The 57,671-nt window shown below is 70.5% G+C and carries 47 protein-coding genes, 1 tRNA gene and 2 pseudogenes (2 of these 50 running past the window's edge); 27 read left to right on the top strand and 23 right to left on the bottom strand.

All coding sequences use genetic code 11. From position 1 onward, the window contains the following. The 4 genes in view from ACRYMY_RS03485 to ACRYMY_RS03470 are tightly spaced (at most 8 nt apart) and all read left to right on the top strand, a layout consistent with a single transcriptional unit that may run on beyond the window. On the top strand, window positions 1-1,195 hold the 3' portion of the coding sequence (locus ACRYMY_RS03485) for an ABC transporter substrate-binding protein (RefSeq protein ID WP_432545876.1). It extends 197 nt beyond the left edge of the window; only the last 1,195 of its 1,392 coding nucleotides appear in the window; its start codon lies beyond the left edge, outside the window; the stop codon is at window positions 1,193-1,195. Next, window positions 1,195-2,136, top strand: coding sequence for a carbohydrate ABC transporter permease (locus tag ACRYMY_RS03480; protein WP_432545875.1), 942 nt, complete (start codon window positions 1,195-1,197; stop codon window positions 2,134-2,136). The genes ACRYMY_RS03485 and ACRYMY_RS03480 overlap by 1 nt, the downstream gene beginning before the upstream one ends. A gap of 8 nt (window positions 2,137-2,144) precedes the next feature. Next, window positions 2,145-3,032 (top strand): carbohydrate ABC transporter permease, encoded by an 888-nt coding sequence (locus ACRYMY_RS03475; RefSeq protein WP_432545874.1) that lies wholly within the window; start codon window positions 2,145-2,147, stop codon window positions 3,030-3,032. Beyond that, the gene (locus tag ACRYMY_RS03470) at window positions 3,029-4,282 is read left to right on the top strand and encodes a glycoside hydrolase family 32 protein (protein WP_432545873.1); all 1,254 of its coding nucleotides are present in this window, start codon (window positions 3,029-3,031) and stop codon (window positions 4,280-4,282) included. Before ACRYMY_RS03475 ends, ACRYMY_RS03470 begins: the two co-directional genes overlap by 4 nt. Window positions 4,283-4,312: 30 nt before the next feature. Here ACRYMY_RS03470 and ACRYMY_RS03465 read toward each other — a convergent pair whose 3' ends face one another. Both ACRYMY_RS03465 and ACRYMY_RS03460 read right to left on the bottom strand, forming a co-directional pair. Then, complete coding sequence (locus ACRYMY_RS03465) at window positions 4,313-4,870, bottom strand: hypothetical protein (RefSeq protein ID WP_432545872.1); 558 nt, start codon at window positions 4,868-4,870, stop codon at window positions 4,313-4,315. Window positions 4,871-4,925: 55 nt separating this feature from the next. Beyond that, complete coding sequence (locus tag ACRYMY_RS03460) at window positions 4,926-5,972, bottom strand: LacI family DNA-binding transcriptional regulator (RefSeq protein WP_432545871.1); 1,047 nt, start codon at window positions 5,970-5,972, stop codon at window positions 4,926-4,928. A 47-nt stretch (window positions 5,973-6,019) separates the two neighbouring features. On the opposite strand from ACRYMY_RS03460, the gene ACRYMY_RS03455 reads away from it, so the two are divergent. The 5 genes from ACRYMY_RS03455 to ACRYMY_RS03435 all read left to right on the top strand — a co-directional run bounded on the left by ACRYMY_RS03455 (window position 6,020) and on the right by ACRYMY_RS03435 (window position 10,873). Then, window positions 6,020-6,949: an alpha/beta hydrolase gene (locus tag ACRYMY_RS03455; protein ID WP_432545870.1), complete on the top strand. Its 930-nt coding sequence runs from the start codon at window positions 6,020-6,022 to the stop codon at window positions 6,947-6,949. Window positions 6,950-6,991: 42 nt separating this feature from the next. Then, window positions 6,992-7,067, top strand: a tRNA-Lys gene (locus tag ACRYMY_RS03450). A gap of 42 nt (window positions 7,068-7,109) precedes the next feature. After that, complete coding sequence (locus ACRYMY_RS03445; RefSeq protein ID WP_432545869.1) at window positions 7,110-8,375, top strand: type IV secretory system conjugative DNA transfer family protein; 1,266 nt, start codon at window positions 7,110-7,112, stop codon at window positions 8,373-8,375. Window positions 8,376-8,395: 20 nt separating this feature from the next. Beyond that, on the top strand, window positions 8,396-8,848 hold the full coding sequence (locus ACRYMY_RS03440) for a DUF4913 domain-containing protein (RefSeq protein WP_432545868.1): 453 nt from the start codon (window positions 8,396-8,398) through the stop codon (window positions 8,846-8,848). A 261-nt stretch (window positions 8,849-9,109) separates the two neighbouring features. Then, window positions 9,110-10,873, top strand: coding sequence for a glycoside hydrolase family 26 protein (locus ACRYMY_RS03435; RefSeq protein ID WP_432545867.1), 1,764 nt, complete (start codon window positions 9,110-9,112; stop codon window positions 10,871-10,873). A gap of 395 nt (window positions 10,874-11,268) precedes the next feature. Here the strand turns inward: ACRYMY_RS03435 and ACRYMY_RS03430 are convergent. Then, a pseudogene (locus ACRYMY_RS03430) lies at window positions 11,269-12,031 on the bottom strand (IS5 family transposase). A 155-nt stretch (window positions 12,032-12,186) separates the two neighbouring features. Further along, window positions 12,187-13,023 (bottom strand): transposase family protein, encoded by an 837-nt coding sequence (locus ACRYMY_RS03425; RefSeq protein WP_432545866.1) that lies wholly within the window; start codon window positions 13,021-13,023, stop codon window positions 12,187-12,189. 369 nt (window positions 13,024-13,392) lie between these two features. Here ACRYMY_RS03425 and ACRYMY_RS03420 point away from each other — a divergent pair, with 369 nt between their 5' ends. After that, a complete protein-coding gene (locus ACRYMY_RS03420) occupies window positions 13,393-13,596 on the top strand; it encodes a hypothetical protein (protein ID WP_432545865.1) in 204 nt (67 codons plus the stop codon). A 621-nt stretch (window positions 13,597-14,217) separates the two neighbouring features. Here ACRYMY_RS03420 and ACRYMY_RS03415 read toward each other — a convergent pair. The 3 genes from ACRYMY_RS03415 to ACRYMY_RS03405 are packed head-to-tail and all read right to left on the bottom strand — an operon-like array spanning window position 14,218 to window position 16,852. Then, complete coding sequence (locus ACRYMY_RS03415; protein ID WP_432545864.1) at window positions 14,218-14,871, bottom strand: signal peptidase I; 654 nt, start codon at window positions 14,869-14,871, stop codon at window positions 14,218-14,220. Window positions 14,872-14,879: 8 nt separating this feature from the next. After that, window positions 14,880-16,487, bottom strand: a complete 1,608-nt coding sequence (locus ACRYMY_RS03410; RefSeq protein ID WP_432545863.1) for a GGDEF domain-containing protein — start codon at window positions 16,485-16,487, stop codon at window positions 14,880-14,882. Next, complete coding sequence (locus ACRYMY_RS03405; RefSeq protein ID WP_432545862.1) at window positions 16,484-16,852, bottom strand: hypothetical protein; 369 nt, start codon at window positions 16,850-16,852, stop codon at window positions 16,484-16,486. Before ACRYMY_RS03405 ends, ACRYMY_RS03410 begins: the two co-directional genes overlap by 4 nt. Window positions 16,853-18,102: 1,250 nt before the next feature. Between ACRYMY_RS03405 and ACRYMY_RS03400 the strand changes: the two genes are divergently transcribed. The 5 genes and pseudogenes from ACRYMY_RS03400 to ACRYMY_RS03380 form a co-directional block, all read left to right on the top strand. Continuing rightward, a complete protein-coding gene (locus tag ACRYMY_RS03400) occupies window positions 18,103-18,657 on the top strand; it encodes a hypothetical protein (protein WP_432545861.1) in 555 nt (184 codons plus the stop codon). A gap of 69 nt (window positions 18,658-18,726) precedes the next feature. Then, complete coding sequence (locus ACRYMY_RS03395) at window positions 18,727-19,770, top strand: hypothetical protein (RefSeq protein ID WP_432545860.1); 1,044 nt, start codon at window positions 18,727-18,729, stop codon at window positions 19,768-19,770. A 1,297-nt stretch (window positions 19,771-21,067) separates the two neighbouring features. Continuing rightward, window positions 21,068-21,502: a hypothetical protein gene (locus ACRYMY_RS03390; RefSeq protein ID WP_432545859.1), complete on the top strand. Its 435-nt coding sequence runs from the start codon at window positions 21,068-21,070 to the stop codon at window positions 21,500-21,502. Between the two features lie 141 nt (window positions 21,503-21,643). Beyond that, window positions 21,644-21,802 (top strand): AraC family transcriptional regulator, encoded by a 159-nt coding sequence (locus ACRYMY_RS03385; RefSeq protein WP_432545899.1) that lies wholly within the window; start codon window positions 21,644-21,646, stop codon window positions 21,800-21,802. A gap of 135 nt (window positions 21,803-21,937) precedes the next feature. Then, window positions 21,938-22,724: pseudogene (locus ACRYMY_RS03380) on the top strand (transposase family protein); the annotation flags it as partial. 274 nt (window positions 22,725-22,998) lie between these two features. Here ACRYMY_RS03380 and ACRYMY_RS03375 read toward each other — a convergent pair. The 3 genes from ACRYMY_RS03375 to ACRYMY_RS03365 form a co-directional block, all read right to left on the bottom strand. Further along, complete coding sequence (locus ACRYMY_RS03375; RefSeq protein WP_432545858.1) at window positions 22,999-23,934, bottom strand: NAD(P)-dependent oxidoreductase; 936 nt, start codon at window positions 23,932-23,934, stop codon at window positions 22,999-23,001. A gap of 628 nt (window positions 23,935-24,562) precedes the next feature. After that, a complete protein-coding gene (locus ACRYMY_RS03370; protein ID WP_432545898.1) occupies window positions 24,563-25,447 on the bottom strand; it encodes an NAD(P)-dependent oxidoreductase in 885 nt (294 codons plus the stop codon). 56 nt (window positions 25,448-25,503) lie between these two features. Next, a complete protein-coding gene (locus ACRYMY_RS03365) occupies window positions 25,504-26,853 on the bottom strand; it encodes an NAD(P)H-dependent oxidoreductase (RefSeq protein WP_432545857.1) in 1,350 nt (449 codons plus the stop codon). A gap of 110 nt (window positions 26,854-26,963) precedes the next feature. Between ACRYMY_RS03365 and ACRYMY_RS03360 the strand changes: the two genes are divergently transcribed. Continuing rightward, window positions 26,964-28,010 carry a LacI family DNA-binding transcriptional regulator gene (locus tag ACRYMY_RS03360; protein WP_432545856.1) on the top strand — a complete coding sequence of 349 codons (1,047 nt, stop codon included), beginning with the start codon at window positions 26,964-26,966 and terminating at the stop codon, window positions 28,008-28,010. A gap of 9 nt (window positions 28,011-28,019) precedes the next feature. On the opposite strand, the gene ACRYMY_RS03355 is transcribed toward ACRYMY_RS03360, so the two are convergent. The 3 genes from ACRYMY_RS03355 to ACRYMY_RS03345 are packed head-to-tail and all read right to left on the bottom strand — an operon-like array spanning window position 28,020 to window position 31,005. After that, the gene (locus tag ACRYMY_RS03355) at window positions 28,020-29,021 is read right to left on the bottom strand and encodes a TRAP transporter substrate-binding protein (protein WP_432545855.1); all 1,002 of its coding nucleotides are present in this window, start codon (window positions 29,019-29,021) and stop codon (window positions 28,020-28,022) included. Window positions 29,022-29,061: 40 nt separating this feature from the next. Then, window positions 29,062-30,381, bottom strand: a complete 1,320-nt coding sequence (locus ACRYMY_RS03350; RefSeq protein ID WP_432545854.1) for a TRAP transporter large permease — start codon at window positions 30,379-30,381, stop codon at window positions 29,062-29,064. Between the two features lie 3 nt (window positions 30,382-30,384). Then, window positions 30,385-31,005, bottom strand: a complete 621-nt coding sequence (locus ACRYMY_RS03345) for a TRAP transporter small permease (protein WP_432545853.1) — start codon at window positions 31,003-31,005, stop codon at window positions 30,385-30,387. Between the two features lie 417 nt (window positions 31,006-31,422). On the opposite strand from ACRYMY_RS03345, the gene ACRYMY_RS03340 reads away from it, so the two are divergent. Next, window positions 31,423-32,787, top strand: a complete 1,365-nt coding sequence (locus tag ACRYMY_RS03340) for an NAD(P)H-dependent oxidoreductase (RefSeq protein ID WP_432545852.1) — start codon at window positions 31,423-31,425, stop codon at window positions 32,785-32,787. 103 nt (window positions 32,788-32,890) lie between these two features. After that, entirely contained in the window at window positions 32,891-33,604 is a 714-nt protein-coding gene (locus ACRYMY_RS03335; protein ID WP_432545851.1) for a FadR/GntR family transcriptional regulator, read from the top strand. 32 nt (window positions 33,605-33,636) lie between these two features. On the opposite strand, the gene ACRYMY_RS03330 is transcribed toward ACRYMY_RS03335, so the two are convergent. Continuing rightward, window positions 33,637-34,326 carry a GntR family transcriptional regulator gene (locus tag ACRYMY_RS03330; RefSeq protein WP_432545850.1) on the bottom strand — a complete coding sequence of 230 codons (690 nt, stop codon included), beginning with the start codon at window positions 34,324-34,326 and terminating at the stop codon, window positions 33,637-33,639. 95 nt (window positions 34,327-34,421) lie between these two features. Here ACRYMY_RS03330 and ACRYMY_RS03325 point away from each other — a divergent pair, with 95 nt between their 5' ends. Both ACRYMY_RS03325 and ACRYMY_RS03320 read left to right on the top strand, forming a co-directional pair. Then, window positions 34,422-35,279, top strand: a complete 858-nt coding sequence (locus tag ACRYMY_RS03325) for a sugar phosphate isomerase/epimerase family protein (protein WP_432545849.1) — start codon at window positions 34,422-34,424, stop codon at window positions 35,277-35,279. Then, window positions 35,276-36,064, top strand: a complete 789-nt coding sequence (locus ACRYMY_RS03320) for an SDR family NAD(P)-dependent oxidoreductase (protein WP_432545848.1) — start codon at window positions 35,276-35,278, stop codon at window positions 36,062-36,064. Before ACRYMY_RS03325 ends, ACRYMY_RS03320 begins: the two co-directional genes overlap by 4 nt. Window positions 36,065-37,858: 1,794 nt before the next feature. Here the strand turns inward: ACRYMY_RS03320 and ACRYMY_RS03315 are convergent. From ACRYMY_RS03315 to ACRYMY_RS03280, 8 genes are all read right to left on the bottom strand, one after another. After that, the gene (locus ACRYMY_RS03315; RefSeq protein ID WP_432545847.1) at window positions 37,859-38,056 is read right to left on the bottom strand and encodes a hypothetical protein; all 198 of its coding nucleotides are present in this window, start codon (window positions 38,054-38,056) and stop codon (window positions 37,859-37,861) included. Between the two features lie 191 nt (window positions 38,057-38,247). After that, window positions 38,248-39,201 carry a C-terminal binding protein gene (locus tag ACRYMY_RS03310; protein ID WP_432545846.1) on the bottom strand — a complete coding sequence of 318 codons (954 nt, stop codon included), beginning with the start codon at window positions 39,199-39,201 and terminating at the stop codon, window positions 38,248-38,250. A gap of 64 nt (window positions 39,202-39,265) precedes the next feature. Continuing rightward, on the bottom strand, window positions 39,266-40,639 hold the full coding sequence (locus ACRYMY_RS03305) for an APC family permease (RefSeq protein WP_432545845.1): 1,374 nt from the start codon (window positions 40,637-40,639) through the stop codon (window positions 39,266-39,268). Window positions 40,640-41,082: 443 nt separating this feature from the next. Then, a complete protein-coding gene (locus tag ACRYMY_RS03300; protein WP_432545844.1) occupies window positions 41,083-42,915 on the bottom strand; it encodes a sigma-54-dependent Fis family transcriptional regulator in 1,833 nt (610 codons plus the stop codon). A gap of 47 nt (window positions 42,916-42,962) precedes the next feature. After that, on the bottom strand, window positions 42,963-44,507 hold the full coding sequence (locus ACRYMY_RS03295; RefSeq protein ID WP_432545843.1) for an aldehyde dehydrogenase family protein: 1,545 nt from the start codon (window positions 44,505-44,507) through the stop codon (window positions 42,963-42,965). 74 nt (window positions 44,508-44,581) lie between these two features. Beyond that, a complete protein-coding gene (locus tag ACRYMY_RS03290) occupies window positions 44,582-45,520 on the bottom strand; it encodes a fumarylacetoacetate hydrolase family protein (RefSeq protein WP_432545842.1) in 939 nt (312 codons plus the stop codon). Further along, window positions 45,520-46,776: an aspartate aminotransferase family protein gene (locus ACRYMY_RS03285; RefSeq protein WP_432545841.1), complete on the bottom strand. Its 1,257-nt coding sequence runs from the start codon at window positions 46,774-46,776 to the stop codon at window positions 45,520-45,522. The genes ACRYMY_RS03290 and ACRYMY_RS03285 overlap by 1 nt, the downstream gene beginning before the upstream one ends. A gap of 389 nt (window positions 46,777-47,165) precedes the next feature. Continuing rightward, on the bottom strand, window positions 47,166-47,354 hold the full coding sequence (locus tag ACRYMY_RS03280) for an SDR family oxidoreductase (RefSeq protein ID WP_432545897.1): 189 nt from the start codon (window positions 47,352-47,354) through the stop codon (window positions 47,166-47,168). A 290-nt stretch (window positions 47,355-47,644) separates the two neighbouring features. Between ACRYMY_RS03280 and ACRYMY_RS03275 the strand changes: the two genes are divergently transcribed. Then, complete coding sequence (locus ACRYMY_RS03275; RefSeq protein WP_432545840.1) at window positions 47,645-48,394, top strand: SDR family NAD(P)-dependent oxidoreductase; 750 nt, start codon at window positions 47,645-47,647, stop codon at window positions 48,392-48,394. 232 nt (window positions 48,395-48,626) lie between these two features. Then, entirely contained in the window at window positions 48,627-50,405 is a 1,779-nt protein-coding gene (locus ACRYMY_RS03270; RefSeq protein ID WP_432545839.1) for a flavin-containing monooxygenase, read from the top strand. A gap of 496 nt (window positions 50,406-50,901) precedes the next feature. Here ACRYMY_RS03270 and ACRYMY_RS03265 read toward each other — a convergent pair whose 3' ends face one another. Continuing rightward, window positions 50,902-51,612: a riboflavin kinase gene (locus ACRYMY_RS03265; RefSeq protein WP_432545896.1), complete on the bottom strand. Its 711-nt coding sequence runs from the start codon at window positions 51,610-51,612 to the stop codon at window positions 50,902-50,904. 135 nt (window positions 51,613-51,747) lie between these two features. Between ACRYMY_RS03265 and ACRYMY_RS03260 the strand changes: the two genes are divergently transcribed. The 5 genes from ACRYMY_RS03260 to ACRYMY_RS03240 all read left to right on the top strand — a co-directional run. Next, on the top strand, window positions 51,748-52,722 hold the full coding sequence (locus ACRYMY_RS03260) for a DMT family transporter (protein WP_432545838.1): 975 nt from the start codon (window positions 51,748-51,750) through the stop codon (window positions 52,720-52,722). Window positions 52,723-53,613: 891 nt separating this feature from the next. Then, window positions 53,614-54,492: an ABC transporter permease subunit gene (locus ACRYMY_RS03255; protein WP_432545895.1), complete on the top strand. Its 879-nt coding sequence runs from the start codon at window positions 53,614-53,616 to the stop codon at window positions 54,490-54,492. Between the two features lie 9 nt (window positions 54,493-54,501). After that, window positions 54,502-55,452: a carbohydrate ABC transporter permease gene (locus ACRYMY_RS03250; protein WP_432545837.1), complete on the top strand. Its 951-nt coding sequence runs from the start codon at window positions 54,502-54,504 to the stop codon at window positions 55,450-55,452. 51 nt (window positions 55,453-55,503) lie between these two features. Next, window positions 55,504-57,249: an extracellular solute-binding protein gene (locus ACRYMY_RS03245; protein WP_432545836.1), complete on the top strand. Its 1,746-nt coding sequence runs from the start codon at window positions 55,504-55,506 to the stop codon at window positions 57,247-57,249. 36 nt (window positions 57,250-57,285) lie between these two features. After that, window positions 57,286-57,671, top strand: partial view of a DUF624 domain-containing protein gene (locus ACRYMY_RS03240; RefSeq protein ID WP_432545835.1) — the 5' portion only. It continues 217 nt past the right edge of the window; only the first 386 of its 603 coding nucleotides appear in the window; its start codon is at window positions 57,286-57,288; its stop codon lies off the right edge, out of view.

Here is a 57,671-nt window from a genome sequence, read left to right as displayed (position 1 = left end):
GGAGATCCCGGTGCGGATCCAGGCCGTGCAGGGGCAGGACTGGACGCAGTTCTTCACGAAGATCCTCACGATGGTGGCCGCCGGCACCCCGCCGGACGTGTGCGTGGTGGCGACCGAGGGCGCCCAGCTGTTCGCCGACCGCCTGGCCGAGCCGCTGGACCGCTTCGTCACCCGCGACGCGGACGAGGTCGACGACTACTTCGCCGACGTGCACCCGGCGCTGGTGGAGTCCTTCATGTACGAGGGCAACCTGTTCATGCTGCCGGTGGACTTCAACGCCGCGAACGTCTACTACAGCGCGGAGGCCTTCGAGCGCGCCGGCGTCGGGCGCCCCGCGGACGACTGGACCCACGACGACTTCCTCGACGTGTGCCGGCGCACCCGCGCCGCCGCTCCCGGCAGCTTCCGGCCCTACTTCTGGACCAACCGCCTGTGGGGCGGGGTCGTGCCGTGGCTGTACAGCAACGGCACCAGCGTCCTGGCCGAGTCGAAGGCGCCGGGCGGGGACTGGCTGTGGGACCGCTTCTACGCCGGCGACGCCCGCGCCGCCGGCCGCAGCGGCGGCTACCGCTGGACCGCGGCCACCGCCGAGGACCCGGCCGTCGTGGACACGTTCGAGTTCCTGCGCGCGATGACCGCCGAGGGCCTGGGCTCTTCCCCCGCCCAGGGCGGCGGCAACGAGCTGGTCGCCCGCTTCGCGCAGGGCGTCATCGGCATGACCCCCGCGGGCGGGTTCTGGGTCAACGGCCTCGCCGAGGCGGGGATGGGCCCGGACGACTACGACGTCACCTACTTCCCGCGCGGGACGACGCAGCGGCACCAGTTCGGCGCCGCCGGGTACGCGGTGCTGCGCACCTCGCGGCGCAAGGACGAGGCGTGGGAGTGGATCAAGTTCTGCGCCTCCGCCGAGGGGATGCGGTTGTCCTTCCCGCGCCCGGACACCACCCCGGTGCGCCGCTCGCTGGTCGACGCGGCCTTCTACGCGGGCACCGGCCCGCGCAACTGGCAGGTCTTCCACGAGACGCTGGAGCGGTTCCCGGACACCGGCCCGATCCCCGCCCCGCCGCAGCAGGCCGCCGTCGAGGCGGCCCTGGTCAAGAACGTCGTCGGCGCCGTCACGGCGCGGCCGGGTGGTGTCGCACCGGCCCTCGCGACGATGCAGCGCGACCTCGAGCTCGCCCTCAGGAGCCGGTGATGGCCACGGTCCTCCCCCGCAGCGCCCCGGCGCCCACCACGCCCGCACCGGCGCCGGCGCGCCGGCGGCAGCGCGGCCGCACCGTGCTGGCCGCGGTGTTCCTGGCGCCCACGATCGGCGGCATCGCGCTGTTCACGCTGCTGCCCATCGTCGCCAGCCTCGTCCTGGCGTTCTTCCGCTGGGACATCATCTCCCCGCCGCAGTTCGTCGGGGCTGAGAACTTCGCCGACATCGCCCGCGACCCGGTGGTGCGGGTGGCGTTCCTCAACACGTTCGCGTTCGTGGCGCTGGCGGTGTCGCTGCAGCTGGTGGTGGCGATGGTGCTGGCCACCCTCGTGCAGTCGCGGATGCCGACGTGGCTGCGGGCGTTCTTCCGCTCGGCGCTGTTCTTCCCGCTCATCCTGTCCGCGGCCTCGGTGTCGCTGGTCATGGCGTACCTGTTCAACGAGGACTTCGGCCTCGTCAACGGCGTCCTCGGCGCGGTCGGGTTCGGGTCGCTGCCGTGGCTGACGACGCCGGTCGGCGCGACGGCCGTCATCGTCCTGGTGTACGTGTGGCAGAACTTCGGGTTCACGTTCCTGCTGTTCGTCGGCGGGCTGGCCTCGGTGCCGCGCGACGTGTACGAGGCGTGCGCGGTGGACGGCATCACCGGCTGGGCCAGGTTCCGGCACATCACGCTGCCGCTGCTGAGCCCCACCGTCCTCGTGGCCTCGGTCATGGCGATGATCAACGCGCTGCAGGTGTTCGACCAGCCCTACGTGCTCACGCGCGGCGGTCCGGGCGACTCGACCCGCACGGCCGTCATGGTCATCTTCGAGTCGGCGTTCCAGCGGCTGGAGTTCGGCCGCGCCTCCGCGGTGGGTCTGGTCCTGACCCTCGTCATCGTCGCGGTGACCGCCGTGCAGTTCCGCCTCAGCCGCCGCTTCGTCTTCTACCAGTGAGGTCCGCCGTGAGCACTCCCACCACGAGCAGCGTCCCGGTCGCGGACGTCACCGCTCCCCCCGCCCCGCAGCGACCGCCGCTGCGGCGAAACCCCTCCCGCACGCTGACCCCCGGCCTGGCCGGTCGCGTCGCCGTCCTGGCGGTGGCGACGGCCCTCACCCTCGGCCCGGTCGTCTGGACGGTGTGGACGTCGCTGTCGGTGCGCGCCGACGGCTCCCCCGGCGCCGGGTTCGGCGCCTACGCCGACGTCGTCGACCAGGTGGCCCTGGGCCTGCTGGTCTGGAACAGCGTGCTGGTGACGGCGCTGTGCGCGATCGGGCAGATGGTCACCGCGGCGCTGGCCGGGTACGTGTTCGCCCGCGTCCCGTTCCGCGGCTCCGGCGCCCTGTTCGCCGTCGTCCTGGCCACCATGATGGTGCCGCTGCAGGTGACGATCGTGCCGGTGTTCATGCTGGTGCGCGGGATGGGCCTGTCCGACACCCTGCTGGCGCTGGTGCTGCCCGCGGTGCCCACCGCGTTCGGCACGTTCCTCATGCGCCAGTACTTCCTCGGCCTGCCCGGGGAGCTGGGCGAGGCCGCCGCGATCGACGGCGCCGGGCCGCTGCGCACGTTCACGTCCGTCTACGCGCCGCTGGCGGCCCCGGGCCTCGCGATCGTCGGGATCCTGGCGTTCAACTACCACTGGAACGAGTTCTTCCGCCCGCTGATCCTGACGGTCAGCGAGCAGAACTTCACCCTCCCCCTCGGCCTCGTCACCCTCCAGGGCAACCTGGGCACCGGGAGCGTGGCCACCGTCCTGGCGGGCGTCGTCGTCTCGATGGTCCCCGCCCTCGTCGTCTTCGTGCTCGGGCAGCGCCCGCTGCGCGAGGGCCTCACCGCTGGAGCCGGCAAGTGAGCGATCCCCACCTCCCCGCCCTGCACGTGCGCCCGCCGCGCGGCTGGGTCAACGACCCCAACGGCCTGGCGCGCGTCGACGGCCGCTGGCACGTGTTCTTCCAGCACAACCCGGCCGCCCCCGTGCACGACGCGATCCGCTGGGGGCACGCCAGTTCGGCGGACCTGCTGCGCTGGGAGGACGAGCCGGACGCGCTGCTGCCGCGCGAGGGCGGCCCGGACGCGGCCGGCTGCTGGACCGGCTGCCTCGTCGACGACGGCGGCGTCCCCACCGCCGTCTACAGCGGCGTCACCGGCACCGAGGGCGTCTCGGAGGTCGTGCTGGCCCGCAGCGACCGCACGCTGCGCACCTGGGCGCAGGACGAGCGCGCCGTCGTGCCGATGCCCGACCTGCCCGGCGTCAGCCACGTGCGCGACCCGTTCGTGTTCACCGCGGGCGGGCGCCGCTGGGCCGTGCAGGGCGCCGGCCACCCCGGCGGCACGCCGCGGCTGCTGCTGTTCTCCTGCGACGACCTGACCCGCTGGGAACCGTGCGGGGAACTCCTCACCGGCGACGACCCGGTCGCGGCCAAGCACGCCGAGGCGGACGTCTGGGAGTGCCCCAACGTCGTCGAAGTCGACGGCCGCTGGGTCCTCGTCGTCTCGCTGTGGCGGTGGACGGACGGCGCGCACGCCCTGTCGGGGGTGAGCTGGCTGACCGGCGACCTGGACCTCACCGACGGCGCCCCGAGGTTCCGCCCGTCGGCGGGCGGACCGCTGGACGACGGACCCGCCTTCTACGCCCCGCAGGCGCTGCCCGCTGATAGCCGCACCCTGCTGTGGGGGTGGTCGTGGGAGCTGCGCGAGCAGGCCGAGGTCGACCGCGCCGGCTGGGCGGGCTGCCTGACGTTCCCCCGCGAGCTGCGGGTGGACGGCGACGTCCTCACCTCCGTGCCCGCGGCCGAGCTGACCGGCCTGCGCCGGGAGGAGCTGCACCTGCGCGGTGGGCGCGTCACGACCGCCGCGTTCGAGCTGGAGACCGCCGGGGGGCTGCACCTGGCGCTGGCCGGCCCGGACGGCGAGCGCCCCGTGGTGGACGTGCCGCCGACCGCGGCCGGGCGCCCGGCGCGGGTCCTCGTGGACGGCAGCGTCGTGGAGGTGTTCGCGGGCGGGACGCCGGTGACGACGCGCGCGTACGCCACCGGGGGCGAGGAGTGGGTCGTGCGCGTTCCCGGCGCGGTGCGCGGGTGGCGGCTGGGCCTGCCGGGCTGATCCTGTCCCGGTGGTCGGAGGGCGTCGTCCTCAGCGCTGGTCGCGCCAGCCGCTGAGGTCGACGACCACCGCGGCCGTCTCGGCGACCCCGCGCCCGTCGGTGCTCACCCGGTGGGTGCCGGCGGGAGCCCGCTGCTCCAGCAGGACCGCCGCGCGGCGACTGCGCTCGAGGTGCGCCTGCAGCTCCGAGCCGGTCTCGCGGGCGCGCAGGCGGGCGTGGACCCCCGCGTCGGAGGCGGTGAGCAGCACGCCGGTGACCGACGCGCGGCCACCGACGGCCCGGACGACGAGGTCGGGTTCGAGGACGCTGACCGTGTTGACGTAGATCAGGCGGTGGTGACCGGCGGCGGCGTAGTTGACCCACAGGGCGGCGAGGTTGGCCTCGGTGAGCCTCGTGCCGTGCGGGTCGTCGGCCGGCTTCGGGTACGCGGCGTCGAGGACGTCGCCCTCGACGTGGCAGTGCGCGACGCCCAAGGCCCGCAGCTGAGCCGAGACCTCGTGGGCGGTGCTGGTCTTGCCCACCCCGGAGCGCCCGCCGATGAGCAGCACCTGCGGGACCTCGCGCGTCACGTCCGGCACGCGGCCCATCCAGCCAGGGGCGACGGCGGCCGTCCAGCCCGGCGGGCGACCCGGCGCGGCGCGGTCAGCGCGACGGCGGGGCGATCGACCCGCGCTCGACGAGCGGGCACTCCAGCAGGACGCGCGACGTCCCGGGGGTGGCCGCCCCGTCGCCGTCGAGCTCGGAGAGCAGGTGCGCGACGGCCCGCTCCCCCATCTCCCGGAACGGCAGCCGCACCGTCGTCAGCGCCGGGACGAGGACGGGGGCGACGTTCTCGTCGTCGTCGTAGCCGACGACGGACACGTCGTGCGGCACGGACAGCCCGAGGCTCGCGGCGGCCAGGACGGCGCCGACGGCGACGCGGTCGTTCGCGCACACCAGCGCGGTCGGCCGGTCGGGGCCGGCGAGGACCTCGACCGCGGCGCGGTGCCCGGCGGCGATGTCCCAGCCGGTGACGACGCGCCGCAGCGGCGCCAGCCCGGCCTCCGCGATGGCCGCGGCGAGGCCCTGGGCCCGCTGGTCGGCGGCCACGACCCGGTAGTGCTGCCCGGGTACCTCGGGGGTGCCGTCGAGGGCGACGACGTCGCGGTGCCCGGCGTCCAGCACCGCCCGCACCTGCCGCGCGCCGCCGGCGACCTCGTCGGGCACGTACCCGGTGACCCGCCCCGCCGGGTCGTAGGCGTCGGCGAGGACGGCCGGCAGCGTCCGCATGACGTCAGGCACGTCGTACTCGCGGTGGGTCATGGCGGCGAACAGCAGGGCGTCGACGCGGCGATCCAGCAGCGTCTGGAACGCCTGGCGCTCGCGCTCCTCGTCGTGGTGGGTGTCCAGGACGACGAGGACGTGCCCGGCGTCCTCGGCGGTGCGGGCCGCACCCTCCAGCAGCCGCCCGCCGAACGCGGAGGTGGCGATGGCGTCGGTGACGACGCCCAGGGTGCGGGTGCGCTGGGTGCGCAGGCTGAGGGCGACGGAGTTGGGCGTGTAGTCCAGCTCGGCGGCCGCCCGCAGGATCGCCGCCTGCTTGTCGACGGCGATGTTCCCGGCGCCGCGGCCGTTGAGGACCATCGAGACAGCCGACCGGGAGACCCCCGCCAGCTTCGCCACGTCCTGCGACGTCGCCCTCCGTGCCACCCGCCGACCGTACCTGACTCGCGTCAGGCCCGGCCTACCGTGGTGCGGTGACCAGCGACGGCTTCCACCGGGACCTGCGGGCGTGGCGGTTCCTGCCGCGCCGGGCGGTCGGCCCACGCACCATGCCGCTGGTGCGGGCCGCCGCGCGGCTGGCGGGACGGCGGGCGGACCGATCCGGCGCCGAGGTGGTGGACGTCGGCGACGGCGTGTCGGTGCGGCTGTTCCGGCCCGCCGTCCCGGCCGCCTCCCCTACTCCGGCGCTGCTGTGGGTGCACGGCGGCGGGATGGTCATCGGCTCCGCCGCCCAGGACGACGCGCAGAACCGCCGCTGGGCCGATGAGCTGGGCATCGTGGTCGCCTCCGTCGAGTACCGCCTCGCGCCGGAGCACCCGCACCCGGTACCGCTGCTGGACTGCGCGGCGGCGCTGCGCTGGCTGGCTGCTCTGCCCGAGGTGAATCCCGGCCGGGTGGCGGTGGGCGGTGCGAGCGCCGGCGGCGGTCTGGCCGCCGGGCTCGCCCTGCACCAGCGGGACACCGGCGGGGTGCGGCCGGTGCTGCAGCTGCTGTCGTACCCGATGATCGACGACCGCACCGTGGTGCTCCCCGGCGGCGACCACCGTCCGTTCCGGCTGTGGGACCCGGTCGCCAACCGCCTCGGCTGGACCTCCTACCTGGGCCGGGGGCTGCCCCCCGGCGGCCCGGGCGTGCCGGCGACCGCCGCCCCGGCGCGCGCCGAGGACCTGTCGGACCTGCCGCCGGCCTGGATCGGCGTCGGCACCCTCGACCTGTTCCTCGACGAGGACGTCACCTACGCGCAGCGGCTGCGCGGGGCCGGTGCGCCCGCCGACCTCCACGTCATGCCGGGGGCGTACCACGGCTTCGACGGGGTCGAGGCGGGGACGCCGGTGGCACGGGACTTCCTCGCCGCGCGGACGGCGGCGCTCGCCGCCGCCCTCGGCGTGACCGCCCCGCGCTGAGCGGGGCCGTCTGCGAGGATGGGCCCGGCCGCGCGCGGCCGAGGGCCTCTAGCTCAACTGGCAGAGCAGCGGACTTTTAATCCGCGGGTTCAGGGTTCGAGCCCCTGGGGGCCCACCACGGTGACCTGCGTCTTCACCGCCTGGAGGGCTCCTGGCGGTGATGGCCCCGCGCGCGGGCAAGACCACCTCGCTGGCGGTGCCGTCCGTCCTCGCAGCACCCGGTGCGGTGGTCGCCACCTCCAACAAGGCGGACCTGTGGGCGGCGACCACTAGCCTGCGCGCCGGCGACACCGGTGAGCGGGTGTGGGTCTTCGACCCGCAGACCATCGCCGGCACGCGGCAGGACTGGTGGTGGAACCCGCTGGCCGGTGTCGGGACGGTGGAGGAGGCCACCCGCCTGGCCGGGCACTTCCTCCAGGAGGTGCGGGGGGACAAGAGCGGCAAGGACTTCTGGACCTCCGCCGCCCACGACCTGCTCGCCGGGCTGCTGCTGGCCGCCGCCAGCGCGGGGCGCGACCTGCGCGAGGTTTACGAGTGGCTCAACGACCCGGTCGTGCCCACTCCGGCGGTACTGCTCGCCGAGGCGGGCTTCACGGCCACCGCCGCGTCCCTGCGCGGTCGGCAGAACGGCGCGCCGGAGACGCGCGACGGCGTGTACGAGACCGCCCGCACCGCCGCGCAGTGCCTGCGCGACGAGGTCATCCTTGCCTGGGTCACCCCACCCGCCACGACGATCGTCAGCGAGCTGGACGAGCTGGAGACCGCCGGCTTCGCGGAGAGCCGGCAGACGCTGTACCTGCTGTCCAAGGACGGTGCCGGTGCCGCCGCTCCCCTGGTCGCCGCGCTCACCGACCGCGTCGTGCGCGACGGCGTGCGCGCCGCCGAACGCCGCGGCGGCCGCCTCGACCCGCCGATGCTCGTCGTGCTGGACGAAGCCGCCAACGTCTGCCGCATCGCGGACCTGCCCGACTTGTACAGCCACCTGGGTTCGCGCGGAGTCGTCCCCCTCACCGTGCTGCAGTCCTACCGGCAGGGCGTGCGGGTGTGGGGCGAGGCGGGCATGGACACGCTCTGGTCCGCCGCCACCATCAAGCTCCTCGGCGCCGGCCTGGACGACGCCAAGCTCGTCGAGGACGTCTCCCGCCTCGTCGGCGAGCACGACGTCACCGTGCGCTCGTACTCCGACGGGGAGAAGCGCCGCACGACGTCCACGTCGCTGCGGCGTCAGCGCATCCTGCCGCCGGACGAGTTGCGCGCCCTGCCCCGCGGTTCTGCGCTGCTCCTGGCCACCGGCACCCGCGCAGCGCTGCTGCAACTGCAGCCCCACTACCGGGGAGCGCGCAGCACCGAGATCGCCGCCGCGGCCGCGGAGGCCACCCGGCAGGTGCAGCGAGCGCGTGCCGTCGGGGAGGTGACGAGGCGTTGACCGCACCGCACCGCCTCACGGTGGAAGAGCCGGCGGACTACCTGCTCGAGGAGCTGCAGGCGCGCACGGCGCGACTGGAACTGCGCGTCGACGAGCTGGACGCCCTGTTGCCCGTGCCCGGTGCCGACGACGTCACCGCCGGAGCGTCCCCGGGCTACGCCGATGTCGTGGCCTGGGTCGCGGGATTCTTCGCGCCCACCTTCGCTCGTCCTGTCGGCGGCGAGGCCCGCTGGTGCCCGCGGTGGACGGAGCACCCCGAGGCCGTCTACCGCCTGGAGGCGCTGTGGCGCACGTGGGAGGTGGCGCGGCGCGACCCGCGCACGGGCGCAGCGCTGTGGTTGCGCGACCACCTCGATCCGCAGCTGGCTGTCCTGCTCTCCTCGCGGGGCCCTTTCGCCCAGTGCACCCCGCTGCGTCACGAGGTCCCTGCCGCGCTACCCGGCGCCGGCGAGGGTTCACCGCCCGGCGGCTGAGCCGCCCTCGATCTCCACGCCGCAGCGGCGGCGTGGTGCCGGCGCGACCGTCCCGCAGTGGCAGCTGACGGAGCGGACGCGCCGACCAGCAGTCCCGGGACGACGGCGCTGCCGTCCTCCCCACGGCGCTGCTGGGTCCTTGTCCCGACGACCGACCCCGATCAAGAGCCTCGACAGGAGGACCTCGTGCAGTCTCCCCGCACTCGCCACCCGAAGGCAGCCCCCCACCGCGTCACACTGGCAGTTGCGACCGCGGTGGCGGTGGCTCTCACCCACCCCGTCACCGCTGCAGCCAGTGCTCCGGTCCCCAGCGGAGCCCCACCGAGGACGAGCGACACCTGGCTGTCCTTCACCGTCAGCGGCCAGGACGCCGCTACCCGCGTCTACAGCAGCGGCGTGCCCGGCGGTGGACGCCTCGTCTCCTACTGGCAGGCACCCGGCCTGGAGGGCGCGGCGGACAGCCGCCGGCTCACCCTCACCGTCGACGAGGAGGTCGTCGCCGCGCGCACCGCGAGCCTCGCGGACGGCGCCATGACCCCCGCCGCAGACCCCGACGAGACCGTCGACACCGACACCGACGGCTCCTCCACGACGATCACCGTGACCAGCGACAGCACCGCCGACGAGCTGTACCTGCTCCCCGTGAGCGCACCGGCCGCTGCGGACGAGGAGGACCAGGGCGTTCTCGACGAGCTGTGGAGCGATGTGCTCGACCTCATCGGCGCGTCCAGGTCGAGCGCGAGCGACGAGAACTCCTCGAGAGGCGACAGCGCCGTCACCGCTCCACCGGCCTCCGACCCGTCTCCCACCGCTGAGCGACCGGACCCGGACAGCAGCAGCGATGACGACGTCTGCCCGGTGCCCGAGAGCGACAGCACGCCGGACCCGGCCCCGACCGGTGCCGGTGACGAGGTCGGCGACAGCGCCTTCGACGAGTCCGCCGGTCAGGACCAGGCGGACGACTACGCCGTCTCGGACGGGCCGAGCGCAGCGCCCAGCTTCAGCCGCGCGACGCGCGAGGACGCTGAGACCACAGCCGAACCGTGTGGCGACCGTCCTGACGACGCCCCCTCGGTCGCTCCCTCGACCGGGACGCAGCGGCCCGATCTGGCGCCCGGTGACTGGGAGTCCGGCGCGGCCGGCGACCCCGAAGGGATCGCCGCGCTGCGCGGCGGACGACCCGCGGAGATCGCCACCACCTGGGCCAACGGCGGCACCACCGGCATCAACGTCCCGCAGCTGCAGGACGGCGGCGAGTACAGCGAGGAGAACTGGGACGCCTCGCTCATCGTCTCCGTCTCCCCCTTCGAGGAGGGCGGCAGCTGGGCCCAGGCCGCCGTCGGGGCCTACGACGCCGACTGGCGCCAGCAGCTCACCAACGTCAAGGAGGGCTGGGGCGAGCGTGAGGGCAACCTCTACCTGTCCCCGGCCTGGGAGCTGAACGGCAACTGGTTCCCCTGGGCGGTCACGAAGGCCGAGACCGCTGACTTCCACACCGCGTGGGGCCGCTACCGGGAACTGCAGCAGGAGATCCTGCCTGACGCGCTGCTGACGCTGACGTTCAACCGCGAGTCCAACGGTTACGACGGTGACGCCCGCGACCTCATCCCGATCGGCGAGATCGACGCGTACGGCGTCGACTACTACAACCACTTCCCCTACGCTTCCACCGCCGCCGAGTTCGAGGAGCAGCTGGACGACCGGGACGGCGGGGGCGGGCCGAAGGGCTTCAGCGCGCACCGCGCCGCGGCCGCGGAGGCCGGGGTCCCGGTCATTGTGCCGGAGTGGAACGGCTCGGCCAAGAACGGCGACTCCCCCGCCTTCGTCGCGGGCATGTACGAGCAGTTCCGGGCGCACGCCGGCCCGGGCGCGGGGCAGGTGGCCGCCGAGTCGCTGTTCGAGATCGACAAGGACGGCGGCAACTGGACCCTGCTGGACGGGACGAAGATGCCGCAGTCGGCAGCCACCTACGCGCGCCTGTGGGGCCAGTCGGCGGACTCGGCTCTGCTCGAGCAGCAGCAGTAGTAGTCACTCCCGGGAGCGCTGGAGCACCGGAACCAGCGCACCCTCGCAGAGCGGGACGCTGGCCCGCTCTTCCCCTCCCAGCCAGCGAGGGCTGTCAGTGGCCGAGCCTGCTGGGCGGTCTCGAGGCGCCATCGCGAGGCCGCGCAGCAGGCTGGAACGGTCACCCGGTCCGAACCCTGGACCCTCACCACGGCGCCTCATGTGCCCCTCCGTGCCCGGCCCCGCTGACTACCGACCGCCAAAGCCAGCCCGCAGGGGCGCACGCCGCGGCAAGGGACATCAACAGCTGTACGCCGGTCCACGGTCAGTCCTCACCAGCTCACCGGACGTGGGCGCGCCCTTGGGGCCGGCGGGCCGCACACGACAACCCTGGGTCCATCCAAGAAGCCGTTGCACTAGTGCTCCAGAGGAAGTAGCCAGGCGCAGATCACGGTGACGGCCAGAAGCGCCAGCGCGGTGATCGTGACCACGGGGTGGTCCTAGCGCAGCGCCCGGCTCTTGTAGACCAGCAGCCAGACGTTAGTGCGCTCGACGACCCAGCGATGCCGTCTGAGTCGTTGGTGGGGCTCGATGCCGATGCGGATGATGAGCGGCGATGTCTTGTCCGCGCAGTCGGGCACGACAGCGCCGGTTGTCGTCGCCCTTGTCGGCGTGCAGCTTGAGCGGTCAACGTCGGGGAGGTCCGCGGACGGTACCCTTGACGGCACGCTGGCTATCCAGCAGCAGGGCCAGGAGCATCGAGTCGCGCCGGTCCGCCCTTGACAGCACGGCGTTGCGCGGCACCCCGTCGGCAGAGACGAGGAGGTAGTACTTGTTGCCCAGCCTGTTTCTGTCGGTGGGGTTCGGTCCCGTCAGCTCGCCCCTTCTTCGCCCGGACACTGACTCAGCAGACACGCCCTAGTCCGACAGCCCCTACTGACCGAAGCGACCTAGCACGGTGCCGTTCAACCGCTCCCACACGTCGGCCTCTTCCCATTGGCGCAGGCGCCGCCAGCAGGCCCAACCCGAGCCGTGGCTGAGCTCGGACGGCGGCTTCGCCCAGCCGATGCCGGTGCTGAGCTCGGAGACGATGCCTTTGAGCCCCGCCCGGTCATCGTGGTGTGATCGCCGCGTTTATCCGTGCACCGCCGGCGGTGACGGCGGGATCAGCGGATCCAGTAGCTACTGCGCCTTTTGCCTGATCCGCTCACGCGGTGGCGTCCCGGACTTGGTGGCCATGTCGACCAGGACGCGCCGACCTGGGCGCGACGCGCCAGTATCCGGGTCCGACGTCTGCAACGTTCCCTAGAGGCGGGCGGTTCACTGAGCCTTTGTCAGTAGCGGTTCGCCAGCCAACTGAGGACGAGGGCTGTGGCGACGATGGTGGAGATGCGCCACGGGCAGAGGCTAACGTGGCGTAGGATCCGCCAGCAGGTCTTGAGGTGGGCGATGCCGTGCTCGACGAAGGCGCGGGCGGAGTTGACGTAGGAGTTCCAACCCTGCGTGCTGCGATCCGAAACCTGCGCCGCGCCTCGAGGACGTCGAGCAGAAACCCGGATCCCGGCTCCAGCGCCGATGTACGCCTCGTCGGCCAGTGTCGGCACGCCGTGACGAGCAGCGGCGTAGAGTGCCGGCAGGGCATGAAGGCACGCGGCGGTCAGGTCGTGGGTGCAGCCCGGTTCGACCGGTGAGACCCCGCCCCCACGCTCCGCGCGGGAGGTGCCCCCACGGCCGCCCATCGGCATCGGTGAGGATCTGCACGAGACCGCCGTGGTGACGGTGCCTTCCGGAGTACACCGGTCACGTCGACTACCACGATCGTGGACGCGGTCGGTCTCCATGAGGGTGCCGTCCAATAGCAGGTGCTCGGTTCCCTTATTCACCGCTTCGGCGACGACCTCGGGCAGGTCGGCTGCTTGAGCGGCGAGTACATCGAGGGCTTCGGGCAGGTAACGGTAGGCGGTCTTGAGGCTGGCGGCGTTGTCGCGGGCGAGGTCGGCTACCGCCGTGCGTTGGCGCTTGAAGCGCAGCAGCAGCACCGCCTGGGCGAAGCAGCCCAGCGACCGGCGTCCCCGGCGAGTACCAATACGGCCTCGATGAACGGACAGCAGACGGGCGACGGCCTGGGCAAGGTCGCGGGAGACGTCGAGGCTGGCACGATAGAAGAGCACGTAGGGTCCTGACGGGCGTGGTGGTTGAGCTTGGTCGCCACCACCGTGACCGACCAGGCCTTACGTGTCCCAACGCCTTCGACTCCGGGGTTCGACAGCTGCTTACCCTGCTACTGACAAAGGCTCAAGTGCACACGATGCCGCGCCGATGAGTGGCGTTTCGGCTCGAGCAGGTACGATCGGTGCCTCAAGGTTGCCGAGGTCGAAGACCGGGCCGCCCGCCGAGCGAAGGCCCCTGCCGGTGGCCCCGCCACGACGTCCTCGCCGGCGGCCGGTCCGAACAACTCCGTCGGCCTCGGCGATCTACTTGCAGGCTGGTTCTTCAGGGGTATCCTCCCGCTGCTTCCCCCAGGCGTCTCCACTCCAGTGATGGGCTCGAACTCCAGCTGGCCGTCTGCCTGGCGCTCGGACCTGAAGCTGATCAGCGCCTACTGGGCCCTCTTCCTGGCCGTGGCGCTGATCGAGATGTGCGGACCTCTCCGGCGGTTTCTCGCCGAACTGCTCGATCGCGTCGGAAATGTGCTCGGCTGGCGTTCACGGGCATCGCCACCGTCCTCATCCTGCTTCTACTGATCCCTGTCTTACTCATGGCTATCGGAGGCGTTTGCGTCGGCCTCGCATGGGTCGCCAAGGGCATTAGCTGAGTCGGGGACAGCTGGACCGAAGGCGATCAGGAGCTGGGACCCGAGCCGAGCCAGACCCCATCTGCCTGGATTGGAAAGGCGATGGCAACCGCGTATGCTTCGACCCCGAGATCTTGCAGCCGGTCAGCCCCTGATGAGAGGGATGTTCCTGGTGCAGTTCATCACCTACGAGGCGGAACTCTCGTCAGGAGCGACCGCCTGCTCCTGGGAGGAGTCCACTGAACACCGGACCGCCGAGCGTGAGCTCTACCTCTGCGATCGAGGACGTGTTCTCCGCCGCACCGTGTGCTGCTCCATCGACTCGTGTATGACGCCCCGCCTGGCCGTTACCGCACTCGTCGCCGGTCAGCGAGCCAGCAGGTCGCCGGGTCGCAGCACCGAGCGCAGCCGCCGAGCCCGAACTGGTCGTCGACGGCCTTGACGTCGTTCAGATCGATGAACACGAGCGCCACCCCAGACCCGGCAACCCAGCACGCCGCAGCGCCGCGACCTCGGCGGGCTCCCGGTGCGACAGCGACGCGAGGGCTGACGATCGGCTGGTGGACCGCATTCAACCGGGCCCGGCGTCGTTCCCCGGGGAGTCAGACTGCTGCGCCACCGCCCTGCCCCCGGCGTGTGATCCGTTCTGCTCACCTCGGGGAGGCCAAGGTGGGCTGTCGCGGTGGACGGGCCGGACCCTGCGCCGCCCCGGCAGGACCACAACCGCGGCCAGCGCCACCAGGCCCACCGCTGCCGCCGCCGGCGCGGTGACCGGTGCACCGCGCAGCCACGCAACCGGCAAGCCCACCCCCGGCACCCGCAGCCGGGCCACACCGTCCACCTCCTGCACGGACACCGGCACCGGGTCGGGCACCGCGTTGGCGTCCCCGCGCGTGACGAGCTCGTCACCCCGGCGCTCGCTCACGCGGTGGAGCAGGGTGCGGCCCGGGCGGTGCGGGTCGGCGAAGAGGACGACCAGTCCTGAGCGCAGCCGGTCCGCCGGCAGCGGCGCGGTGACGACGACGTCACCGGTGCGGAGGTTCGGCTCCATCGACCCGCTGAGGACGACGTGCGGGGTCCAGCCAGCCGCGACCGGCACCACCGACCACGTCAGCAGGCCGCAGACGGCGGCGAGGACCCCGAGGGCCCCGGCCTGCACCAGCAGCGCGAGCGCCCCCGCCCGGCTCGCTCCGCCCGCGACCGGCCCGAGCGCGGGCGTGCCCACCCGGCGCGTCATCCGGTAGGTCCCCCGACACCGGTGGCCGCCTCCCGCTCGGCGACGGCCGTCGCCAGCACGACCCGGTTCCGACCGCCCGCCTTCGCGGCATACAGGGCCTGGTCGGCGGCCAGGAGCAGGCCGCGCACGTCATCGGCGTCGTCCGGGTGCACGGCCACGCCCGTGCTCGCCGTCACCGGCACTGGGCTGTCCGCGGCCTCCACCGCTGCGCGCAGGCGCTCTCCGAGCAATGCCGCCCCGCCACGCGCGTCCGGGTCGGCGAGGACGACGGCGAACTCCTCCCCGCCGTACCGGGCCGCCAGGTCGTCCGGACCGCACTGCCGGCGCAATGCCTGCGCCGCGGCCCGCAGCACCTCGTCGCCGACGAGGTGGCCGTGGGTGTCGTTGAGCCGCTTGAAGTGGTCCAGGTCCAGCAGCACCACCGCGAAGGACGCCCCGTCCCGCTCCGCGCGGCCGGCCCAGACGTCCAGCACCCCGTCGAGCGTCCGACGGTTGCACAGACCGGTGAGGGCGTCGGTGGTGGCCTCCCGCCGCAGCCGCTCCACCAGCGCGGCCCGGGTGAGCGCGAGCGCGGTGTGGGCCACCGCCTGCTCGACGGCGCCCACCAGTCGGCGGTCCACACGACCGCCCCGGCCCCCGTGCTCCAGCACGAGACCACCCACGGATCCCCCGCGCTCGGGGAAGGAGACCACGACGACGTTGCGCGCCCCGGGCAGCACCCCGGCCAGCCAGGCGTCGCGCGCGGGGTCCAAGCGGGTGCGTAGCAGCGGCACCCGCCTGCGCACCGCCTCGGCCAGCACCCCACCCGGAGTCAGCTCGACCGGTGCGGAGGACACCGTGACACCGGCCGGACCCTCGAGGACCGTGACACCGGCGTTCCGCAGGAGGTCCCCGGTGCCGTGCCCCGTCAGGACGACCGCCGCCCGCACGGCGCCCAGCTCGCGGCGACACAACGCCGTCAAGGCCTCGGCGACCTCCCGCACGCCGACGGTCTCCTCCACCTCACCGGCGAACCGGCGCAGCACCTCGGCGTCGTAGCGGCGGCGCCGCAGCTCGCGCTCGTTGCCGGCGGCGAACGCCGCCGTCACCAGGCACGCACCCCAGAGCGCCCCGAGGCCCGTCGCGAATGCCGTCACCGGGAACGGCGTGTCGGTGGTGGCCACCACGCCGAAGACGCCAGCCCGGTCGGCCTCCACCACGCAGAGCAGCACGCACGACTGGAACAGCGTGACCTTCGCGCCGGTGCGGAAGGAGAGCAGGAGGGTGATGGCGAGCACGTGCAGCAGCACGATCCACCACCCCACCCCGTCCACACCGCCGAGCACGCGGAACGACCACCCCAGGTAGGCGCTGTCGACCAGCAGGCTGATCGTCAGCGCCGCGAGGACGACGCCCCGGCGCGCCCCGCTCGTCGCCAGCGTGCTCAGGACCGCCGTACCGTGCGCAAGCGCCGGTAGGACGACGGACACCGCGGCCGCTCCCGGTGCCACCGTCGCCCACAGGAGGACGGGCAGCATCGTGACCAGCAGGCGCGCGGCCGCGGTCCAACGGGCTCGCTGGGACAGCGGCACCAGGTCCGCGGAAAGGGCTGTGCGTCGTCTCACGGGAGGTCCTCCATCGTGGGCGGGTCCTCGAAGGGGAGGTCGGGGTCGGGGTGCACGGGGGCCAGTGCGAGCTTGGGGTCGCGACGGTCGAGCTGGTCCTGCACCAGCAGGAACAGCAGCAGTAGGGCACCACCGGCGACGAGGAAACCGCTGTGCCGCAAAATTTCCGAGGCCGCTTCCAGCAGCCGGTCCAGGACCGTTCCACGGATGTCCGCGGACGATCCCGTGCCGGCGTCGCCCGACCCGGCGGGGGTGCAGTTCCCGGACTGGCTCGCGGTTCCAGAGCGACCTGGCGTCGCCGGGCACGCCGCTGCCGTCCGCCCGCCGGGGCCGGCGAAGGCGCCGCCTGGAGACGTCGGGGGCATCGACGTCGGGGACGCACCAGACGTCGCTGCCAGCGTCACCGACGCCGTGGGCGTCCTGGTGGGCGTCCTGGTGGGCGTCCTGGTGGGCGTCCTGGTGGGCGTCACCGACGCGGTCGGCGTAGCCGTGGACGCAGGACTCGACGCCGTGGGCGCACTGGTCGGGGCGGGAGGCGCCGTCGTGGGCGCCCCCGTCGGGCTCGGCCCGAGCGACGGGTCCACCGATGACGTGGGCGCCCCCGTCGGGGTCACCGACGGGACAGGGATCACCGTCGGGGTCACCGACGGGACAGGGATCACCGTCGGGGTCACCGACGGGACAGGGGTCACCGTCGGGACGGGGGTCACCGTCGGGACGGGGGTCACCGTCGGGACGGGGGTCACCGTCGGGACGGGGGTCACCGTCGGGGTCACCGACGCGGTGGGCGACGCGGTGGGCGACGCGGTGGGCGACGCGGTGACCGGGGTCGCCAGGGACCAGACGAGGTCGGCGTCGGCCGTCGCCCCCTGCGCTGCCGGGTCGTCGGCGACGGCCACCGTAATCCGGAACGTCCGGCTGCCGGGCTCGCCGCCGGACCACCCGGTCGTCGTCCCGGGGTCGGAGGCGGGGGCGGCGCCGAACGCGCTCAGCGGTCCCCGGTGCACGAGGGTGCCGCCAGTGAAACCCGCGCAGGAACCCACGCCCGTTCCGCCGGTGCCGACCTCGACGGTCACCTCGAGCAGCGGCGCCAGGGGTCCGGCGACGCCCGCGGCCCGGACGTGCACCTCGGCGCCCGGCTGGTCGCCGGGAGAGGTCACCTGGAGGCAGCGGGACTCCGCGCGGCCCGGCACCATCGCCGCGGCCGTGAACAGCGGTGCCCCGCCGTCGTCGAGGCCGAGGGACGCGACGCGCAGCACCTCGAGGCGTTCCTCGTCCGCACGCGGTGCGAGCAGCACCCCCAGCAGTAGGGCGGCGAGGGCGAGGGCCGCGGCGAGGGTGCGAGCGGGCAGGCTGCGGCGCGCCACCACGGACTCCCCCCTTCCCCGGGCGCACCCCACGCCTCCTGCGGTACATCGGCGGACCAACGGTGCCGCTGGAGGCGGGTGGGCCGATCGAGGCACGGGCGTCAAGGGCCACCCGGATCACACCGATGTCCTCGAAGAGGTGATGGCGGAGCAGGTTCGCTGTCGGCACGAGATGACGGAGGTGCGGGATGGCTCACAAGGGTGCGCCCGGTGGCTGGGTGCTCGCTTGCGGACTGACCGCAGGGGTGATGCTCAGCGGGGCTCTGGTGTGGCAGTCGTCGTACGCAGCCTTCACGCAGGAGACCAGGAACGACGGCAACACCTTCCAGGGCGGCCAGGTCACGCTGGGGAACAACCGCACCGCCACGACCGACGTGATGTTCGACAGCACCGACGCGCCGATGACGCCGAATAACCCCCGCAAGCGGTGCATCACCGTGACCTACTCCGGGAACGTGGGCGCCACCGTCAAGCTGTTCGGCACCGCCGGCACCTCGGACCTGGCCCCCCACCTGAACCTGCAGGTGGAGGCCGTCACTGCTCACAACCTGGCCGACGGGAGCGCCTGCGACGGCGCCACCCCGGACACCGGGGTCGGCACCGCAGGCGTCCTCTACAACGGCACCCTCGACGGCTTCACGACCAGCCACAACTCCTACGCGAACGGGGTGGACGGCTGGACGGTCACCGGGACTGGCAGCGTGTCGCGCACCTACCGCTTCACCGCAACGCTGCAGGACGTGAACGCCGCCCAGGGCAAGTCGGCCACGGCGTCCTTCAGCTGGCAGTCGATGAGCTCCTGATGCATGTGGCGTCGAGGACCGGTCGCGTGGCCGGTCCGGGGAGGGGTTGAGTCCGGTCGAGGAGGGGCAGTGCTGGGTGCGGGTAGGTGGGCGGCCGGGGGCGTGGGTGTGCTGGCGCTCGCGCTGCTGGCCTGCGCCGAGGTGACGGGCGCCGCCTTCACCGCTTCCACCGCGGCAGGCGGCTCCGCCTTCACAGGCGCGGTGCTGGCGCCACCCACAGGGCTGAGCGCGAGCCGGGACTGCGGGACCGCGCCGGTGCTGCGCGACTCCACCATCGTCATCGGCAAGGCCGCCAGCGTGTCGGTGGCGCGTCCGGCCGGCACGGTGGCCGGCGACGTGCTACTGGCGATCGTCGCCCACCACGACGGGGGCAAGACCCCCGCGATGTCCGGTTGGACGCAGGTGCACGAGGTGGAGTACGGAGGCAGCGACGGCCTAGTCGTGGTGTTCCACAAGGTCGCCGGCAGCGCGGAGGCCTCCTCCTACGCGGTGACCGGTCTCGACGAGAACGACGGCACGGTGGTCACGGCCCTCGCCTACGGCGGGGTGGACACGGCTGCCCCGCTCGTCGCCTCCGCCGTGGTGCGGGCGACCTCGGTGGTGGCGCCCTCGTTGACCGCGACCCGGGCTCGCAACGTCCTCGTCACGGCCTTCGCCGCCGACGACTACGGCGATACGACCGCCTCCGGCGACGAGAACCAGACGCTGACGGCTTCGGCCGCCGCCGACACCACGCGGCAGATGGCCACGGCGACGGCACCGCAGCCGATCACCCTGCGCGTGCTCGACCGCGCCGTGGGCAGCGGCCCCACCGCCACGTCGACCGGAACGATCATCTCTAGCAAACCCCTCTACGGCGTCTCGGTGCTGCTGGCGTCGGCCACCGCGGGGAACGGAGCAGTCTCGCTGTCCTGGACGCCTACAACCGACACCTACGCGACCGGCTACGGGTTGAGCCGCGACGGCGGGGCCGAGACGTCCCTGCCCGGACGTACGACCTCCACCGCGACCGGTCTCGCGCTGGCGCCGGCGACGAGCGCCACCTACGCCCTGCGCTCCGTCGCGGGAACCTGGCGGTCCAGTGCTGCGACCGTGAGTGTCGCGGCCTGCTGACCCGCGACCGGCGCCGCCGTTTCGCGGCACCCACCCCGGCGGCCTCTCGCAGCGTCGGGTTCAACCAGCGGAGAGCGGGGCGTGGGCGACCAGGTGGACGCTGCCGCCGCAGCCGGGGCACTCCTCCCTGGGACGCCCGAGGTGAGCACCGCGGGTGCCGCCCATCCCGACTTCGACGCGGCCGCCCGCGCGGTGCCGGAGCTGCCCCGGGAACTCACCGGCGTGCAGTCGCGCAGGATCGCCGCGCGGTGGAGGACGAGCAGGTCATCGTCGTCGCCCAGGAGGGCCCGGGTCCAGCGCAGCTCGCTGTCGACGGCGCTGAGGGTCCACCTCGGCGTTCCCTAGGCTGACAGCATCGAACCGACCTGATAGCCGTCGCCACGCGCACCACGACCGGCGGGCCCGGCTACATCCGCGGCGCCGACTTGAGCCCGCTCCTGGGCTGAACCCCACCGCAGAAGGCGCTGGACGGGTAGACCGCCCAGCCGGCCCGCGCGAGCTTCCGGTCCCGCCTCCGACGGGGTCACCGTCATCGGGGAGTTCCAGACCGGCTGACAGGAGTCACCGCCTCTCGACCCACGAGTCCGGGGGAGTGGGTCATGATCAATCAGCCACTGCCCGTCACGCGCCACTCACCTGGCCCCCTCGAAACCGCGACGTCAAGGCAATCCACCCCGAACAGCTCAACATCTCCACCCGTCCGCCGATCCTGGAGAAGACGTCGGCTCCACCGGCGTCGCAGCACCCGTCGCAGCACCCGTCGCCTCAGATGCTGCAGCTAGAGCCGCACCCATAGTGGACGGCTCGGTCAACGTCCTATGTGTCGCTCCTCCCGTCTCCACAGGCGGAGGATAGAGGTCCCACAGTGCACAAGTTGGGACCGGAAGTGCCCATTTGGGGTCTGTAAGTGCAGACTCGTTGGGGTCTTCAGCAGGCCAACTGATCATGCATACCTCTGGCACACTCGTCGTCGGCGTCCTACCGTGATCCTCAGCAGCTTTTGCAGTCCGCTAGCCATTCACTTAGTGGCTTCGAGCAGTCTCAGGGGAAGTGCCGTGGCTGTCCTGCTGGACACCAGCTCCTTGCCGCCGCGTGAGCGGGCCGACGCTGGCTGGCTGCTCCACCTTGGAGACTGCTGTTCCCAAGGCCCGCGTCTGGGCGCCTGAAGGTGCTTCCTCCCGCATCGCCCGCTGGGACCTGGGACCTGGGACCGGGAGCCCACGTCAACCACCACGACTCGCACGGACACCGCATCACCCGCACACGCCGGCACCTGACCTCCGACACCATCGAACGCATGTCCGTCGGGGTCACCACGCGCAGCTCAATGCTGCTGCACCACCGCGACGTTCTACTGGGTAATCGGGTCGGAAAGCTGCAACTGCTCAACCTCAACTCGCCCTACGGCTTGTTCATCGAGGGCGAGTCCTCGGTCCATGCCATCACCAACGATTACTCCCACCTCGGGTTATCGGTGGAAACCGCGCGCCGAGCTGTACCGTTGATCTCTCGGAGGCCCCTGTACTCCCCAGCACGCCGCCACCTGCTGGAGTTGCCCGACGCGGTGGCCACCCTGCCCGCTGGGCCTGCACTGGGGATGCTGGAAACCTCCACCACGGAGCTGGTGCGGGCGCTCATCGCCTCGGTCGCGACAGTTCCCGACCACGCGGCGAGCGAGGCGCTCCACGAGTCGCTCTTCGTGCGCATGACCACCTTCATCCAGCAGCATTAACGCGACGCTGACCTCACCGCCAACCGATTGGCAGTGCAGTTTGGCGTTTCCGTCCGTGCCGTGTACGCGACCTTCGCCCGCAACGACGAGTCACTGGCGGAGTGGGTCGTCCGCGGGTGACTCGAAGGCGCACGGCACGACCTGGCGACCCGCGCCCGCGACTGGGGAGCTGGCGGTCGGGTCGCCGCCGCCTGGGGATGCAAGGATGCACGGCACTTCGCCCGGCGCTTCCGCGATCAGTACGGGATGTCTCCGCGCGAGTGGCAACAGCACTGCGTGGCATCGTCGACCGGCAAGTAGGCAGCAAGTGAGCATTCGTCGGCAGCGCGGTGGGATGCCTACATGAGCCCGAGACCGAAGGCGTTGAGGCACGTGGGGCCGGGCCGGCCACAATGATGGCGACCCAGCTGACTGCCATGCCCCTCAAGACCCTACGTGCTCTCCTATCGCGCCAGCCTCGGCGTCTCCTGCAGCCTCGATCAAGCCGTCGCCCGACTGCTGTCCGTCCACCGCGCCCGAGTCGGTACTCGACGTGGACGCCGCGCACTGGGCTGCTTTGCCCAGGCGGTCTTACTGCTGCGGTTCATGCGCCAAGGCGCCGCGGCCCCTGACCTGGCCCGCGACAACGCGATCAGCCTCTCCAGCGCCTACCGCTACCTGCACGAAGCCCTCGACGTGCTCTCCGCCCCAGCCCCCGAACTGCCCGCCGTCCTGGTCGAAGCGGTCAGTGCAGGAACGGAGCACTTGCCGCTGGACGGCGCCCTCATCGAAACCGACCGCGTGAATGATCGGGGTGACCGGTGGTACTCCGGGAAGCACCGTCACCATGGTGGTCTCGTGCAGGTCCTTACCAACTCTGATGGGCGACCGTTATGGGTGTCTCCAGTGGAGCCGGACTGCACGCATGACCTCGCAGCCGCCCGCATGCACGCCTTGCCGGCGCTCTACCGCGCGGCTCGTGCTGGCGTTCCTACCTTGGCCGACACAGCGTACACCGGCGTCGGGGCCGACATTCGCGTTCCTATTCGTCGTCCTCGAGGCAGTCACGTTTTTTGACCGCACCACGCGGAGCTGGAACTCCTACGTCAACGCCGAACGCGCCTTCGTCGAGCACGGCATCGCCCACCTGAAGACTCGCTGGCGAGCTTTACGCCGTATCAGCCTCTGCCCGTGGCGCATCACCGCGATCACCGCCACAGCTCTCGTCCTGAGTCGGCTGGAGAACCGCTACAAACTAAGGTTCACTGATCGCTACGCACGCGCAGCGAAGCGAGTCACCTTGATGATCCATGATCATCCGCACCGCGCGGTCCTTGACCCCGGCCGGATGCTGCCTGCGCGTTATCGCCATTGTGACCCATCAGGAAGCGGCATCGAGGCCGTGATACTTGGTATCGCGGCACAGCAACGAGCGCTGGGTTGAGCCGTCGCACCAGCGCGTCACACCCACGTAGCGCGTGTGATGCATGCTCACGGCGGATCAGCGCGCCCAACCGTCAGTCATCGGTGGTGTAGGTTTCGACGACCCGCGAGTCGTCCCGCCGCTCCAAGCCACTGTCGGCCGCCTGCAAGAAGCGACGTCGAGCGGTATCGAGCAGTGGCGTCTGCGCACCGACGTCGGCCGCGGCCTCGGTCACCAGCCCGGAGTCCTTGACGAAGATGCCGATGGTGGACATGACCTCCACATCAGTGTCCTGCAGCATCCGCGGTCCACGGTCGCTGAGCATGAAGGATCCGGCTGCCCCGGAGGCGACCAGCGGCAGGACACGTTCGGGGTCCAGACCAAGACGTTCAGCCAGGGCGAGGCTCTCGGCAGCGGCGACGAGGTGCACCGAGCACAGGTGCTGGTTGACGAGCTTGATCGCCTGTCCTTGGCCCAACTCGCTGCCCACTTCGCGCACGGTGCCGAAGCGGTCCAACACGTCACGCACGGCTGTGAGGTCGCCGTCGGCGCCGGAGGTGAACAGGGTCAGTGTCCCGGTTCTGGCGCGCGCCACACCGCCGGTGACCGGCGAGTCGACGACACGTGCACCAGCCTGGACCAGGCGTGCCCCCTGGGTACGGACCGCATCCGGGCCCACGGTGCTCATGATGATCCAATGCTGCCCGGACAGGTTGGCCTTCGAGGCCAGGGCGGTCGTGACGACTTCTTCGAGTTGCCCAGGCGTAGCGACCATCACCACGGCGACCGCGGGTCGGTCGTCGTCGGGGACGGCGTCGAACGAGGAAGCGATCACGACGTCGTCTCGTCGGCTGAGTTCGGCCGAGGGGCAGGGGTCCACCGCGGTCAGCCGGCGGCCGGTGGCGAGCAATCGCAGAGCCATCGGCGTGCCGATGGCTCCAGTGCCGATGAAGGCGATCGGTGAAGCAGGCGTCAACGCGGACATGTCAGCCCTCCCGGGGAGAGACGGGTAGATCGGATGCAGGTTCACGTGCGCTCGTGGTCGCGACGGATCCGCCCGCAGCTGCCCAGCGGTGCGGTGGCGCAGCTTCGGAGACTTCGCGGTGGTGGCTCGTCCGTGGTCAAGAGTGGTGCTGTGGCGTCCTCGGCTGAGAGGCCGGCTTCGCGCTCCACGGCGTCGCCGGCACATCGCCGGCGGAAGTCCGACACGTGGTCCTCCAGCACGTGGCGCGATCGAGCCTCATCACTGCCGGCAGGGGCACACCGGCACGTGGTCAGGCCACTGCATGCGCAAGCTGGCGCACTCGGGACCGGAGGTGACGATCTTGAAGGGCGCGCCCACCCCGAACAGCGCGTCAGCGCGGGCGCTCGACCATGCGCGGGAGCCGTCAGGGAGCCGAGAGGGCACTGGCAGGCCTCCACAGCGGCAGTACTCTGATGCACACGGCTTGAGGGTCGGAGCGAGCAACGGACAGGGTCACCCCTGACAGCCGGAGTCGACGGTGACCTACTCCCCCACGACGCTGAGATTGCAGTCACGGGCGACGTCATCTCGCAAGGCGCGGAAAAGGATCCTGGCACAACAGCGCTCCATGCAACCGCCACCGGGGCGAGCCGACTCGATCGCCGCCACCTGGTTCGGCCAGCTCGGCAGTCGCTCACTCGAGGGATCCGCGCATCCTGCGGATCACCAACTGCACGGCTGTGTGATCGAGGTCACCGTCGCCGTCCTCGACCGCCCGCGCGAAGAGCTCGAGTACGCGATCAGTGACAGGCACCTCTATCCCTGCAGCTCGCGCTACCTCCTGCACAAACCCGAGGTCCTTGACCTGGTAGCGCGAGGTGCCGCCAGGAGTCCAGTCTTCCTCGACCCAGTGGTGGCCCTTCTGGCGCAGGACCTCGGAGTCGGCCAGTCCGCCCTGGAGCAGTTCGCGCACCACGGTGACGTCGAGCCCGCTGGAGCGAGCCAACCAGAGCGCCTCGGCGACGGCCGCCACGGTGGCGGCGACGACGACCTGGTTGCAGGCCTTGGCGAGCTGCCCGGACCCGAGCGGTCCGAGGTGGAGCACGACGGCGCCGAGGGCGTCGAGCACCGGAGCGACCTCAGCGACGTCGGCCTCGTCCCCACCGACCATGATGCTCAGCCGAGCCTCCGCCGCGCCCTGCACCCCGCCGCTGACGGGTGCGTCGACGACGCGCACCCCGTCGGTGGCCACCTCGTCGGCCAGCTCGCGGACCGCCACCGGCGAAACGGTCCCCATGACGATGAGCAGCGGCCGAGCCACTCCGGTCGTCCGCCACCCCGCCAGCAGGCCGGCTGGTCCGCTGAGGACCGCCCGGACGTCGTCGACGTCGGGCAAGACCGTCAGCACGACCGGCCGGGCCGCGCCGGCCGGATCGCCGGCCACGGTCACCCCGGCGCCGCGGAAGCGGTTCGAACGCTGCGGTGAGCGGTTCCACACGGTCAGGCGGGCACCGGCAGCGTGCAGGACGTCGGCCATGGGGGATCCCATCGCCCCCAGGCCCAGCAGTGCGACGTCCACCCCGGACGCGCCGGACGCGCGGTCCTCGCCGCCCCGGCCAGCTCCGCTGGGCGTCGTCACGGCGCCACCGCCTGGCGCGCCATCTCCTCCGTCTCGCGCCGCAGGGCGAGGGCCTGGTCGAGGGACTCGTCCAGCTGCACGTCGGAGGTGAGGACGACCTCGCCCTTGGCGACGTCGCGGAGCAGCGGGACGTGGTGGGCGAGGGCGACCGGCAACGCACCGCGCTCGACCGACCAACCGGAGGAGACGAGCTTGCCGTACACGGCGTAACCGCCCTCCCCATCGAGGGTGTCACCGGCGACGAGGTCCTTCTTCGCGGTGGCGACGACGTCGGCGTGGAAACCGCGTGGGCTTCCGGTGGCGACGCCGCGCAGCGCCGCGTTGGCGATGGTGACGTTCAGCTCGAGCCCCACGTAGTGGTACGGGCGGTAGAGGGCCGCGTACCGCCCCGAGGGGTCGGGGTGCCACGGGTACTCGGTGAAGCAGTCGGCCACGTAGTCGTTGGTGGCGCGGACGACCACGAACACGCCCTCCTGGGTGTTGTGCGGGATCCACTCGCCGTCGCGCGTGACGCTGGACATCACTTCGACGGTCCCGGAGTGGGCCAGCACGCCGCCGTCGGCGACAGGACGGCAGACGGTGGCGATCTCCTCCAGGCTGCCGGGGGTGAACGTCAGCCCGTCATCAGACGGGCGCAGGCCGGCCGCGTTGGCGACGGCCGCCATCTCGATCGCAGCCTTCGTCCCGTCGCGGAACGAGGTGTGCATGTAAGGGTTGAGCTGCCCGGAACTGGTCAGCTCCTCGGAGAACTCCCAGTTCTCCCAGACGTTGTCGGGGTTCATCTCGTGGTAGTGCGGCAGGTACTTGGCGCCCTTCCCGGCGCACACGACCTCGAAACCGGACGCACGGGCCCAGTCCACCAGTTCCCACACCAGGGCCGGCTGGTCTCCGTAGGCGAGGGTGTAGACGACTCCGGCGTCGGCCGCGCGCTTGGCCAGGGCGGGGCCGGCGAGCGCGTCGGCCTCGACGGTCACCATGACGATGTGCTTGCCGGTCTCGATGGAGCGCAGTGCATGCTGGATACCGACGACGGGGTTCCCGGTGGCCTCCACGACGAGGTCGATGTCGGCGTCGAACAGCTCGTCCGCCGAGCGGACGACAGCCGTGGCCCGGTGGTCGAGGGCGGCCGCGAGGTCGTCGACGACGTCCTCGGCAGGCCATCCGACTCGCGCGAGGGAGGTGCGCGCGCGCTCGGTGTCGAGGTCGGCGACAGCGACGACGTGGATGCCCGGAAGCCCCTGCGCTTGGGCCAAGTACATGGTCCCGAACCGGCCGGACCCGATGAGACCGACGCGCACGGGGCGCCCAGTGGCCTCGCGCTCCTCGAGCAGCTGGGACAGGTTCACAGGGTCCTCCTCGGTGACGGGTGCCGGGAACGGCTCCGCTCGACGCGGGCCGAGAGGCGATCCGACAACTGTAAACGGTTTCACTTTGTTTCACAACGTCCACCGCCGGTATGGTCGGAGCCGGCGGATCTCAGTACGGGAGGCAGCAGGTGTCCAGGTCAGCGACGATCCGTGACGTCGCACGGGCCGCAGGGGTGTCCACCGCAGCGGTCTCGCGAGTGCTCAACCCGGGCAGCGGTGCAGTGTCCTCCTCGACCCGCGAAAGGGTTCTCGCCGCAGTGGAAGATCTCTCCTACCGCCCGCGCACCGCGGCGCGGGAACTGCGCGGTGGGGCGCGGCCGACGCTCGCCCTCGTCCTGGCCGATGTCACCAACCCCTTCTTCGCTCAGCTGGCCGACCGCGTCGTCTGGGAGGCTCGCAGCCACGACGTCACGGTGCAGTTGATGACCACGCGCGAGGACCCGACACTGGAAGCCGAGAGCCTGACGGCACTGCTCCAACGGCGGATCGGCAGCGTCATCGCCACCCCCACGGGCGGGAACGTCGAGCGGTGGGAGGACCTGCGTGAGGCCGGGACGTCAGTCGTCTTCGTCGACCGCCGCATCGAAGGTTTCACCGCCGCGACCGTCAGCACGGCGGACGAGGAGTCGGGTCACGCGGCGGCCCAGCACCTCCTGCGTCTGGGGCACCAGCGCATCGGCGTCATCGCTGGCCCGTCCACCACGTCGACCGGCCGGGACCGGGTCACTGGTCATGCCCGCGCCCTCACCGAGCACGGCCTCACCCCCGATCCCTCGCTCGTGCACCAGGTGCCTTTCCGAGGCGACCAGGGCGCCGACGCGGTCAGCGCGCTGCTCGACACGGAGGACCCGCCGACCGCCCTCGTCGTGGCCAACACGGCCCAGGTGGTCAGCTCGATGCGGCGGCTGGCACTGCGAGGCGTACGTACCGGGCAGGACCTCTCCGTCGTCGTGTTCGACGACAACCCGTGGACCGAGCTGCACACGCCGGCCCTCACGGTCGTCCGCCAGCCGATCGGCCTGGTGGCCCGACACGCGGTGACCCTGGCGCTGCGCCAGGACGCGAGGGACCAGGTCCGCGTCAGGGCGGACCTGGTCCCTCGCGCCAGCACGGGTCTGGCGCCGGCAGCGAGCTGACGACGCGCGTCAACCCCGGATCTGCGCCACCCACTCCTGGACCTGCTCGGGCAGGCCGTCGACGACCGGCTGCGTCGCCTCGACCCAGGCGGGCCGGTCGGTGAGGTCGTGGAACGTGGCGCCCTGATCGACGAGCTGCTGCTCATAGTCCTCGATGTTCGCCAACGTCGTCTCGGTGTACTCCTCGCCGACCTGGTCGGCGACGGACCGGATGACCTCCTGGTCCTCTTCCGGCATGCCCGCCAGCGCCTCGTCCCAGGCGATGAAGTGGTAGTTGGCGTACATGTGGCTCGTCCGGGTGATCTCCGGCGCGACCTCGTGGATGCTGTTGAAGAGGATCGCGTCGAGCGGGTTCTCCTGGCCGTCGAGGACCCCCTGCTCCAGAGCCGAGTACACCTCGTCGAAGGCCAGCGCCTCCGAACGAGCCCCGAGCGCCTGCCACGTCGCGAGCATCGTGGGAGCGGACGGCGTGCGGATGGTCATGCCGGACAGGTCCGACAGCTGCGTCACGGGCTGCTTGGTCGTCAGCTGGCGCGGGCCCCGGTACATGTCTCCGAGCATGGTGTAGCCGGACTCGTCCGTGATCGCCTGCTTGATCTCGTCGCCGAGCTCGCCGTCCCACACCTCGAAGAACTGCTCGGGGCTCTCGTAGAGGAACGGCGCGGTCTCGACGCTGGACAGCGGCGTGTAGGCCTCGACCGACAGCAGGCTCTCGATGACGATGTCGGTGCTGCCCAGCTGGAGCCCCTCGATCATCTGCTCCCAGGTCCCCAGCGTGGACGCCGGGAAGACCTCGACGGTGATGCGCCCGCCCGACTCCTCCTCGACCATCTCGGCGAACTGCAGAGCTGCCGTCTGTCGCGGGTCGGTCTCGCTGCCGGCGTGGCCGAGCGTCAGCGTCGTCGTCGCGGCCCCGGACCCCGTCTCGGCGGTGTCCCCGGAGCAACCGGTCAGCACCAGGACGGCAGCGCTCAGGCTGGCGGCGAGGGCGGTCGTGCACTTGCGGTTCATGAGTGGGTCACTTCCTCGTGAGCGGTGCGGGTTGGTCTGGTCAGGCGCCGAGGACTGACGGCAGCCACATCGAGATCTGCGGGATGTAGGTGACGAGCAGCAGCACGACGATCCCGGCGAGGATGAACGGCGCCACGGCGCGGACGGCGTTCAGGACATTGCTCCCAGCGATCTCCGCTGAGAGCAGCAGGCAGATCCCCACCGGCGGGGTGATGAGGCCGATGCCGAGGTTGATGACGATGATCACCCCGAGGTGGACAGGATCCACCCCGAGCTCCACCGCCAGCGGCAGCAGGATCGGCGTGATGATGATGAGGGCGGCGTTCGCCTCGATGAACATGCCCACGACCAGCAGCAGCACGTTGATGAGCAGCAGCAGGACGAACGGGTTGGTGGTGAGCGAGAAGATCGCGTCGGCGGCGGCCTGCGGAACGCGCTCCAGGGTCAGCGCCCACGAGTAGAGCTGTGCCGCGGCCAGGACCAGCATGATGAGGCCCACCATGAGCGCCGATTCGGCCATGGCGTCCTTGAGGCGGCCCACGGTCAGCTCGCGGTAGACGAGCAGGCCCACGAGCAGCGAGTAGACGACCGCGATGGCTGCGGCCTCCGTCGGGGTGAACACCCCGCCGCGGATGCCGCCGAGCACCAGCACTGGCAGGAAGAGCGCCGGCAGCGCGCGGTAGAGGGACGGCAGGACCTTCGGCACCTGGTCCCGCGGGGTCTTGCCCACTTCCGAGGGGTCGCTCGACGCCTCGACGGCCTCGCGGGTCAGCCCGCGCCGGCGCACGGTCAGGTGGACGACCACCATGAGGACGGCGATGTACAGGAACGCCGGGACGACCCCGGCGAAGAACAGCTGGCCGATGGACGTGCCGCTGACGACGCCGTACACGATGAGCGTGATGCTCGGCGGGAGGATCGGCGCGACCACCGAGGACGACGCGGTGATCGCCGCGGCGTACGCGGCCCGGTAGTTCCGCTCCTTCATCGCGGGGATCAGAACACGGCCGAGGCTCGAGATGTCGGCCACCGCCGACCCCGACAAGCCGCCGAACATCAGCGACGCCAGCACGTTCGTCTGCGCCATGCCACCGCGCAACCGACCGACGAGGGCGTCAGCGAGGGCGAGCAGCCGCGCCGTCATGCCACCCGCGTTCATGATGCCGCCGGCCAGGACGAACAGCGGGATCGCGAGCAGCGGGAACGGAGTGATGCCGGCGACGATGCGCTGGGCGCCGATCGTCAGGGGCACACCTCCGAGAAGGACGAGAGCCAGCATCGACGCGGCCGCCAGCGCGAACCCGATCGGGACGCGCAGCAGCATCGCCGCGCCGAAGTTGCCGAGCAGGACGGGACCCATGCCTCAGCGCTCCTGGTTCGAGGGGTTGGGGGGGTTCTTCTGGTTCTGCGGGGCCTGGGGGTTCGGGCGTGGAGCCGGCTCGTCCGTCACGTCCTCGGAGGCCACCGCCGCCCCCGGCGAACGGGGCGCGCGGACCGTGACCCACCACGCCTCCACCGCGAAGAGGAGCGAGAGCCCCAGCCCGACCGGCACGGCCAGCGCGTTCCAGCCGAAAGAAATCCCGAGGCCCGGCATGGTCCGCCGGAAGCTCGTCTCCAGCCCCTGGAACCCGTACCAGGTCAGCGCGGCGAGCGTGCCGCAGACGACCACGGCGGCCACGGTGTCGACCACGACCCGGACCCACCGCGGGACCGGCAGGTACTCCCAGATGTCGAGCACCATGTGCCGGCCACGGCGCACGCCCAGGGCGATGGCGAACAGGGCGAGCCAGACGAAGCTCAGCGTGGCCGCCTCGGCGGCCCAGGCAGACGGCGTCTCGACGACGTAGCGCGCCAGCACCTGCCAGGTCACGGTACCGGCGATGACCGCCAGCAGGAGCACGCACAGCGCCAGCAGTGCACGGTCGGCGAGGTCGAACACCCGCGCCAGCGGGTTGCGGCGCCCGCCAGCGGGCGCCGCGGCCACTCCGGCGCCCCTAGGCTGCACAGCTGCCGGCCGCGCCCCTCCACCCGGAGTCGTGCGTGGCTCTGCCTCGGACATGTCGACCCCCTCGTCGATCGAGCCCACGCGGACGGGGGCTCCTGTGCTCGTCAGCGGCCGGTCGATCACCGGCTCACCGTCCGCCGGTGACCGGCCCGCGCCTGAGCGGGCCCGTCGAGCGGGTGGACTGCGTCGTGCGGCACATCACACCAACCCCGACGCGTGCTGTCAACAGTCAGCAGTTCATTGACAGACCGGATGGCGCGAGGCAGAGTTCCATTCATCTGTTTGGTCAGACCATCAGACCAAGCGAGATGGTCGCCCTGCGAGGTCACACCACCCGCAGACCGCACCGCCCGAAGGCGAACCGCCCCGCGCACCGCGCCTCGACGAGGAGACACCGTGAACCTGCACACCTTGCTCACCGCCCGCACCGCGGATCGCGGCCCCGTCCGAGTGGGGGTGATCGGTGCCGGCAAGTTCGCTTCGATGTTCCTCACCCAGGCCGCCGGGTCGCCCGACCTGCACGTCGTGGGGGTCGCTGACCTGTCCCCCGAGCGCGCTCGCGCCTCGCTCACCCGCACCGGCTGGAGCGCGGACCGGTTCGCGGCCACCACGTTCGAGGAGGCTCTGCGGACCGGTGGGACTCACGTCACCGACGACGCCGAGGCCCTCATCGACGTCTCCGGGCTGGAGGTCGTCCTCGAAGTCACCGGCAACCCCGTCGTCGGCGCCCACCACGCCGTGCGCGCCATCGACGCCGGCCGGCACGTCGTCATGGTGAACGTCGAGGCCGACTGCATGGTCGGTCCCCTGCTCGCCGAGCGCGCCCGGCGAGCAGGTGTCGTCTACACGATGGCCTACGGCGACCAGCCGGCGCTGATCTGCGAGCTCGTCGACTGGTGCCGCACCGTCGGCTTCGACGTCGTGGCCGCCGGCAAGGGCACCAAGTACCTGCCCGAGTACCACGCCTCCACGCCCGACACCGTCTGGGAGCACTACGGCTTCACGCCCGAGCAGCTCGCGGCCGGGGACTTCAACCCGAAGATGTTCAACTCCTTCCTCGACGGTACGAAGTCGGCGATCGAGATGGCGGCGGTTGCCAACGCCACGGGACTGCGCCCGCAGGACGAGGGGCTGCTGTTCCCGCCCGCCGGCGTGGACGACCTCCCGCACGTGCACGTGCCCGCGGGAGACGGTGGAGTCCTGACGCGCAAGGGCACCGTGGAGATCGCCTCCAGCCTCCACCGGGACGGCCGCGAGGTGGAGCGCGACCTGCGGTGGGGAGTGTTCGTCACCTTCGAGGCGAGGACCGACTACGCCGTGCAGTGCTTCGCGGAGTACGGGGTCAAGACCGACCGGTCGGGCAGGTACGCCTCCCTCTACCGGCCGTACCACATGATCGGCCTGGAGCTGGGGGTCAGCATCGCCTCCGCCGTCGTCCGGGGCGAAGCCACGGGCGCTCCCACGCAGTTCCTCGGTGACGTCACCTCGGTCACCAAGCGGCCCCTCACCCCCGGCGAGGTCCTCGACGGCGAAGGCGGCTTCATGGTCTACGGCGCGCTGGCACCCGCCGCCGCGTCGCTGGCGGCACGGGCGCTGCCGATCGGCCTGGCCCACGGCTGTCGGGTCGTGCGCCCGGTCCCGCAGGGGGCGACGCTCAGCTGGGACGACGTCGAGGTCGACGAGTCGCTCACCGCGGTGCGGCTGCGTCGGGAGCTGGAGACGACCACCGCAGCGGCCGCCCGGCAGCACGCCCCCGCGTGAGCGTGCCGTACCCGGTGGGCGACGATCGGTCGGTGACCCGGCGCAGCGACCCCCGCGGACGACGACCACCCCGAGGCCGAACACGTCGGCCTGCGAGCAACCGGTGAAGGAGGAGTGGGAGCCGGTCCGCAAGGTCAGGGCACACGAGCAGGTCATCGCCGAGGTCGAGCGGCGGATCGTCAGCGGAGCACTCCGCCCGGGCGACAAGCTGCCCAGCGAGCGGGAGCTGGCCCAGGTCCTCCAGGTGAGTCGACCATCGCTGCGGGAGGCGCTCCGGGTGCTGGAGGGTCTCGGCCTCGTCGAGGTGCGCCGCGGCGGACACGAGGGCGGGTCCTTCCTCGCCGAGTCCGCCGGCTCCGGCGTCGCCAACCTCCTCCGTCTGGAGCTCGCGCTCGGGCACTTCAGCGACCGCGACGTCCTGCAGACGCGACTGGCCCTGGAGACGTGGGTCTGCGGCGAAGCCGCGCGACGGGGCGACGACCCCGCCCTCGCTCCCCTCGACCACGTCCTGGAGCGGATGGACGACCCCGAGGTCCCAGCGCAGGAGTTCAACCGGCTGGACGCCGCGTTCCACGTCGGCATCGCCAGGGCCACCGGGAACGTCCTCACCGCCCACCTCATGGACTCCCTGCGGACCGCCATCGAACGGCAGATGGTCGCCGCCTACGACCGGCTGCCGGACTGGCGGCGGACGGCGCGCACGGTCCGCGCGGAGCACCGGGCGATCCTGGCCGCCGTTCGATCAGGGGATCCCGAGCGGGCACAGGACCTCATCAGTCGGCACATCCGCGAGTTCTGGGAGCTAGCCGCGCGGTGAGGTCGGGTCGTGCGTGACGGCGGATCCCAAGCTCAGACGTCCTGGGCCGGGCGCATGCGCCGCGTCACCGCGTCGGCCGCCTCCTGCATGTGCCGGCGCAGGAAGAGACGCCCCTCCTCCGCATCCGAGCGGGCGACGATGTCGAGCACCGGGACGTGCCGCTCGACGGCCATGTTGGACACGGCGGTCTCCGTCCCCGCCGCGGTGATCGCCGCCCGGGCCTGACCGCTGACGCGCAGCCACGAGTCCACGAGGATCTCGTTGCCGGACGCCCGGCAGATCACCTCGTGGAAGTGCAGGTCCCGGGAGACCATCTCGGCCACGGACCCGGCGGCGGCCATGCTGCGCAACGCCTCCCGCAGCTCCTCCAACACCGCCGCGCGGTCAGGCAGAGCGCAGACGGCCTCCATCGCGAGGGCCTCCAGCGCCCCTCGGACGGCGAACACGTCCTCGACGTCGCGTACCGACAAGGACCGCACGATGAGGCGGCCCCGCGCGTCAGGGACGACGAGGCCCTCCTGCTGCAGGTGGCGCAGCGCCTCGCGCAGCGTCCCCCGGCTGACCCCCAGCGACTCGCTGAGGTCCGTCTCCGCCAAGTGGGTGCCGGGAGAGAGCTGGCCGTTGACGAGGGCCACCCGCAGCTTCTCCAGGATGATCTCGCGGCGCGTCGACCGCTCGACCTTGCCCAGCTGCGGCAGCGGCCGCGTCCCCAGTTCTGTCACGTGACGACAGTAGCAACGCGAGTCACACAATGTTGATGGTTGACTGTCAACAGCCCTCGTCGTACCTTGAGGCCTCCTTCGACGGAGAGGGCCTCATGCCTCAGCTGCACGAGCGGATCATCTGCTCCACCATCTCCTTCCGACACCAGCCGCTCGCGGACGCCCTCGCGACGATCACGGGTCTCGGGTTCACCGGGATCGACCTCGGCGCCTTGCCTGGCGTCTGCGACCATGTCCCGTACAACCTCGACCACGCCGCGGTGCGGTCCGTCGCCACCACCGTCGCGACCTCTGGCCTCACCGTCCGCTCGGTCAACGCCGACATCGGCGACCTCAACGAGCCTCTCGACGACCGGCGGGCCGCGGACCGCCGCGAACACCTGGCCCGGCTGCTCGACCTGTGCGCCGCCACCGGCGCCACGGCTCTCGTCCTGCCCAACGGGCGCCAGGACCACTCGCCCGTGCGCGACCTCGACAGCGACCTCGCCCTCGTCGCCGACCAGCTCACCGCCGCCGCCGAGGAGGCCAGCAGCCGCGGGTTACGCCTGTGGGTGGAGGCTCCGCACCTCTTCCGACTCGCCCACGACGTCGACCGCGCCGCCGCCCTCTACGACCGGCTACCGCCCGGCATCGGCGCCGTGTGCGACGTCAGCCACATCGTCGCCTCAGGATCGAACCCGCGCCGGTTCCTCGAGAGGTTCGGCGATCGCACTGAGCACGTTCACCTGCGCGACGCCTCCCCCGGCGACATCCACCACAGCATCGGCCGCGGCGACGTCGACTTCGCCGACACCGTCGCCGCGCTGGCCGAAACCGGGTACGCGGGTTCCCTCTCGCTGGAGCTGGAGACCCGCGACATCACCCACGCCGAACGGCCGGCCGCCGCGCTCGCGGCCGGTGAGTACATCAGTGACCTGCTGCGCGCCCACCCCACCCAGGAGAACCGACCGTGACCACGCAGACGTCCCCCGCCCAGAGCACCGCCAGCACGCGCACCGCCGTCGTGACGGGCGCCGCGTCCCCCCGGGGCATCGGTCGCGCCACGGCCCGCCGCCTCGCCTCCGACGGGTGGGCCGTCGCCGTCCTCGACCTCGACGGCGACGCCTCGCAGGCGACCGCCGAAGAGCTCACCGACGAGTTCGGCGTCCCCGCCCGGGGTTTCACGGCCGACGTCACCGACGAAGCCTCCGTCGACGCCGCGGTGGCGGCCGTCGAGAGGGATCTACCCGTCATCGGCGGCCTGGCCAACATCGCCGGCGTCACCTCCCCCACGCGCTTCTTCGAGACCACGCTGGAGGAGTGGAACCGCATCATGACCATCAACGCCACCGGCACCTACGTCGTGACCAAGCGGGTGGCGTCCGTCATGCGGGACAACGGCTACGGACGCATCGTCAACATGTCCTCGGTCTCGGCCATCCGCGGTGGCGGTGTGTTCGGCGGCGTGCCGTACTCGGCGGCCAAGGCGGCCATCCTCGGCTTCACCCGCGCCCTGGCGCGTGAGCTCGGCCCCGTCGGTATCACGGTGAACTCGGTGACGCCGGGCGTCGTGGACACCGATATCCGGGCGGGCTCGACGACCCCGGAGCTGGAAGCAAAGCTCTCCGCGGATGTCCCCGTCGGCCGCCAGGCCACTGTCCATGAGATCGCCGCCTTGTTCGCCTTCCTCCTGCGGGAGGAAGCCGGCTACATCACCGGCGCGACCTACGACATCAACGGCGGCAGCCACATCTCGTGATGCGCTGCAGGGCCACGAACATCGCGGCCCCAGTGGGCGCCACCAGCAGGATTCGACGTGCGGGGCAAAGTGATGCACTGTCCTTGGCCGTTCTGACAGTCCAGCGGCTGACATGTTCGAGGGGCGAGGAAGCACCCCGGTGCGGTGTGGAGCTGCCTGACACCGTTCGCTCCCCCCTCTGGATGTTCTGGTGCCTCCCAGCGGTAGTTGCTCTTCGTGTCGAGAGCAGGGCACGAGGGTGTATTTGCGAATTCATCGGTGGAGCCGAGGGCGGGTCTGGGAGCTGGTCCCTCCGGAGATGCGGCACTGGACCCAGACCTGTCCCGTCGGAGCCGTCAGTCGCGGCCACTTGTTCTCCCGGGCTCGTCGAGAACCTCGGCAGCCGTGACATCGACGGCCTCGTCGACGAAGCCGACGACCATCGCGGTTCCCTCGTGGTGGCCTCCTCGTCGGCGACCCAACACCGGTGGACCACGTCGGGCAAGCGCCTCTGCGGGCGGCGGATCGCCTCCTCCGGTGATCGAAGCACCACGGATTCGGCACCGACTGCCAGGCGATCGCGATGACGGTGCCGCCCAAGCCGTACTCGACCGAGGTCACGGACCGAGCGGTACGGATGCTCCTGGATCACCGCAGCAGCTCCTCAGTGCGCGCGGCGTGCCTGACGACCAGGAGGATCTCGCGGACGACCCAGGTAAGACATCGTGCAGGTGATCATGATTTCGCCGCGAAAGCAGACGGCACTTCGCGGTCAGCCGTTGGCAGAGACACAGAAGTGCTTCAGGCGGTCGATGCAGGGCTCAATGTCGTTGAGCTGCTCCTGGACGTGTGGGATGCCCAAAGACATCGGGGGTGGTTCTTCGTCAGGACACGGGTAGCAGTCGGCGTGTCCGGACGTCGGTGACTATCGCCGTATTGAACCGTCGCCGGCCGGTGGTTCTGCCGTTGCCGACGTACCGGGGTTCGACCCGGGGCGGGCACGCTCGATGAAGGGTTCACCCGCGCGTCGGTGACGATGATCTTGTCGCCGTCGGCGGTGGCCGAGACCCGTCCGAAGTTGTGTTGCCCGTCGAACTCGCACTGGACCGGGCCGAGCAGGGACGTACCAGCGCTGATCCGGGGGCCTGGATCGGCACTGTCCCTGCAGCAGCGCGCTGCCCTGTTCCCGAGCTCTTCGCTAGCCCAGGTCCCGCCTGACTCGCGCAGCATCCCCATCCCCGACAGCTTCGAGTCCTCGGCGACGTCCTGGCCGACAGCACGTCCGCGACGTCGATCGCTTCGACATCGCGTCGGTGTCGACTGACGTCAGCGTGAGCCCCAGCGCTTTGGCGGTCGAAGAGATGACGCCCATCGACGCTCACCTCAACGCCCGTACCGACGCCTTGACCCGTTTCGTGCACACCTCGTCCGGTCCCACCCGTGCCCGGGTCCTGGTCGCGCTACTCACCGAGGGCGCCTGTCTCCCGAGCCGGCAGAGCGCCCGAGCCTGACTTGCACCAACTAGTCCAGCCCGTTGGCCTGCCTGCGTGCCGGTCATGACCGTCCCTGGACTGCTGCCCGCGATCATCACCACCCGCCGCCAGAGCGGACCGTTCACCGGCGCCAGCGGCGACGGCTCGAGGTACCACTGCATCCCAGGTGTGGCGGCACCCCGGACTTTCCCCCTGAAGACCGGCGCGTGCACCACTGCCGAGCTCGGAGCCGAGTCCAGCACCGAGAGCGGGGAAACCCTACGAGCAGCGCGGACTCCTTTCTCTGCACCTGCGGCGCATCAACCGACCAGGAGATGAGGTATCAGCGCCTGTGCGGATGCACTCGGACCACGCACGTCTCCCTGCGCCGCGCGTCGTAGGTGTCGGCGGACGCGTCGACCAGCACCCTGACCTCATCGACCAGCTCGTGCTGCACCCCGCGATCCATCGCCACCACACCGACGACGTCGCCGAAGTCCACACCCGGCACCATCATGACTTCGGCGCTGTTGTACGCCACGTCCGGCCGCCCGCACTCGGAAACGGTGGCTGCCACGAGAACGGCGACTTGGCCCCTGTCGGAGACATCGCAACGCTGGGCGAGCACCCGCTGGCCCAGCCCCGCCGACTGTGCGAGGCGACCTGCCGTGGGGATCGGCGGATCCAGCCGTCCGATGGCCGGCCTGTCGGGCAGCTGGCCCGGGACGGTATTCAGGCGGTGACGAGGTCCATGGGCCGACGCCCGTCCAACAGAGCGCGTGCGCGATCAACGGCGCCGGCTTGCAGGGCAGCCAGGGACGAGCGCGACTTCCAGGCCGCGTGGGGCGTCAAGATGGCGTTGGGTGCCTGGCGCAGCGGGTTGTCCCGGGGCAGCGGCTCGGCTTCGAACACATCCAACGCCGCGCCGGCCACTCGTCCGCTGACCAGGGCTGCGGCCAGCGCCTGCTCATCGATCAAGCCACCTCGGGAAACATTGACGATGACCGGGCGGTCCTTCATCTCGGCAATCGTTCCCGAGGAGATCATGTGCTTGGTCTCCGGGGTCATCGGCACGTGAAGAGAGATGACATCGGATCCGCTCAGCAGATCTGCCAATGTCACAGCCTGGATGCCGTTCACATGAGCGATGGGGTCGTACCCCACGACCCTGGCTCCCACTGCGGCCCACCATTGCGCCACCATCCGCCCGATGCGTCCCATACCAACGACGCCCACGGTGAGGTCGCTGAGCACGGGAAGGTCCGCTGCGACCGCACTCGCCCAGGTACCCGCCGCGACGGAGGCCTGCCCGGCAGGGATGCGCCGGATGAGCGCCAGACCCATGGCGAAGGCGTGCGAGGCGACTTCTTCAGTAGAGGCGTCCGGAACGATGGAGATGGGCACTCTCGCCTGTGTGGCCGCTGCGACATCGATGTTGTCGTAGCCGATGCCGTAGCGCACAATGCCCTTGCACTGCCGCATCGCGTCGATCTCGTTCTTCCCGACTCGGGCATATGGCGTAACCATCACCACAGTCGCTGTGGGCATCGCCGTGCTGAACGCTGCCTGGTCCGCGGCGACAACGACGTCCAGACCGTGATCAGCGGCCAGTCTTAGCTCGCGCTCGACATCGGGGAACTGGTGGGGCGCGATGAGCAGCGTGCCGCTCGTGGGGCTGCCGGACATGACTCTCCTGAGGGATTGCAGGTGGATGGTGCCCCGCGGGCGCCGCTCGTGCGCCCGATGGAGATCACTCGATGGCACGCCCGATGCGGGTGTAGGTCTCCGCGCGTCGCCGCCGCAGGATGACCGCGTAGACGATCCCGATGATCAGCGAGGCGTAGGGGATCAGCAGCAGGAGCAACAGCAGCAGCGGCGAGCCGACCACGAGCAAATCCATGTTGAAAGTGGCCGTCAGCAGGGCGAAGCCGATGCCCACCAGGGCGATGGCGGGGGCGATCAGCGTGCGCCAGGTCGAGGCGCCGGTGTTGTTGCGTCGGAAGTAGACGATGATGGCGATGCCGGTCAAGGTCAACAGGAGCAGCATGCCGTAGAAGGCCACACCACCGGCTGCTGCGTACAGGGCGTTGGCGTCGCCACCGAAGAGCACGAGCACCACCAGGACTGCAAACAGGAGGGCGAAGACCGTCATCGCGGCGCGGTGCGGGGAGCCGTGACGCGGGTGCACGCTGGCGATGGCTCGCGGGAAGATGCCGTCCACGGCAAGCGAGTGGGTGTAGCGCGACAGGATGTTCTGCAGCGACAGCATCGAGGCGAAGAAGCTGGTGACCAGCAGGATGGCGACGACCTGGTTGGCGAAGACGCCGAAGTAGGTCAGCAGGGCGTTCGGCATCAAGGCGGTCGGGTCTTGCCCGGCGACCTCTACAGCGCGCGAGGCACCCACGGACAGGATCAGGGCGTAGGCCGACAGGGCGTAGAAGACTCCCAGGAATCCGACGGCGAGGTAGGTCGCGCGAGGGATGGTGACTTCAGGCCGACGCACCTCGTCTCGGTAGATGGCCGTGGCCTCGAAGCCGTTGAAGACGCCGATGCTGAACAGCAGCAGGACGCCGATGGAGGGGGTGATCAAGTCAGCGGGGTTCCAGGCGGCCAGCGACTGGCCTTCGACGCCCCCGCTGCCAATCAGGCGGATGTCGAAGACGGCCACCAGCGCCACCTCGACGACGAGGATGACCGAGAGGACTTTCGCCGAGAGCTCGACGTTGAAGTAGCTCAGGCCGCCGGCGATGACGAGCAGGAGGAGGCTCCACATCCACCAGGGTGTGTTGATGCCGTTGCCGAAGGCGTCCAGGAGGTTGTTCACGGCGATGCCGGAGACGACCAGCGCTGAGGTGATGTTGAAGCCGTAGGTCACCAGCGCCAGGAACGATCCGCCCAGGCCCAAGGGGCGACCCAAGCCCTCACGGATGTACGTGTAGAACGCCCCGGGCCGCGGAACGGCCTTCGTCATGGCGGTGAACCCGAGCGCGAACAGCCCGACGATGATCGCCACCAAGATGAACGCGGCCGGTACGGCGATGCCGAAGGAGATGTTCACGGACACGAATCCGTAGACCACGCCCAGGGGTGCGGTGAAGGCGAGGACCGTGAACAGCAGGCCCACAGTGCCCATGCGTCCGCGCAGGTGGAAGGTGGATCCTCCCGACTCGGGGGCCTCCCCGGCGGGGTCGGGTCGGTCGGGAAGCTGGACCTCTTTGGCTGACATCGATCGTTCTTCCCTTCGTGAGCCGGGCGGGGACCGTTGCGGAGCGCGTGGCGACACATGCCTGCTCGGCCGTGTTGGGCCAGGGTCGGCGGGAGCGGTGCAGACCCGCGCTTGAGTGCACAAGCTCGGGCTTGAGGGCTTTGCCGAACTGTGTCAGTTTGAGTCATGTGCGTAGTCCGTCGGCGCTCATCGCACGGTGGGCCACCAGCACCGTTCGCGCGGCACAGGTGCGCAGCCGCGCTCGGTGCGGCCCCCAGGCGGGCAACGGCCGGGGGCTGATCGATCGCCGTCCCTCCGCGCTTGTCCTCCTGGCCGCCGGCGGCAGCCGCGCGCAGAGTCACTCAGCCCAGCTCGAGGTCGAAGCCTCGGCCCTCGTACGACTCGATCTTGCGGTAGAGCGTCGAGCGACCGATGCCCAAGAGGCTAGCCGCGCGCAGCCGGTTGCCGTTCGCCTCGACCAGGGCGAGCCGGATCTGCTGTAGCTCGGCCTCCTCCAAACGCGTCAGGGGGGACGTCGCCAGTGACCGCAGGTGGACCTCCGACAGGTCGGCCAGGCGAGCCTCCTCGCCGGGCCGGTCCAAGGCCATGGAGGCGACTGCCTCGCGCAACTGGCGGACGTTGCCGGGCCAGTCCGCCGCGACCAGAGCGCTGCGGAGCTTCGCCGACAGCCGGATCGCCGGAGCGCGTCGTTGCCGCAGGAAGTGCTCCGCCAGTGCAGTGATGTCTTCACGCCGCTCACGCAGCGGCGGCAACGTCACCTCCATTCCCCGCAGTGCCGACACGATCGGCAAAACGTGATCACTGATGGCGTTGAAGGTGATGACGATCTGCGGTTGCTCCAGGAGGCCCAGGAGCGCGACCAGCTCCTCGCGGTACTCGGGAGCGCAGCGCTCGACGTGGTGCAACACCACTGCCGCACCTCGCTCGAGTGCGTCGTCGAGATCGCTGACCGTCGATGAGTCCCGAGCGGTGGCGCGGAAGTCGACGAGTTCGACCTCCGCGGCCAGCTGTGCCGCGATGGCCTTCGCGAGGTGCAGCTTGCCGGCTCCCTGCTCGCCCACGACGTAGGCCGGCATCCGCCGGCTGGCAGCCGCTGCTGCGGCGTCCAGCGCACGCCGAAGACCTCGAGTCGCGCCGACAAAGCCGTCGAAGTGAGCTGAGCGTGACGTAGGCTTGACGGTGAGCGAGGTGGGGGCGGCGGCGGTAGGCAGCTGCACGCGCATGACCGCCGCCGCACAGGCGCCGAGCTCGCCGAAGCTCATCGGTCTGACCTGGAGCGTGACTTCCTGACCTGCACTGACGGTCACGCTCCTCTGGATGGGGCTCTCGCTGGCTTCGGCCTCGCGGGCGAGTGCGGCGAGGACGGCGAAGTCGCTCTGGTCGAGCATGCTCAACGCTTTCCGGCTCGCGATGGTCATCCGGTCGTCCATCGCCACCACTGCGTCGGCTCCCCGCTTGCGCACCTCGCGCATGTACGCGGCCATAAGCGCTTGCTCACGGGCCGAGAGCCGGTCGGCGAGACGGCGGGCGATCTCAGTGGCGGCGCCGTTGACCAGGAGCAGCATCGACTGGGAGCTCACCGACCGGGCGACGTGCTCGGGGAGCATGATCGCGAGTACGCCGCGGATCGAGCGCCGGATGGGGTCGCGGATCGGCACGGAGGTGCAGTAGCTGCTCTGGAGCGCTTCGTTGAAGTGCTCCGCTCCCCAGACCTGGACTGCCTCGCCCTCCTCCAACGCGGTGCCGTCGGAGTTGGTGCCGATCAGGTCCTCCGCCATGCCGCCTCCGACGGTGGGGAAGAGACGCTCCGCACGCCGCAGCTCGGCGGCGCTGCCCCGGAAGACCGCCACCGTGCCGTCGGCGTCGGTGAGCACGACCGAGCCGCCCGCGTCAGCGCAGAGACGTTCCAGCTCGCCCAGTACCGGTTCGGCCGCAAGCAGCAACTGCTCGTCGGCGTGGGGGGCGAAGGGTTGCAGGAAGGAGCCGGCCGCGTTGACGTTGCACGCCAGACTGCGCCGCCAAGACCTGGCGATGACCGGTCGCAGCGCGCTGAGGTCCGTGCCCTCGGGATCACTCAGGAACTGATCACGCAGGGCGTGGACGCGTCTGTTCGACAGCTCGCCCGCACCCGGCACGATGATGTCGGTGTGACCGCCCGGCACCAGAGAGTTCACCGCCGCCTCCTACCCGCTGGCCCTCAGCGCATCAGCACGTCAAAACGTCAGTACGTCAGAAGGTGCTCGAGATCAGCGGACAGCTTACGGGCCTGCTGGCGCGCGAACTGCTGGAAGTACCACTTGCCCAGCGTCTGCTTGCCCGTGGTCCCGCTGCCCTTCCAGCCGCCGAAGGTCTGTGGGCCCGGCCACCACCCAGTGGTGGCGTGCCCGGGCACGTTCACGTCGACGCAGCCGGCCTCGATCTCGTCGAGGAACTGTCGAGCCTGCTCGACCTCACCGGTGTACACCCCCGCGGTCAAGCCCATGTCCGTCGCGTTCGCCACGCGCAGGGCCTCGTCGAAGGTGGGAACTTCGCTGATGGTCAGCAGCGGTAGGAAGTGCTCAACGTTGGCCAGGTCGTGCCCAGCCGGTACGCCGGAGACCACGGTGGCCGGAACGAAGTAGCCCTCCCCCTCCTGGGCGGTGCCGGTGGTGATGCGGAAGCCCTCCGAGCGCGCCCCCTCCAGGAGTCGTTCGTAACGGGCCGCGGACTCCGCGGAGACGACCGGGCCGCTGGCAGCGCCGTTGACGGCGGGGTCTGCCACCTTCAGCTCGCGCACCCGAGCCTCGACGAGCTCGACGAGGCGGTCGTGGGCGCCGGGGGTGACCAGTACGCGCGACAGGGCGCTGCACTTCTGACCGCTGAGGTCAAAGGCCGAGAAGACGATGCCGTCGGCGGCGACCTCCAGGTCGGCCGAGTCGGTGACCACGACCGGGTTCTTACCGCCCATCTCGGCGATCACCGGCCGGTAGTAGGCGCCGTTGGCGAAGGTGCGCACGATGGACTGACCCACCGGGACCGAGCCCGTGAAGCTGATGCCGTCCACGTCCGAGGCGGCCAGAGCGCGGCCGGGCTCATCGGCACCGTGGATGACGTTGACCAGGCCGGTGGGCAGGTCCATCGCCTCACACAGCTCGTAGACCGCGTGACCCGACCACGGTCCGTGGTGGGCGGTCTTGATCACAACGCCGTTGCCGGCCAGCAGGGCGGCGACCGTCGGCCCCGCGGCTTGCACGATCGGGTAGTTGAACGGGGTGATGACCCCGAAGACGCCGTAGGGCTTGAGCACCGAGTCGTTGGCCGCTCCCGACGGGTCGTCGGCACGACGGTCTTCGAAGGCTTCGGGCTCAGCCGCGTACTGGGTGTAGAAGCGCAAAATCTCCAGCACCTCGGCCCCCTCACCGCGTGCGCCTGCGTAGGGCTTGCCGATCTCGAGGGCGACACGCACCGCCCACTCCTCGAGGCGCGCCTCCACGAAGGGGATCGCTCGGCGGACGTGCTCGATGCGCTCGGCCACCGGCGTCCGCCGCCAGGCACGCTGCGCTCGGCGGCTGGCGGCGATCGCCTTGGTCACCAGCTCCGCGGGTGCGTCGTGGCAGGCACTGATGGTCTGGTCGGGGTAGCTGGGGTCTTCACGGCGCAGCAGCTCCCCGACGAACAGCTCGTGGCCGTCGACGACGTGAGGGACGGTCGGGTAGTCAGCGGCACGCTGCTGCGCGACCGCGGCTGAGAAGGCCACCTGAGTCTCAGTCTGGGTGTCCATTGCCATGTCGGGAAGTCTCCTAGGTGTCGGTGAGGCCTTCAGCCCTCGAGACGATGGTCACGAGGGGTCTGCTCACGACGCTAGGAAGCATCGGCCGCGCCGACTGTCCCATCCTGGGACGCACGCACGTCCAGGTCACCCGCGACGACGCTGCAGAGCGTCCCCACCTGCTGCACGTCCACCTCGACCACGTCTCCAGCGCTCAGCCACTGCGGCGGCTTGCGCTTGGCACCGATGCCGTCCGGAGTGCCGGTGGCGATGATGTCGCCCGGCATGAGGGTGATGGTCTGCGCGATGTAGGCGATGATGTGGGCGACGCTGAAGATCATGTGGCGGGTGTTCGAGCTCTGCATCACCACGCCGTTGACGCGGGTGGCGATGTCCAGCTGCTGGAGGTCGCCGACCTCGTCGAGGGTCACCAGCTCCGGTCCGGTAGGGGTGGACCGGTCGACCGCCTTGCCCATCGTCCACTGCGTGCCGCGGTACTGCAGGTCACGGGCGGTGACGTCGTTCAAGACCATCGCTCCCGCGACGTGCTCCAGGGCCTCCTCGGAGGAGATTCCGCTCGTCTGACGGCCGATGACCACGGCCAGCTCCCCCTCGAAGTCGAGCTGGGAGGTCACCTGCAGGCCGCCGATGGGCGTCTGAGGGCCGATCAGGCTCGTGGCGAACTTGACGAAGACGTCGGGATGCTGAGGCAGGGCACGGCCGGTCTCAGCGACGTGGTCGGCGTAGTTCAGCCCCACGCACAGCACCTTGTCGGGGTCGAGGACCGGAGGGCCGAACACGGCCTCGGTGACCGGTCGGCGCGTAACGCCGGGCCTTGCCCCATCGGTGACGGCGGCAGCCACCTCCGGCAGGTGGGTGCCGTGCTGCCTCAGCAGCTGGCGGATCGAAGGGTCGGGGCCCAGGGCGCCGAGGTCGGCGGCCGCGAGCGCCTGGTCGACATCGATGATCCAGCCGTCCACGACGGCCCCGGCGCGCCAAGTGTCCGCCGAGCGGTAGGTGACCAGACGCATCAGCCGGTCACCTCCGCGACCGCCTTGACGGCGTCCACGAGGCGCTCGGTGATGTCGGTGACCACGGCGGTGTCCATCGGCGTGGACAACGCCGCCAGGTTCGCCGAAGACAGCACCACTCCGCGCTCGTAGGCCGCCCACCACAGCTCGTGCTGGGTCGCTTCGGCGACCTTGCGCGCCCCGGCTGGGAACGGGCGGAGCAGCGATCCCCGGCCACGCACCTCCCACCCACAGGGCTGCAGCTGCTCATTGGCTTGCGTGCGCGCTGCATCACCCAAGGCGTTGAGGCGGTCGATCTGCGAGGCGGTCAGCAGGCGCAGAGCGGCGGAGCCTGCCGCCGAGCTGACCGGGTTGCCCGAGAAGGTTCCCGAGTGGACGATGCCGCCGGGCACCCAGGGGTCCAGCGGCTCCATGTACTCGTCCCGGCCGGCCAGGGCCCCGATCGGCAACCCTCCACCGATCAGCTTGCCCGCGGTCAGCAGGTCGGGGACGACGCCGTAGGCGCCGCTCAGTCCATGCTCGCCCAATCGGAAGCTGATCACCTCGTCGATAACCAGCAAGGTGCCGTGCTCACTGGCCAGAGTCCTGGCCTCGGCGACGAACTGGGGCGCGACCTCGACCAGCCCAGCCTTGTTGGGCAGGAGGTCGAGGATGATTGCGGCGTGGGAGGCCGGGCGCTGCGTGAAGGCTTCTCGCAGGGCGGTGAGGTCGTTGAGCGGTACCAGGGTGACGTCGTCGCCCATGGCCTTGGGCACGCCCTTGGACGGGCCACTCGCCAGGAGTGCGACGTCGGAGGACCCGTGGTAGCCGTCCTTGGTCATGACCACACCATCGCGACCGGTGACAGCGCGTGCCAAGCGGACGGCGGACATGACCGCCTCAGTGCCGGAGTTGGTGAAGCGGACCTGACCGAGCCCCGGCAGGCGCTGGAGCACCGCTTCGGCCAGGTCCCACTCAGCCAGGTTGGGGATGCCCCACGCAGAGCCTCGCTGCATCGCCCGGTGTGCCGCCTCGACGATCTCGGGATGGGCGTTGCCGTGGATGAGCGTGGTGAAGTTGCCGTTGGCGTCGATGAGCTCCCGGCCGGTGTCGTCCCACAGGCGCCAGCCCTCACCGCGCACCGCGTAGGTCGGCGCTGCGCCGACGTGGTAGGCCGAACGGCCGTAGCCGCCGGGCATCATGGGGCGACCGGCCGTGTTGCGACGGATGTGACGGTCTGACGATTCGGCCCGGTCACCGACAGATGTGATCACCATGACCTAGAGGCTAGGAACCTCCTCACGCCCGGACTGTCCTATTGCGAGACATCTCCCCCCGGTCCGAATCACAGCACCGTGCACTCGGCGACGACCATGACGGCTGAACCGGTCACCTTGCGCGACTCATCCGAGACCAAGAACACCGCAACCTCGGCCACCTCCTCGGCGGCGATCACGCTCAAGAGCCGGTAGCTCGCTGGGCGTCGATGTGGCGCAAGAAGGCCGCGTCGGAGAGGCCTGCCACCATCGGGGTCTTGCCCCCCGAACCCGGTCAGTTGGCGCCCATGTTGTGCTCAGCACGATCGACGGCGACGATCTTGGTGATGATCACGACGTCCCCTTGGTCGCGGAGTAGGGCGCGACGTCCGGTTCGGCCACCGACGAGTTCACCGACCCCCAATCGACGATGGCTCCGCCCCACTGCGCTGCAGCGCCGGCGCGGCTGCCTGGCAGCCGAAGAAGACGCCACCGAGGTTGGTGTCGATGATGCGGTCGAGGCCTTCCTCGTTGGGCTCGAGCAGGGGAGTTGCGCGCAGGTAGCCGGCGTAGTTGAGCATGGCGTGCAGGCGACGCACTCCCCTGACGTCGATGTCTGCTGGCACTACCTGGGCGCCGTAGCACACCGGCGGGCGGACCGCGGCTACCCCTGCCACGGTCCGCGCCCGTTGCGATCGCCACCTTGCCCTGCAGTCGTACGCTCATGCCTCGCCCGTCACCTCACCCTTGCCGATGACGGTGATGGTGACGCTGGCCCGTCCGGGACCCCGCCAGTGTCCAATTCTGGTACATACAGGTGCGGCATGGACCTCTAGCCTCGCTGGGCGGCGCCGCTCCCGGCGTCGAAGCGTCGACGTTTGGAGCTGAAGTGGGCCGCGTTCAGGACAAGGTCACCATCGTCACCGGTGCCGCCCGGGGCCAGGGCGAGTCTCATGCTCGCCTGTTCGCCCAGGAAGGGGCGCGGGTTCTGCTGACCGACGTCCTGGACGAGCTGGGCGAGCAGGTGGCGGCGCAGCTGCGGGCCGAGGGGTACGACGCGCACTACCTCCACCTCGATGTCGCCTCGGAGGAAGGGTGGGCGGCGGTCGTCGCCGAGGCCGAGCGGCGTTGGGGTCGCATCGACGTCCTGATCAACAACGCGGGCATCGTCGGGACCATGAAGTCGGTGGCGGACGAGCCGCTTGAAGCTTGGACCAAGATGACGGCGATCAACCAGCAGGGCGTCTTCCTCGGCATCAAGGTCACCGCTCCGGTCATTGAGCGCACCGGCGGCGGCGCGATCATCAACACCTGTTCCATCAACGGTACGGTGGGTAATCCCGGTGGTTTCTCCTACCAGGCGTCCAAAGGGGCGGTGAAGATGATGACCCGGGCGGCCGCCATGGAATACGCCGCACGCGGGATTCGCGTCAACTCCGTCTCTCCCGGCCTGGTGATGACGAACATGGCCGTCGAGGAGGGTGAGGAGTCGAACCGTGAGTTCAGCGAGGCCACTCCGATGAAGCGCGCTGCTCAGCCCATCGAGGTGAGCTACGGAGTGCTCTACCTGGCGTCCGACGAAGCGAGCTACGTCACCGGGGCGGACCTGCTCATCGACGGCGGGTACACGGCTCAATGAAGCCCGCGTGAGAGAGCCGGCCGTGTCCTCGGCCGCCTCCGACGCTCCCGGGGTGCTCTCGACCCGCTTCCGCACAGGCCCACCGGCGCGCGTCCCAAAGTGGGACGGTTCGCGCCGGGCGCACGGGACAGCCTGTATCGAACCCCCTGAAGAACGGCAGCGTAGAGCGATTCGATCACCTCGGCCCGCTGATGCTCCTGAAGATCCACCGTCCCCGACGAGGAGGAAAGTCATGATTGACACCGCCACCCAGATTCATCCGACAGCGTCTGCGAGCACTTGGGACGATCACGACGTCCTGGCGCACTGGCTGCAGGCGTTCAAGTCGGCGGTGTCCGCTCGTCACGGGGCCGCCGTCACCGATCTCTTCCAGGACGATGCGACCGCGCGCGACCTCCTCGCCAGTGGCTGGGACTTCCGCAATGCCGTAGGCCAGGACGAGCTGAGCAGCTTCTTCTTCACCGGCGACACCTCAGCCGTGGATTCGCTCGCCCTGCGCGAGGGATCGCAACTTTTCCCCGGCCAGGTGGGAGGGCTCAGGACGCTCGACGCCTTCCTGCAGTTTAGGACCGCTCGGGGCGCCGGCGAGGGCTATGTCAGGCTCGTCGAGGATCTCGACGGTGTGTGGAGCGCGTCCGCGCTCGCGCTGGCGCTGTCCTCCTTGGACACGCACCCCGAGCGCGTGGGTGAGCGTCGCCCCGACGGTCGCACGCACGGTCCCATCCCCGACCGCGTCGGCTGGGCTGAGCAGCTCGATCACGAGTTCACGCGCGAGGACCCAGCAGTGGTCATCCTCGGCGCCGGGCACAACGGGCTGATGCTGGCGGCACGCCTGCGGTCCTTGGGTGTCCCTTCGCTCATCATCGAGCGCAACGAGCGGGTGGGTGACAACTGGCGCAAGCGCTACAGCACCCTGGCCCTTCACACACCCATCGTCTCGGACCAGCTGCCGTACGTTCCTTTCCCTTCGACGTGGACCCGCTTCACTCCCAAGGACAAGCTGGCTGACTTCCTCGAGTGCTACGCCACACTGCTGGACCTGCCCGTGTGGACGGGGACGACCGCCAGCAACGTGCACTACGACGAGGCACAGGGCCGTTGGTCCCTGGACGTCGTGCGTCCGGACGGCTCGGAGCGGTCCTTGAATGTCAAGCACCTGGTCTTCGCGACGGGGATGAACGGTGAGCCGGCGATGCCCCAGCTGCCCGGGCGCGAAGACTTCACCGGCACTGTGATGCACGCTGTGGACTACCGCGGTCACAAGCCTTGGGTCGACAAGCGCGCCGTCGTCGTCGGCTCTGGCGTCAGCGGGCACGACCTGGCGCAGGACCTCGCTGAGCACGGCATCGACGTCACCATGATCCAACGTTCTCCCACCTACGTGATGAACACCTCAACCTTCCACGCGGTGATGCACGCGAACCACGTCGCCGGCACCTACACCGCCGACGAAGCCGATCTGATCAACGCCGCCACCCCCTTCGGGGAACTCCCGCGGTTCGGGCCCGGTCAGGTCGCGGCGGCGAAGGCCATGGACGAGGATCTGCTGGAACGACTGTCTGCAGCCGGGTTCAAGCTCAGCGACGGTCCGAACGGCCAGGGCGTCCTCGGGCTGATCTTCGGGCAGAACGCCACTGGGTACTACTACAACGCCGGGGCGTCCGAGATGATCGCGGACGGCACCATCAAGCTGCAGCACGGCAGCGTCATCGGCTTCAACTCCGAGGGCGTCGTGCTCGAGGACGGCAGCACCGTGCCGGCGGACCTGGTCATCATGGCCGTCGGTTACCGCGGCCCGACCACTGCCGCGCGCGAGGTGCTCGGCGAGGAGGTCGCCGGCCAGCTGGGCGACTTCGCCACGGTGGGTGAGGACCGCGAGTACGGCAGGCTCTTCCGCCCGTCCGGCGTCGACGGCCTGTGGTTCATGATCTCTCTGGGCATCGACAACGGGCGCTTCTACTCCAAGCTGCTCGCCCTGCAGATCGCTGCGAGCGAGGCGAACGCCGTGTGAGGAGTGACGTGCTTCCCCTTCCATGCTGGTGACGGGTGGGCGGTCGGAGGCGACGCGGCCGCCGCCCCTTCGTCGCATGCCCTGCTAGCGCGGACGCGGAACCCGCCACCGAAGACCCGAGTGGGAGACGCAAGACAACGGACAAGAGGCGACGAAGCCGGAGCAGATGTCGGAGGAGTGCGGAGCGCGGTGCCTCCGCCTGGTACAGCCGTCGGCTCATGGCTCACCCCAAGCTGGGACCCGGTGACGTACGTTTCGACGGCTTAGGAGCCCCATCCGTGCACGCCTCGACCGTGCCGCCCCTCTCGACTCTGCTGAGGACTCGGTACGGCCGTGATGTCGTCGAACTACCGGCTCACCCTGACATCGCGGGTCCTGCACGGCGTCGGCACAGCGGAATTGCTACCGCAGGTCTTCAGCGCCGCTGGCCGCATCGCCCTCCCGCAGGACCACCACTTGGTGCGGGCCGCAGGGGCGTCTCTCTGCGGACGTGCGCTCACCGCGCGTCCCCCCGCACCCAAGCTCGAACTGCTGCCACCTCGGCGTGCATCTGCTCGACCAGAGCGGACGAACCGGGGAGCGCGAGTTGACCGCGCACGCGCTCGAAAAGTTCGACCACCACGAACTGGCCGTAGAGGTCCCCGGTGAAGTCGAGCAAGTGCGCCTCGAGGAGACGCGTGCCGCGGGACTCGTGGTAGCTGAGGCGCCGACCGACGGAGACGGCGGCGAGCCGCTCGTGCGGCCCTTGCGGACTTCGAAGCGTCACGACCCCAACCCACATGCCGTCGGTTGCAGCCAGCGGTCCCCGCTGGTCGAGCAGTGGCACGTTGGCGGTAGGAAACCCCGTCTCTCGAGCGCGACCGTCCCCGTGCACGACTCTGCCGTGCACCACGCACACCGGGGATCGGCTACTCGAGGGTCCGCCCGCTCCACGTCGTTCGCCCGCCTGTGCTGCCGTTGCTGAAACGACCACGACTCCTCCTCGAAGCGTTTGCTGTGCACCGTTATCGGCCCGACGCGACGGCACCCGGTGAGTGATTCGCTGCGGCGGATCCGCAATTGCGGCTCTTCTTCGCACCACCGGGGACCACGTTAAGGCCCTCGCGCCGTGCCGGTCTGTTCCCAAGTGAGACACATCCAGTGGCGTTCGCCTTCTGTGCGCCGCGTTCCAGTGATGCGGTGATTCGTTCGTCCCAGGATGGGACATCATGTGGCCGGACGGCTCGGCCAGGATGGGATCATCTGCCAGCCCACTGTCACCAGAGGAGACGGGACCGTCCCGCTGGACCAGGCCCCCGATGCGGACGTCTGACGACGAACTGAGAGCCAGGAGGCGCCCCACGTGCAGAGCACCAGCGCAACCAGCGCCGTCCCCCCTGCTCAGACCGTGAGCCGCACAGGCCGCAGAGGCTTTCTACTGGTCCTGGTCGGAGCCGTCCTGTGGGGCACGAACGGCGTCTCCGGCGTGCTGATCGTCGAGAACAGCGGTACTTCCTTCGCCGCCGTCGTCACGGTGCGGCTCCTGCTGGGCGGCGGCTCGATGCTCCTCATCGCACTGCTCGCCGGCCGCTTCCGCGGGGTGCCCAACACGGCGGCCACCTGGCGGACGATCGCTGTGACCGCAGTGCTGACGATGTTGGTCATCGCGGCGTACTTCCAGTCGCTGGCCTACCTCGGGGTGGCGATCTCGACCGTGGCGAGTCTCGCGGTGGGCATCATCACGGTCACCGTCTGGTCGGCACTGCGCGATAGGCGTCTACCGTCGGTCGTCACCTGCTGCGGCCAGGTAGCCTCCCTCGTCGGCCTGGTCCTGGTGTGCTTGCCCGGCTCGGGATCCGGATCCGCTACCGGCGCGGCCGACTACTGGCTCGGTCTCGGGCTGGCCACGGTGTCCGGGGTGGCTTTCGCCGCGACCACCCACCTGAACAGCCGCCCGCAACCGGGTCTGAACGCCCAAGTTCTGGTCGCGGCGTCACTCACCGGCGCCGGGGCTCTCTGCCTGCCCTGGGGCGTCTTCTCCGGCTTCCACTTCGGCACGCTTTCCCCGGTGGCTTGGGCCGCTCTGGCGTTCCTGACGTTCGTCGCCACAGTGCTCGGCTACCTGGCCTACTACAGCGGCCTGCACGAAGGCGTCCACCCCAGCACCGTGGCGGTCTGCACGCTGCTGGAGCCGGTGGTGGCGGGCGTCCTGGCGCTGGTGCTCCTGCATGAGCGCTTCGGGTGGACGGCCGCCGTGGGCGCGGGTTTGATCATGCTCGCGGTGGTGCTCGCGCGCCCCGGAGCCTCTCATCCAGAGCCGGCAGTGCCGGGCCCTTGACCCCCGAGCCCCGAGCCCCAAGCCCCAAGCCCCGAGCCCCGAGCCCCGAGCCCCGAGCCCCGAGCCCCGAGCCCCGAGCCCCGAGCCCCGAGCCCCGAGGGAGGGTGTGAGACGGCCTCCAAAGCCTTTCGCCGTCGACGACGTCGCTCGGATGACGTTGCCCGGACCGGCGCCGTGACGGCCGAGCGAAGGACTTCGTGCTCCTCTGGGGCCTGCCCCGTACTGGCACAAGGGGGCCGGCATCGCGACGCGGGCAGCCTCCTTACGGCGGCTGAGGGTCGTCTTCACCCGCGGCACGCCCCTGGTCTCCCTCGCTGACCTCCCTAGCTCTGGGCAGGACGCACCGCGGCCATGTCAGCAGCGCGCAGGGTGCCGGAGGAGCTGATGGCCGGGTCGGACGGCCCGGAGCCCCACAAGGCCATTCCCGCGAGCGATCAGTCCGTCTCACGACGCTTACGCCAGGGGGTGGTTCGTCCACCGACCCGCCTTCCGGAGGAAGGTCAGCACCTTCTCCCCGCCCCCGTGTCCAAGACGTTGAGCATCCGGTGCGACAGCGACGACTACCCGACGCGTGGTGCCTGTACCGCGTGAGCGCAGCTCGGCGAAGGCGCGGGAGGCAGCGCGATGTCGCCGGTGATCAGCGCCCGGACCCGGCGGCTCTGTCGCCGAGCGGCGATCTCCTTGACGGATGGCAACGTTTCCATCACCATCGTCTCGACCAGCGCTGCACGGGAGACCTCACTCCCCACTGTCGAAGGAGACGGCGTGACGGAAGCTGCGGCAGACCGCCGCTACGGACAGCAGGTCGCCACTGCGGCCCTGGAGCAGGTCACCGGGTCGGACGAGCGACACCTGCCGGGCCCTCGACGACGCCGCCGCACCTCGGTGTCCATGTTCCTGTGGGTGGCACCACTGCTCGCCCTCGCCTTCGCCTTCTCCTACTTCCCGCTCTTCGGGTGGGTGTACGCCTTATACGACTACAAGCCGGCGCTGGGCCTGAGCGGCAGCCGCTTCGTCGGCCTGCAGTGGTTCGAGCTGCTCGTCAGCTCCCCGACGCAGCTCGCGGTGATCGGTCGCGTCCTTCTGAACACCCTGGCGATCAGCTTCCTGGGGATCGCCACTTCGGTGCTTCCCCTCGCCTTCGCCGTCTTCCTCAACGAGGTCCGCTCACGGCGGTTCCGCAACGCGGTGCAGACGCTGACGACGCTGCCCAACTTCATCTCCTGGGTGCTCGTCTACATGATCGCCTTTTCGATGTTCTCCAGCGGCGGCCTCGTCAACGATCTGCTCCTCGACTCCGGCCTCATCACCACGCCGGCCAAGTTCCTCGACACGGACCAGAACGTCTGGTTGACCATGACCCTGTGGAGCGTGTGGAAGGGGCTGGGCTGGGGAGCGATCATCTACCTGGCCGCGATCGCCGGGGTCGACCAGTCCCTCTACGAGTCGGCCCGCATCGACGGAGCCGGCCGCTTCCAGACGATGTGGTACATCACCGTCCCGCAGCTGATGCCCACCTTCTTCGTCCTGCTCCTGCTGTCGATCGCCAACCTGCTCAACAACGGGATAGAGCAGTACTTCGTCTTCCAGAACGCCTTCAACCGCGAATCCATCCAGGTCCTGGACCTGTACGTGTACAACCTCGGCATCACGGGGAACAGCCTGTCGCTGGCGACGGCCGTCGGGATGCTCAAGAGCGTCGTCTCCGTCGCGCTCCTCTTCACCGTCAACGCACTCGCCAAGCGCGTCCGCGGCGAGTCGATCGTCTAGGAACCAGCCGTGTCGACCACCACCAGCACCACCGCCGCGTCGAGCCGCGGCTCCACCCGGCCCCCGCGGCGCTCGGTAACGGACGTCGTGTTCTCGGCGATCAACTACGCCGTCTTCGCCCTGCTGGCTGTCATCTGCGCGTACCCCTTCTACTACCTGATCATCAACGCGGTCAGCGCCAACGACGCTGCCGCGGCGGGCGACGTGCGCTTCCTGCCGACGGGCCTGCACCTGGCCAACTTCGACCAGGTGCTCCAGCTCAACGGCCTGGCAGCGGCCGCAGCCGTCAGCGTCGGCCGCACCGTGATCGGCACTGCCGCCACGGTGCTGGCATCGGCGTTCCTCGGCTTCATGTTCACCCAGGAGAGGATGTGGGGGCGGAAGTTCTGGTACCGCTACCTCATCATCACCATGTACTTCAGCGCCGGCGTCATCCCGCTGTTCATCACGATGAAGATGCTGGGGCTGACCAACAGCTTCTGGGTGTACGTGCTCCCCCTCGTCGTGCAACCGTTCTTCGTCATCCTCGTCAAGACCTACGTCGAGGCGATGCCGCGCTCGCTGCAGGAGGCCGCCGAGGTGGACGGCGCCAGCATCGTCCAGGTCTTCTTCCGGATCTACCTGCCCAACATGACCCCGATCCTCGCCACCGTGGCCATCTTCTCCGCGGTGACGCACTGGAACTCCTTCCAGGACACCCTGATCTACATCACCGACCAGAGCCTCTACACCCTGCAGTACCTGCTCTACACCTTCATCAACCAGGCGAACAGCCTGGCCCAGGCCGCGCAGGGTTCCAGCGGCAACCTCAGCACGGTCGTGGCGGGGGCGACCGAGCAGACGCCGACATCCATCCGGGTGACGGTCTCGGTCTTGGTCGTCCTTCCCATCGTCTTCGTCTACCCGCTCTTCCAGCGCTACTTCGTCAAGGGGATCATGCTCGGCGCCGTCAAGGGCTGAGCCAGATCCCCTCGTCAACCTCACCGCACGTCCTCGAGAGAACGGACAGCAATGAAGCGCCGATCCGCCCTGGCCATCCTCGCCGCCTCCGCAGCCGCACCTGTGGTCCTCACCTCCTGCACGGACAGCGCCCAGGAGGAGGTGCAGGAGATCGACGCCTTCCGGCAGTCGTGGGACGAGGAGATCACCATCGACGTCTTCGCCGTCCTGGCCAACTACATGGGCATGCAGGAGGGCTGGTTCGCCAAGCTCGTCAAGGACAAGTTCAACATGCGGTTGAACATCATCGCCCCCAACGTGGCCGGAGGTGGCGACACGCTGTTCAACACGCGCGTCTCCGCCGGGGACCTGGGTGACCTCGTCGTCACGACCAAGGGCACCCAGATGCGGGAGCTGGTCGACGGCGGCCTGGTGCTCGACGTCACGCCGTACTACCCGGCCATGGAGAACTTGGGACGGTACGACGCCGCGGTGCAGCACCTCGGCGAGGAGTACGGCGGCCTGTACGCACTGCCCACTCAAGTGTCGTCCATCAAGCCTTGGGAGCCGTCCGAGGGTGTCGACCCCACCTTCGGCACCTACCTGCGGTGGGACTTCTTCGCCGAGCAGGGTTACCCGCAGATCGGCACTCTCGAGGACCTGCTGCCCGTCCTGGCGCGCATGCAAGCAGCCCACCCCACGACCGACGACGGCCGACCCGTGTACGCCCTGTCGCTGTTCAAGGACTGGGACGGCAACATGATGGTGATGGCCAAGCAGCCGGCCTGCCTCTACGGCTACGACGAGATGGGTTTCGTCTTGGCCAAGGCCGACGGCAGCGACTACCAGAGCATCCTGGACCCGGACTCGCAGTACGTCCGTGCCCTGCGCTTCTACTACGAGGCCAACAAGCTGGGCCTGGTCGATCCCGAGTCGACCACGCAGAACTTCGACACCGTCAACGCCAAGTACCAGAACGGCCAGGTGCTGCTCTCCTGGTGGCCCTGGCTGGCCCAGGCCGCGTTCAACACCGACGCCAACCTGGACGCAGGCAAGGGCTTCATGCTCACCCCGGTCGACGACCAGGTCGTCTACTCCTACGGCGCGGAGGCCTACGGCGCGACCCAGGTCTTCGCCGTCGGTTCCCAGGCCGAGGACCCGGAGCGGATCGCCGCCTTCCTCGACTGGCTGTACTCGGCCGAGGGTGCGTACAGCGGTGCGAACCAGACCGCGGGCGCCAGCGGTCCCCGCGGCCTGACCTGGGAGCTCGACCCCGCCGGCGCGCCGGTGCCCACGGCCGTCGGCGAGCAGGTGTACCTCGAAGGCGACGCGGACGTCCCGGCGGACTGGGGCGGGGGGAAGTACACCGCCGGCGCCTCCGCCCTCAACACCACGTCCGTGCTACCGGCCGACATCGACCCAGCCACCAACCTGCCGTACAGCTACAAGTCCTGGCCCAGCTACCAGGCGCTGACCGGGAACCCCGTGCAGGAGGACTGGACCGCGCGCACAGGGGCCACCACCGCCATGGAGTACCTGCGCGACAGCGGCCAGCTGCTGGTGGGCGCGGGCGCCGGGTACGCCAGCTCCGGCGACGACTCGCTGCTGGAGACCACCCGCAACCAGGTGAAGGCGGTCATCGTGCAGATGTCGTGGCAGATGGCCTTCGCCCGCGACGACGCGCAGTTCGAATCGCTGCTCACCGAGATGCGCCAGACTGCCGAGGGACTCGGGTACGCGGACGTCCTCGAGGCTGACATGGCCGACGCGAGGGCTCAGAGCGAGGCGCGGGAGGCCGTCGTGGAGGCCTTCCGGTGATCCCGGCTGGTCGTGTCGAGGGCGAGGGGGACCCGGGTGGCCGTTGACCTGGAGAGCCGAACGCTGCAAGGGCTGAGCGGGTTCCTGGGGATGGTGGCGCTCAACGTCCTGTTCCTGCTCTGCTGCCTCCCGATCGTGTCGATCGGCGCGGCCACGAGTGCGTTGTTCGCCGTGATGCTCCGGTACTCCGACCAGGAGAGCGGCAATCCCGTGAGGGACTTCCTACCGGCTCTGCGGGCGCACGGGCTGACGGCGACCGCTGTCTCGGCCCTCCTGGGGTTGCCCGCCCTGGTCTTCGCGTTCGTCGCCGTGTTCTGGTTCTCCACGTCGACGGCTCTGGGCGCCGCCCTCGGCACGGTCGCTGTCCTGGCATCCACCTACCTGGTCGCAGCGTTCGTCTACGGCGCGGCTCTGATCCCCCG

The sequence above is a fragment of the Kineococcus haloalkalitolerans genome, from assembly GCF_050871905.1.
Lineage (GTDB): Bacteria > Actinomycetota > Actinomycetes > Actinomycetales > Kineococcaceae > Kineococcus.
The sequence above is the reverse complement of the archived record's forward strand: the minus strand, read 5'-3'. Positions and strand labels throughout refer to the sequence as shown.

Excerpts from the sequence above, each read along its gene's own strand:
- ACRYMY_RS03245 (WP_432545836.1), top strand. The coding sequence starts at position 55,504 with ATGAAGCGCCGATCCGCCCTGGCCATCCTCGCCGCCTCCGCAGCCGCA.
- ACRYMY_RS03295 (WP_432545843.1), bottom strand. The coding sequence starts at position 44,507 with ATGGCAATGGACACCCAGACTGAGACTCAGGTGGCCTTCTCAGCCGCG.
- ACRYMY_RS03285 (WP_432545841.1), bottom strand. The coding sequence starts at position 46,776 with ATGGTGATCACATCTGTCGGTGACCGGGCCGAATCGTCAGACCGTCAC.
- ACRYMY_RS03480 (WP_432545875.1), top strand. The coding sequence starts at position 1,195 with ATGGCCACGGTCCTCCCCCGCAGCGCCCCGGCGCCCACCACGCCCGCA.
- ACRYMY_RS03360 (WP_432545856.1), top strand. The coding sequence starts at position 26,964 with ATGGTCGGAGCCGGCGGATCTCAGTACGGGAGGCAGCAGGTGTCCAGG.
- ACRYMY_RS03255 (WP_432545895.1), top strand. The coding sequence starts at position 53,614 with ATGTTCCTGTGGGTGGCACCACTGCTCGCCCTCGCCTTCGCCTTCTCC.
- ACRYMY_RS03420 (WP_432545865.1), top strand. The coding sequence starts at position 13,393 with ATGGGCTCGAACTCCAGCTGGCCGTCTGCCTGGCGCTCGGACCTGAAG.
- ACRYMY_RS03290 (WP_432545842.1), bottom strand. The coding sequence starts at position 45,520 with ATGCGTCTGGTCACCTACCGCTCGGCGGACACTTGGCGCGCCGGGGCC.
- ACRYMY_RS03445 (WP_432545869.1), top strand. The coding sequence starts at position 7,110 with ATGGCCCCGCGCGCGGGCAAGACCACCTCGCTGGCGGTGCCGTCCGTC.
- ACRYMY_RS03465 (WP_432545872.1), bottom strand. The coding sequence starts at position 4,870 with ATGGGCCGCGTGCCGGACGTGACGCGCGAGGTCCCGCAGGTGCTGCTC.
- ACRYMY_RS03355 (WP_432545855.1), bottom strand. The coding sequence starts at position 29,021 with ATGAACCGCAAGTGCACGACCGCCCTCGCCGCCAGCCTGAGCGCTGCC.
- ACRYMY_RS03270 (WP_432545839.1), top strand. The coding sequence starts at position 48,627 with ATGATTGACACCGCCACCCAGATTCATCCGACAGCGTCTGCGAGCACT.
- ACRYMY_RS03405 (WP_432545862.1), bottom strand. The coding sequence starts at position 16,852 with ATGCCCCCGACGTCTCCAGGCGGCGCCTTCGCCGGCCCCGGCGGGCGG.
- ACRYMY_RS03350 (WP_432545854.1), bottom strand. The coding sequence starts at position 30,381 with ATGGGTCCCGTCCTGCTCGGCAACTTCGGCGCGGCGATGCTGCTGCGC.
- ACRYMY_RS03400 (WP_432545861.1), top strand. The coding sequence starts at position 18,103 with ATGCTCAGCGGGGCTCTGGTGTGGCAGTCGTCGTACGCAGCCTTCACG.
- ACRYMY_RS03390 (WP_432545859.1), top strand. The coding sequence starts at position 21,068 with ATGTCCGTCGGGGTCACCACGCGCAGCTCAATGCTGCTGCACCACCGC.
- ACRYMY_RS03310 (WP_432545846.1), bottom strand. The coding sequence starts at position 39,201 with ATGTCCGGCAGCCCCACGAGCGGCACGCTGCTCATCGCGCCCCACCAG.
- ACRYMY_RS03325 (WP_432545849.1), top strand. The coding sequence starts at position 34,422 with ATGCCTCAGCTGCACGAGCGGATCATCTGCTCCACCATCTCCTTCCGA.
- ACRYMY_RS03265 (WP_432545896.1), bottom strand. The coding sequence starts at position 51,612 with ATGTCCCATCCTGGGACGAACGAATCACCGCATCACTGGAACGCGGCG.